The organism is Frankia canadensis (genome assembly GCF_900197875.1).
In the GTDB taxonomy this organism is placed as follows: domain Bacteria; phylum Actinomycetota; class Actinomycetes; order Frankiales; family Frankiaceae; genus Frankia; species Frankia canadensis.
This window is the reverse complement of record NZ_FZMO01000001.1, coordinates 57,672-115,342: the sequence shown is the minus strand read 5'-3', so window position 1 is coordinate 115,342 and position 57,671 is coordinate 57,672. Positions and strand designations below refer to the sequence as shown.

Annotated in this window: 45 protein-coding genes (2 of these 45 cut by a window edge); 15 read left to right on the top strand and 30 right to left on the bottom strand. The window is 68.8% G+C overall.

The window, feature by feature from the left end; translation table 11 throughout:
* From C1A33_RS00455 to C1A33_RS00410, 12 genes are all read right to left on the bottom strand, one after another.
* Positions 1-409: the 5' portion of a tyrosine-type recombinase/integrase gene (locus C1A33_RS00455; protein ID WP_243407034.1), read on the bottom strand. Its footprint begins 212 nt before the window's first position; the window shows 409 of its 621 coding nt (coding positions 1-409); the start codon lies at positions 407-409; the stop codon falls past the left edge of the window.
* Positions 410-512: 103 nt separating this feature from the next.
* Complete coding sequence (locus C1A33_RS00450) at positions 513-1,580, bottom strand: integrase core domain-containing protein (RefSeq protein WP_101829538.1); 1,068 nt, start codon at positions 1,578-1,580, stop codon at positions 513-515.
* Positions 1,581-1,614: 34 nt separating this feature from the next.
* Positions 1,615-3,003 (bottom strand): cytochrome P450, encoded by a 1,389-nt coding sequence (locus C1A33_RS00445; RefSeq protein WP_243407042.1) that lies wholly within the window; start codon positions 3,001-3,003, stop codon positions 1,615-1,617.
* A gap of 73 nt (positions 3,004-3,076) precedes the next feature.
* Complete coding sequence (locus C1A33_RS00440) at positions 3,077-3,553, bottom strand: cupin domain-containing protein (protein ID WP_101829536.1); 477 nt, start codon at positions 3,551-3,553, stop codon at positions 3,077-3,079.
* Between the two features lie 30 nt (positions 3,554-3,583).
* Positions 3,584-4,777: a cytochrome P450 gene (locus tag C1A33_RS00435; protein ID WP_165818167.1), complete on the bottom strand. Its 1,194-nt coding sequence runs from the start codon at positions 4,775-4,777 to the stop codon at positions 3,584-3,586.
* Positions 4,778-4,841: 64 nt separating this feature from the next.
* Positions 4,842-5,309 (bottom strand): cupin domain-containing protein, encoded by a 468-nt coding sequence (locus C1A33_RS00430; RefSeq protein ID WP_133150521.1) that lies wholly within the window; start codon positions 5,307-5,309, stop codon positions 4,842-4,844.
* A gap of 556 nt (positions 5,310-5,865) precedes the next feature.
* On the bottom strand, positions 5,866-6,060 hold the full coding sequence (locus tag C1A33_RS33970; protein WP_133150520.1) for a hypothetical protein: 195 nt from the start codon (positions 6,058-6,060) through the stop codon (positions 5,866-5,868).
* On the bottom strand, positions 6,060-7,340 hold the full coding sequence (locus tag C1A33_RS00425; RefSeq protein ID WP_165818166.1) for an amidohydrolase family protein: 1,281 nt from the start codon (positions 7,338-7,340) through the stop codon (positions 6,060-6,062). Before C1A33_RS00425 ends, C1A33_RS33970 begins: the two co-directional genes overlap by 1 nt.
* A 103-nt stretch (positions 7,341-7,443) precedes the next feature.
* Positions 7,444-7,770 carry a hypothetical protein gene (locus C1A33_RS34460; RefSeq protein ID WP_165818165.1) on the bottom strand — a complete coding sequence of 109 codons (327 nt, stop codon included), beginning with the start codon at positions 7,768-7,770 and terminating at the stop codon, positions 7,444-7,446.
* A gap of 308 nt (positions 7,771-8,078) precedes the next feature.
* Complete coding sequence (locus C1A33_RS00420) at positions 8,079-9,191, bottom strand: aldo/keto reductase (protein WP_101829532.1); 1,113 nt, start codon at positions 9,189-9,191, stop codon at positions 8,079-8,081.
* Between the two features lie 3 nt (positions 9,192-9,194).
* Entirely contained in the window at positions 9,195-11,312 is a 2,118-nt protein-coding gene (locus C1A33_RS00415) for a hydantoinase/oxoprolinase family protein (RefSeq protein ID WP_101829531.1), read from the bottom strand.
* A complete protein-coding gene (locus tag C1A33_RS00410; protein WP_165818164.1) occupies positions 11,309-13,582 on the bottom strand; it encodes a hydantoinase B/oxoprolinase family protein in 2,274 nt (757 codons plus the stop codon). Before C1A33_RS00410 ends, C1A33_RS00415 begins: the two co-directional genes overlap by 4 nt.
* 288 nt (positions 13,583-13,870) lie before the next feature.
* Here C1A33_RS00410 and C1A33_RS00405 point away from each other — a divergent pair, with 288 nt between their 5' ends.
* On the top strand, positions 13,871-15,091 hold the full coding sequence (locus C1A33_RS00405) for a cytochrome P450 (RefSeq protein ID WP_101829529.1): 1,221 nt from the start codon (positions 13,871-13,873) through the stop codon (positions 15,089-15,091).
* 57 nt (positions 15,092-15,148) lie between these two features.
* Here C1A33_RS00405 and C1A33_RS00400 read toward each other — a convergent pair whose 3' ends face one another.
* The 5 genes from C1A33_RS00400 to C1A33_RS00380 form a co-directional block, all read right to left on the bottom strand.
* The gene (locus C1A33_RS00400; RefSeq protein WP_101829528.1) at positions 15,149-15,892 is read right to left on the bottom strand and encodes an SDR family NAD(P)-dependent oxidoreductase; all 744 of its coding nucleotides are present in this window, start codon (positions 15,890-15,892) and stop codon (positions 15,149-15,151) included.
* 276 nt (positions 15,893-16,168) lie between these two features.
* Complete coding sequence (locus C1A33_RS00395) at positions 16,169-17,404, bottom strand: cytochrome P450 (RefSeq protein ID WP_101829527.1); 1,236 nt, start codon at positions 17,402-17,404, stop codon at positions 16,169-16,171.
* Between the two features lie 100 nt (positions 17,405-17,504).
* Complete coding sequence (locus tag C1A33_RS00390) at positions 17,505-17,699, bottom strand: ferredoxin (RefSeq protein ID WP_101829526.1); 195 nt, start codon at positions 17,697-17,699, stop codon at positions 17,505-17,507.
* A 116-nt stretch (positions 17,700-17,815) separates the two neighbouring features.
* Positions 17,816-19,282, bottom strand: a complete 1,467-nt coding sequence (locus tag C1A33_RS00385) for an aldehyde dehydrogenase (RefSeq protein ID WP_101829525.1) — start codon at positions 19,280-19,282, stop codon at positions 17,816-17,818.
* Positions 19,279-20,373: an NAD(P)-dependent alcohol dehydrogenase gene (locus C1A33_RS00380; RefSeq protein WP_101829524.1), complete on the bottom strand. Its 1,095-nt coding sequence runs from the start codon at positions 20,371-20,373 to the stop codon at positions 19,279-19,281. Before C1A33_RS00380 ends, C1A33_RS00385 begins: the two co-directional genes overlap by 4 nt.
* A gap of 111 nt (positions 20,374-20,484) precedes the next feature.
* On the opposite strand from C1A33_RS00380, the gene C1A33_RS00375 reads away from it, so the two are divergent.
* On the top strand, positions 20,485-21,084 hold the full coding sequence (locus C1A33_RS00375) for a TetR/AcrR family transcriptional regulator (protein WP_133150518.1): 600 nt from the start codon (positions 20,485-20,487) through the stop codon (positions 21,082-21,084).
* A gap of 67 nt (positions 21,085-21,151) precedes the next feature.
* Here the strand turns inward: C1A33_RS00375 and C1A33_RS00370 are convergent, their stop codons facing one another.
* Positions 21,152-22,066 carry a TIGR03619 family F420-dependent LLM class oxidoreductase gene (locus C1A33_RS00370; protein ID WP_207770086.1) on the bottom strand — a complete coding sequence of 305 codons (915 nt, stop codon included), beginning with the start codon at positions 22,064-22,066 and terminating at the stop codon, positions 21,152-21,154.
* Between the two features lie 848 nt (positions 22,067-22,914).
* Between C1A33_RS00370 and C1A33_RS00365 the strand changes: the two genes are divergently transcribed.
* The 5 genes from C1A33_RS00365 (at position 22,915) to C1A33_RS00345 (ending at position 28,801) form a co-directional block, all read left to right on the top strand.
* Positions 22,915-24,123 (top strand): cytochrome P450, encoded by a 1,209-nt coding sequence (locus C1A33_RS00365; protein WP_165818162.1) that lies wholly within the window; start codon positions 22,915-22,917, stop codon positions 24,121-24,123.
* 48 nt (positions 24,124-24,171) lie between these two features.
* Entirely contained in the window at positions 24,172-25,659 is a 1,488-nt protein-coding gene (locus C1A33_RS00360) for an aldehyde dehydrogenase family protein (RefSeq protein WP_165818161.1), read from the top strand.
* A 1-nt stretch (position 25,660) separates the two neighbouring features.
* Positions 25,661-27,361 carry a GMC family oxidoreductase gene (locus C1A33_RS00355; RefSeq protein WP_101829519.1) on the top strand — a complete coding sequence of 567 codons (1,701 nt, stop codon included), beginning with the start codon at positions 25,661-25,663 and terminating at the stop codon, positions 27,359-27,361.
* A 286-nt stretch (positions 27,362-27,647) separates the two neighbouring features.
* Positions 27,648-28,424 carry an enoyl-CoA hydratase/isomerase family protein gene (locus C1A33_RS00350; protein ID WP_101829518.1) on the top strand — a complete coding sequence of 259 codons (777 nt, stop codon included), beginning with the start codon at positions 27,648-27,650 and terminating at the stop codon, positions 28,422-28,424.
* A gap of 23 nt (positions 28,425-28,447) precedes the next feature.
* Complete coding sequence (locus tag C1A33_RS00345) at positions 28,448-28,801, top strand: MarR family transcriptional regulator (protein ID WP_101829608.1); 354 nt, start codon at positions 28,448-28,450, stop codon at positions 28,799-28,801.
* Positions 28,802-28,843: 42 nt separating this feature from the next.
* Here the strand turns inward: C1A33_RS00345 and C1A33_RS00340 are convergent, their stop codons facing one another.
* The 9 genes from C1A33_RS00340 to C1A33_RS00295 all read right to left on the bottom strand — a co-directional run bounded on the left by C1A33_RS00340 (position 28,844) and on the right by C1A33_RS00295 (position 44,022).
* Entirely contained in the window at positions 28,844-29,401 is a 558-nt protein-coding gene (locus C1A33_RS00340) for a DoxX family protein (RefSeq protein ID WP_101829517.1), read from the bottom strand.
* Between the two features lie 243 nt (positions 29,402-29,644).
* Positions 29,645-34,561 (bottom strand): diguanylate cyclase, encoded by a 4,917-nt coding sequence (locus C1A33_RS00335; protein WP_101829516.1) that lies wholly within the window; start codon positions 34,559-34,561, stop codon positions 29,645-29,647.
* A 348-nt stretch (positions 34,562-34,909) separates the two neighbouring features.
* Complete coding sequence (locus tag C1A33_RS00330; RefSeq protein WP_279354574.1) at positions 34,910-35,902, bottom strand: aldo/keto reductase; 993 nt, start codon at positions 35,900-35,902, stop codon at positions 34,910-34,912.
* Between the two features lie 258 nt (positions 35,903-36,160).
* Positions 36,161-37,654, bottom strand: a complete 1,494-nt coding sequence (locus C1A33_RS00320) for an FAD-dependent oxidoreductase (protein ID WP_165818160.1) — start codon at positions 37,652-37,654, stop codon at positions 36,161-36,163.
* Positions 37,655-37,891: 237 nt separating this feature from the next.
* Complete coding sequence (locus C1A33_RS00315; protein WP_101829512.1) at positions 37,892-38,932, bottom strand: LLM class F420-dependent oxidoreductase; 1,041 nt, start codon at positions 38,930-38,932, stop codon at positions 37,892-37,894.
* 119 nt (positions 38,933-39,051) lie between these two features.
* Positions 39,052-39,876: an SDR family oxidoreductase gene (locus C1A33_RS00310; RefSeq protein ID WP_101829511.1), complete on the bottom strand. Its 825-nt coding sequence runs from the start codon at positions 39,874-39,876 to the stop codon at positions 39,052-39,054.
* 115 nt (positions 39,877-39,991) lie between these two features.
* Positions 39,992-41,143 carry a thiolase family protein gene (locus tag C1A33_RS00305; RefSeq protein WP_101829510.1) on the bottom strand — a complete coding sequence of 384 codons (1,152 nt, stop codon included), beginning with the start codon at positions 41,141-41,143 and terminating at the stop codon, positions 39,992-39,994.
* 150 nt (positions 41,144-41,293) lie between these two features.
* A complete protein-coding gene (locus tag C1A33_RS00300; RefSeq protein ID WP_101829509.1) occupies positions 41,294-42,496 on the bottom strand; it encodes an amidohydrolase family protein in 1,203 nt (400 codons plus the stop codon).
* A gap of 20 nt (positions 42,497-42,516) precedes the next feature.
* Positions 42,517-44,022, bottom strand: a complete 1,506-nt coding sequence (locus C1A33_RS00295; protein ID WP_243407031.1) for an aldehyde dehydrogenase family protein — start codon at positions 44,020-44,022, stop codon at positions 42,517-42,519.
* A gap of 39 nt (positions 44,023-44,061) precedes the next feature.
* Between C1A33_RS00295 and C1A33_RS00290 the strand changes: the two genes are divergently transcribed.
* The 7 genes from C1A33_RS00290 to C1A33_RS00260 are packed head-to-tail and all read left to right on the top strand — an operon-like array spanning position 44,062 to position 52,741.
* A complete protein-coding gene (locus tag C1A33_RS00290) occupies positions 44,062-45,189 on the top strand; it encodes a thiolase C-terminal domain-containing protein (protein WP_101829507.1) in 1,128 nt (375 codons plus the stop codon).
* Positions 45,189-45,620, top strand: coding sequence for a Zn-ribbon domain-containing OB-fold protein (locus tag C1A33_RS00285; protein WP_165818159.1), 432 nt, complete (start codon positions 45,189-45,191; stop codon positions 45,618-45,620). The genes C1A33_RS00290 and C1A33_RS00285 overlap by 1 nt, the downstream gene beginning before the upstream one ends.
* Positions 45,621-45,645: 25 nt before the next feature.
* Positions 45,646-48,228, top strand: coding sequence for a CaiB/BaiF CoA transferase family protein (locus tag C1A33_RS00280; protein ID WP_207770084.1), 2,583 nt, complete (start codon positions 45,646-45,648; stop codon positions 48,226-48,228).
* A gap of 52 nt (positions 48,229-48,280) precedes the next feature.
* Complete coding sequence (locus tag C1A33_RS00275) at positions 48,281-49,585, top strand: alpha/beta fold hydrolase (RefSeq protein WP_207770083.1); 1,305 nt, start codon at positions 48,281-48,283, stop codon at positions 49,583-49,585.
* 42 nt (positions 49,586-49,627) lie between these two features.
* A complete protein-coding gene (locus tag C1A33_RS00270; protein WP_101829504.1) occupies positions 49,628-50,833 on the top strand; it encodes a cytochrome P450 in 1,206 nt (401 codons plus the stop codon).
* On the top strand, positions 50,830-51,699 hold the full coding sequence (locus C1A33_RS00265) for an SDR family NAD(P)-dependent oxidoreductase (protein WP_207770082.1): 870 nt from the start codon (positions 50,830-50,832) through the stop codon (positions 51,697-51,699). Before C1A33_RS00270 ends, C1A33_RS00265 begins: the two co-directional genes overlap by 4 nt.
* 16 nt (positions 51,700-51,715) lie before the next feature.
* Positions 51,716-52,741, top strand: a complete 1,026-nt coding sequence (locus tag C1A33_RS00260) for an LLM class flavin-dependent oxidoreductase (RefSeq protein ID WP_101829502.1) — start codon at positions 51,716-51,718, stop codon at positions 52,739-52,741.
* Between the two features lie 124 nt (positions 52,742-52,865).
* Here the strand turns inward: C1A33_RS00260 and C1A33_RS00255 are convergent, their stop codons facing one another.
* From C1A33_RS00255 to C1A33_RS00245, 3 genes are all read right to left on the bottom strand, one after another.
* Positions 52,866-53,867 carry an acyl-CoA dehydrogenase family protein gene (locus C1A33_RS00255; RefSeq protein ID WP_101829501.1) on the bottom strand — a complete coding sequence of 334 codons (1,002 nt, stop codon included), beginning with the start codon at positions 53,865-53,867 and terminating at the stop codon, positions 52,866-52,868.
* Between the two features lie 10 nt (positions 53,868-53,877).
* Entirely contained in the window at positions 53,878-55,017 is a 1,140-nt protein-coding gene (locus C1A33_RS00250) for an acyl-CoA dehydrogenase family protein (protein WP_101829500.1), read from the bottom strand.
* A 104-nt stretch (positions 55,018-55,121) separates the two neighbouring features.
* Positions 55,122-56,795 carry a thiamine pyrophosphate-binding protein gene (locus tag C1A33_RS00245; RefSeq protein ID WP_101829499.1) on the bottom strand — a complete coding sequence of 558 codons (1,674 nt, stop codon included), beginning with the start codon at positions 56,793-56,795 and terminating at the stop codon, positions 55,122-55,124.
* A gap of 743 nt (positions 56,796-57,538) precedes the next feature.
* Between C1A33_RS00245 and C1A33_RS00240 the strand changes: the two genes are divergently transcribed.
* Positions 57,539-57,671 carry the start of an amidohydrolase family protein gene (locus C1A33_RS00240; RefSeq protein WP_101829498.1) on the top strand. It continues 1,088 nt past the right edge of the window, so only the first 133 of its 1,221 coding nucleotides appear in the window; it begins with the start codon at positions 57,539-57,541; its stop codon lies beyond the right edge, outside the window.

Here is a 57,671-nt window from a genome sequence, read left to right as displayed (position 1 = left end):
CCAGCCAGGCGGCGAGTGCCTCCCCTGCCGGGGCCGGTAGCGGGAGCCGCTCGGTCCGGCTGCCCTTACCGGTGACAGCGATCTCGCCGGCCCGCCAGTCGATGTCGCCGAGCCGCAGCCCGGCGGCCTCGGCGCCCCGCAGGCCGAGCCGGGCCGGCAGCGACAGGACCGCGTAGTCCCGCAGACCCACTGCCGTGTCCCGGTCACAGCCGGCCAACAGCCGCTCGACCTCCGCGGCCTTCAGGCCGCGGGGCAGAGCCGACATCCGCCACGACGCGACCGCGGGAACCGCCCCCGCCAACGGGACCGCCGTCCGCCCCGTCGCGTGCGCGAACCGCAGGAACGCCCGCAGCGACGTCACCATCGCCTTCGCCGACCACCTGTTGCGGTCCCGCGTCCAAGCCACCATGAACGCGGTCGCCGTGCCCGCGTCCAGACCGCTGGCCGCGCCCGCCCCGCCGATCCCGGACTGTGGGGTGTCAGAACGCGGCCACCGGCCTTGACCTGGGGTTTTAGGCGGCTCGTTCGTATTCGTTGATCAGGCCACCGAGGACGGGTCGGCGCTTGATCCGTTCCTTGGTCAGGTCTGCGACAGGGTGGTCGGGCCGTGGTGGTTGAAGGCCACAACCGCGGTGGGGTCGTCGTCCGTTGTAGTGCTGTGCGTACTCGGCCAGAACGGTGCGCAGGTGCCGCTCGCCGAAGATCAGCATCCGGTCGGTGACCTCGGTCCGGACCGTGCGGACGAACCGTTCCGCGTAGGCGTTCGCTCGCGGAGCCCGGGGCGGGATCTTGATCGCGGTGATGCCGGCGTCGGCGAGGACCGCGTCGAACGACGCGGTGAACTGGCCGGCCCGGTCACGGACCAGGAACTGGAAGTCGGCAGTCCGGTCACTGAGGTCCATGAGGAGGTTCCGGGCTTGTTGGGTGGTCCACGGTCCGTCGGGGTGGGCGGTGACCCCGAGGATGTGGACGGTGCGGGAGCCGACCTCGATGACGAAGAAGCAGTACAGACGCCGTAGTGTCACCGCGCAGTCCACGTGGAAGAAGTCCACGGCCAGCATCGTCGACGCCTGCGTGCGCAGGAACTGTCGCCACGTCGTGTCGGTCTGCCGTTGCGGAGCCGGGGGCAGCCCGAGGGACGTCAGGACCCGGCGGATCGTGGAGGCGCTGACCCGGTGACCGAGCTTGAGGGGCTCGCCCCGGATCCGCGGGTAGCCCCACGTCGTGTTCTCGGTCGCGAGCCGCTCGATGAGGGTCACGATCTCCGTGCCGACCGGTGGCCGACCCATCCGCCGCGAGGAGGTCCATTTCCGTGTGATCAGACGGCGGTGCCACCGAAGGACGGTCCCCGGGGTGACCAGCCGGTGCGCTCGCAGCGCTCTGGGCAGGAGTCGGATCAGTGCGGCGAGCACCGCCCGGTCCGCCCAGTCCCACCGCGGCTTGGGCTGGGTACGGCGCAGCACCGCGACCTCATGCCGCAGCACCAGCAGCTCGATGTCCTTGGACGCCGACGAACGGCCGAGGAGAACCAACCAGCCACACACCCGCACGAAGATCAGATAGAGCAGGCGTACGAACATGACTGACCATCATGCCGGCTGCCGCACCGTCGCATCACCCCAGCTCACGGGCCCAAGCCGACTTCTGACACCCCACAGGTGTTGGCAACGGCGTTGCAGGAGGAGATGACCGAGCACCTCGGGCATGAGAAGGACCGGGCGGCGGCGGAGCGGAATTCGGCGAACGTACTGTCACTCGCAGCTCGCGCAGCTGCCGGTGGTTGGGCGAAGCGAGGTACTCGTGAACGCCGCCGAGTTCGACAAGCTCCAGCCCCGGCAACACCGTGACGAGCTCATGCAGGGCGCACCGCAGCTCCACCCGAGCCAGCGGCGCTCCAATACAGGTGTGCGGCCCGTTGCCGTAGACGAGATGCCGGCGCACGTTCTCTCGCGAGGGCCGGTACTCGTCCGGCTCCTGGAATTTCGCCGGATCGAGGTCGGCGGCACGAGAGACAGCGTGCACTTTTTCGCCCGGGCGCAACAGCACACCGCCGATCCGCACAGGTCTCGTGACGGTGCGGACTGCGGCGAAAGAGACGCCTTCGAGCCGCAGGCACTCCTCGATCGCCGGCTCGACTCCGGTCGGATCGGTCACCAGGTCGGCCCAGGCTCCCGATGTGGACAGTAGTCGCAGCGTAACCGCCGCCACGGCCGAGGCCGTCGTATGCAGGCCGCCCACGATCACGTTCGCGACGATGTCGACGATTTCCCGGTGGCTCAGCTCGTACTGCCCCTCCGTCACGCCACGGAGAACGTCCGAGATCAGGTTGTCGCCGGGTTCGCGTTCGTATCGCTGCACCAGCGCGGTGACATACGAGTCGTAGGCGCGCAGGTTTCGGGCGCAGGCGAGCTGCTCCTCGCGGGTCAACCGGTACCGGTAGAGGCTGAACCAGTCGCCCACCCACTGGGTGACCAGCTCGAGGTCGTCGCCCGGAAGCCCGATCAGCTCTCCCATCACCGGCCCGGCGAGCGGGCTGGCGAAGCTCGTCTTGAGGTCGACCCCGCGCGGCCCGGCGGCGCGTATCGACTCCCTCATTCGGAGTGCCAACGACCGCGCCGAGGCGGTGGCGACTCCTTCGAGTCGGGCGACGGCCCGCGGCGTGAGCCCCCGCGCGACCGCCGAGCGTAGCCGTGTGTGGCGGGGAGCATCCGTGTTCGCCAGGAAGTTTCGGAGGCCCGCTCGATCCTCACCCACCTCCGCGATGACATCGGGCTCCAGCTGCAGGCGCGAGGTCATGCTTCCCACGCTGGTGAAGTTCCGCCGGTCCCGAAGCACCTCGGTCACGTCGGCCGCGCGGCTGACGACCCAGGCACCGAGCGCGTCGCTGAAGTAGACCGGGCTCGCCGTCCTGAGGCTGTGCAGGGCCGGCGCCGGGTCCGCAAGGAAAGCCGGGCAACGGGACTCGAACTGCGTCTTGGCATCGCCAAGCGCTATGCGATCCATGTCCACTCCAGGTCAGCGCCACCAGAAGATCGTCATCCGCTTTCAGGACGCCGAACGCCACGGTCGCGGGACCTCAGTCACCCGGCTCGCCCTCGACGACCGTGGTCGTGGCGAATGCCCGGCGGAAGAGCAGGAACTCGACACCCTCCGGGCCCGCGGACTCCGCGCCGTAGATCGTCCGGGCGTCTGTCCACGCCATTCCACCGGGGCCGACCTTCTGGTCACCGATCGTCATCGATCCCTTGAGCACGACCACGAACTCGCCCTCGCTGTGCCAGTGACAGGGAAATCGATAGCCCGGCGGGAACTTTATGATCACCACCGGCGGCCGGTCCTCATCGGGCTCCGGGAAGATCAGCCACTTGTGCTCGACGCCGGCGGACTGCTTGCGGTGCTCCTCCTCGGTGCCCGTGCTGGTCGGCCGTCGACGGGCAGGTTCAAACGGCGTGTTCGCGACGTCGAACAGATGAAGCCCGCGCTCCGCCATCGACGAGCAGAGCTTGTCGTTGCTGCGTACCAGACCGTCGCCGGTCTCAGCCGCGTCGGCCATGAGCCTTCCTCTCCCTGTCAACCGGACACGTCACGCGGGCGGATCGAACAGCACGGGAAGGCTGTTCACCGCCGCGAGGGAGCCATCGCCGCCGGTGTCCGGACCGGAGGCGGGCCGGACGAACGGACGCGGGGCGGACGGGTCCAGCCGCAGATGGGGCAGCCGGTCGAGGGCGACGTTCAACGCGACCCGCATCTCGGCCCGGGCGAGATGCATGCCCAGGCAGATGTGCGGCCCGTAGCCGAACACCCCGGCCGGCGCCCGCTCTCGGGTCACGTCGTACCGGTCGGGCTCGGCGTAGACCGTCTCGTCCCGGTTATGCGCGGAGACATGGGCGCGGATCAACGTGTTCTCGGGCATCGCCACGCCCTCCACCTCGACCGGGCACAGGGACCGCCGCAGGAACGTCGTCGCCGCGGGGTTCTGCCAGCGCAGCGCCTCGTTCACGGCGCGGTTGACCAGCCCGCGGTCGCGCCGGACAAGCTCGAGCTGTTCCGGATGCAGGAGCAGGCCCGCGAACATGTTGCTCGACCCGGCCACCGTCGTGTCCGCCCCGGCGGGGATGAGCAGCAGCAGATACTCGAGGAAGTCCTCGTCGGTGAGCGGCCGGCCGTCGAGTTCAGAACGGGCGAGCAGGCCGAGCACATCGTCCTTCGGGTTGGCCCGCGCCGCGTGGATCCGTGGGAGGAGAAACTCCTTGATGTGATCTTCCCAGCCCCGGTTCAGCCCGTTCACGGGGAACGCGAGCCCGATGAACTCGTCGTGTTCGGACTCATCGATGCCGATGATCCTGCGGATCACATGAAACGGGTAGTGACTCGTAAAGTCGAGGACGAGGTCAGCCTCCCCGCGGCTGACGAACTTGTCGACCAGGTCGTGGATCAGCGGAACGATGAGCGTCTTCTCAAACCGGGCCACGCCCTGGACGGTGAACGGGTCCGCGACAAGCGCCCGATGGACCCGGTGCTCCTCGCCGTTCATCGACAGCAGGGTGCGTGTGGTCCGCCAGCTGGGCCCCGGCTTCGTGAAGCACCGGTCGTCGCCCATGACCTGCCGCACGCCGGCGTTGCTGTAGACGACATAGGTCTCCGGGCCTGAGCCCTCGGCGGGCGACGTCTTCGCAACGGGGCACCGCCGCCGTTCCTCGGCCCACCGCGCGTAGCGCGGCTCGATGTCCTCTCCCGGCTTCTGAAGATGCTCGACCAGTCGGTCCCGGTTGCTCACGTGTTCCAATCCATGACCTCTCATCGTCCCGATCGGACCGCCGACGCAGGCGCTCCGGTTGGTGTCAGGACCCGTCCCGGGTGGTGGTGTCATGTTCGGAGCCGTCGAGCCACAGTGTCTGGAACGTCAGCGGCGTCGCCCGGAACTCCAGCAGCCGGGCACCCTCCGGCCCGACAGTGATCTTGTACGGCACGTTCGGCGGCGTGTAGTAGCCGCTTCCGGGCCCGAACACCCGGCGCCCCTGCCTGATCTCGCCCTCGAGCACGAGGACGATCTGCGGCACGTCGTGCTTGTGCCGGGCGACCTCCGAGTTGGGCGCGTAGCGCACCCCCAGCAGGCTGAGCCCCTCGCCCCCAGGCGGGTTGACCAGCGCCTGGACGTAGGTGCCGCTGGGCGTGTCATCGAACCGGGACGGCACGTTCGTCTCGGCCGACCCGGCTATGTCGAAGAACGCCATCCGGTCGGGCCTGGTCACGGGTCCGGCGCTCAGCTTCAGGTTGGTGGACCGCTGCTGTTGGGAGGCCCCTTCCATGTCCGGTACCTCGATTCCGATCGTCGTAGCAGGCGTGGTCGGACCGGTCTGCAGGGCCGGGAAGACCCATCGCACCAGATGAGCAGAGGCACGAAATCATCGTTTTCGGCCGATTCGGGCGTACCATTCCGATGCCGCACCAGCGTCCCGGCGTCGTTGCGCCATCTCGGAAGGTGGCAGCATGTCGCGCCCCGTCGTACAAGCCACTCGGCGAGCATGCCCATCACCGATCTTCGGATCACCGGTCCCCAGGAACTCCCACTCCTGGATCATCGGTCACCGAGGACCAACCGGCCCCGTCCAGAATTGGCTCATTCAGAATCCTGGATTCTTGTCGCCGAGAATTCTAAGTCCCCCAGTTGTCGAGGTCAACCGGACCCCCCTGACGGGTCGAGTGCCCCGCGCGGGCGGGGGCCAGGGGGCGCAGCAAGGTCAGTCGAACACGAGGTTGAGCCGGCTCAGCCCGCGTACGGCCGAGTAGTGCGACACCGGTGGGTTCGCGCTGCGCGCGAGCCAGGCCCAGCTCAGGCCGCGTTGCGTGCCTGCGGCCGGTTGATCATGACCTCGAGCACATGCCCGTCACGACGGACGAGAACGTGTTCATAGTCCTCACGTAGCACCGCCGGCCGCCGCGGGACGAAACCGCGGCCGGGAAACAGCTGTACAGGTCGAACGTCGAGATCTGCTCCAGGGCCAGGCCGGCGACGTCGAGCGCGTGCTGGACGGCCGTCACCGCGGCCGGGTTGGCCATCAGCCGATGGGATTCAGCGCGACCGGCGCGTACGTCAGGGAGGACACCGGACGGAAGGCGTCGCGGCGCATCAGGTCGCCAGCTTCCTCCTCGGACGGCGGGGTCATGATGTCGTCGAGCTCGAGGCCGTGCCTCTGCACCACCGGGTCCAGCGCGACCGGGTCGAATCCGAAGATCCGAGAGGCGTTGCCGCCGAGGAACGCGGTCGCCTCCTGGACGGTCATGTCCGAGCGGCCGACACACGTCCTCAGATATCCGAGGGTCGAGCCGTAGGTGCCCTCGGGATGCGGGAAGTCGGCGCCGAACATCATGCGGTCGACACCGATCTGGTTCCGGTTGAACACCTCGCCGGCGGAGAGGATGGAGGAGCCAAGGAAGACCTGACGGTCGGTGTAGTAGCTCGGCGGGTGCGGGACGATGTCGCGGATCGAGCGCTCCATCGTTCCGTGCAGCCAGGAGTGGTCCATCTGCGCCACGGTCGCCACGAGCCAGTCGCTGTGCTGCTCGGTGAAGACCAGTCGCAGGCTGGGGTGCCGCTCCAGGACGCCGCTCCAGACCATGAACCAGAGTGGGCGGTGCGCGAACCAGGGAAACTCGAAGACCGAGACGCGCATGCGCACGCAGTCCGGGACGCCATCCAGCTTGGCGCCGCCGTATGTCGGCTGCCCGATGCCGCCGTGGAAGTTCAGCACCAGGCCGGTCTCGGCGCACGCGGCCCAGAAAGGCTCGTAGCGGTCCGCCCAGAACATGGGCAGGTCGTCGTCCATGCCCGGCATGACAATGCCTTTGAAACCCTGCTCAGCCGCCCAGTACACATCCTTGACGGCCTCACCGATGTCGACCAGCGAGATGATCGCCTGCGCGGCGAACCGCTTCTCGTAGCCGCTGATGTAGTCGACGAGCCAGCGGTTGTACGCCCGGCCGCCCTCAAGCTCCAGGTGGCGTGGGTAGCGCGTACGGGCCGAACCGAGCCCGCCGGCGCCGAACGGCGCGCCGTCCGGGAAGATGACCTCGCCGAGAATACCCTCGTTACTGAGCGACTCCAGCCGGTGCTCGACGTTCCACTTGCCCTCGATGACCCCACTGTCGTACATCATCTTGCGATATGGACCAGCCACCTCGGGGTCCAGAAAATCGAAGAAGTTCACGGTTACGCGCTGCGAAAAAGCCGCAATCAAATCGTCGAGATCGCCGCGGACGGCCGGCGAGAGATACGGACGGTACGCGGCTAGCTCCGGAGCGGCGTGACCGTCTGAACTGAGCACAAGGGCCTTGGGCACAGCTAGCTCCTCAAGGGGTCCGTTCGGCGTGAGGCCATTCAGGAATCCTGGACACAGGATGCAGAGGACGTTACACTCGCCACAGTGTGACGTCAAGCACTCGTCAAACGCTCTCGGTCGCCACAACCGAGGCGTCTGGGGCGAAGATGACCACCTCGTCGAACCAGCCGCGGAAGCGCCCCCGCAGCTCCACGAAAGCCGGCTCGGTGATCGCAGTCGCCCGCTCGCCAAGCGTCTCCGGCTCGTCGAGTTCGAGGTAGTTGAACAGGTAGGTCCGAGCGCCGTCCTCCACGAGGAAGCAATGCTCGACCCATAAGCGGAGCTCGCGATGCGCCGCGATGAGACCTGGGGTTCCGGCGGTCTTGAGCCATGCTCGGACGTCCTCCAGCGCCCCCGGCGCGATCCGCATTCGTTGCATCTGTACTGGCACAGCGTCATCCTTCGATCGAGCTGGAGCCGGCGGTGACCTGGCTGATCAATCGAGCCCATCGAGGCCAAGAAGTACCGCCGACCTGGATGTGACCAGGTCCCGCTCCCGCGATTCGTCTATTCCGCGCCGGACGGCATGAAGACCGTTTACGCGGTGCGTCCGACGCCGACGCCGCGGACCCGACGCGGGAGCCCGCGCTCATCGTCTACCTCCGCTTCATCGTCTAACGCCGCGTCAGGCAACGGCGGCCCGCCAGTCGCGACGCCACGATCCTGACGGCGGGCCGGTGAACGTCGCCGGGAACGGCACTAGGCGGTGACGTTCTTGACGCCCCAGTTGGGTTCCCTGCGCGGGGTGAAACCGACGTAGGCGGAGTCGCTTCCGGCGGCCAGGCCGCGACGGCGCCCGGCGGGCTGCAGCTCCGGCGGGACGAATCCCCGGCTGTCGTTCGGGTGGATGTCGAAACCCGGAGGCACGATGGCGTCGATGCGGTCGAGCGTGTCCTGGCTGAGCACGACGTCCGCGCCCGCCAGGAGGTCACGCAGTTCCGTGAGGTTCTTCGGGCCCATGATCGGGGCGGTCACCGCCGGGTGCTCGCGCACGAACGCCAGCCCCAGATGGACGATCGACAGGCCCGCCTCGTCGGCGAGTTCGATGAGCGCCTCGACGGCGTCCAGCTTCGCCTGGTTGAACCGCCCCTCCGCGGAATACCGGCTGAGCGCGCGGAAGTTGCCGAGGTCCTCGGACGTCGGCATCTGCCCGCCGCGACGGATCATGCCGGTGAGCCAGCCGCCGGCCAGCGGGCTCCAGCACATGATCCCCATGCCCTGCGCCGCGGCGAGCGGCAGCCGGTCCCGCTCCGCGCCACGGACCAGGATCGAGTAGCCAAGCTGCTCACAGCGGAAGCGCTCCCGGCCGCGGGCGTCGGCGGTGTGCCGCGCGTTCAGCATGTCGACCGCGGAGAAGTTCGAGGACCCGAAGGCACGGATCTTGCCGGCACGGACCAGGTCGGAGAGCGCGCCGAGCGTCTCGTCGATATCGGTGTCCCAGTCGGGGCGATGCTGGATGTACAGGTCGATGTAGTCGGTGTTCAAGCGGCGCAGGCTGTCTTCGCAGGCCTGCGTGATCCACCGACGCGACGCTCCCGACCGGTTCTCGCCCTCCCCCATCGGGTTGGCGTACTTGGTGCTGATGACCCACTCGGAGCGGTTGCCGGCGATCGCCTTCCCGATGATCTCTTCGCTCTCGCCGTAGGAGTAGACGTCCGAGGTGTCGATGAAGTTCACACCGGAGTCGCCCGCCTCCTGGATGATGGCGAGGCACTCGTCGTGGTCGGTGTTGCCCCACGAGCCGAACATCATGCCGCCGAGGCACGCGCGGGAGACGGTGATTCCGGTCCTTCCGAGCTTGGTGTACTGCATTTCCTACTCTCCGCGGTCCGGGAAGACATCGATGATAAAGTTGCCGGCGTCGTCGAACCAGCCGTTCTGTGCCGGACGGATCACGATCACCGTGTTCGGGAACTCGACCAGCGCCGGGCCGGCGATCGTCCCGTCCACCCGGGCGCCCGCGCGCTCCTGCATTCTCAGCACCGGGGTGTCGGCGAAGCCCCCGGTCTCCTCCCAGTAGACCGGGCGCGAGGACCAGGTGGGCTCGACCGTCTCGCATCCTCGGCTGCTCGGGCCGGCGTGCCGCGCCCAGACGCCCCGGGCCCGCAGTTGCAGACCGGTGATCTGAACGCCGCTCGCGCGCGACCCGGAGTTGTGCCCGAACCGCTCCTCGTACACCGCCGTGAAGTCCCGGTCGATCTGGTCGACGTCCGCCTCCGACCGGATCGCGCCCTGCACCGGGACCTCGACGTCGAAGATCTGCATGGTGTGCTTCATCCGGACGGCGCGGGCGACCGAGATCTGCTCGGGTGCGAAGCCGTACGCGGCGAGCCTGGCACGCGCCTTGCCCTCGAGCGCCGCGAAGCGCTTCTCCAGCTCGTTCGGCCCTGTGGGGAGCCGCAGCGACACCGGCTCGAAGTACATGTGCACGATGTCGAGGTTCGCCGCGCCACCGGCGGACCAGACCGGCGCGAGCTCCGGGGACGGCACGATCACGCGTCGGACACCCGAGCCACGCGCGTACGCGGCCGCGTGTACCGGGCCGCCGCCGCCGAACGCGAGCAGCGCGAAGGTCCGCGGGTCGTGGCCGCGGAACTCGGTGACGCGCCGGATGAGGTCCGCCATCTTTGCGTCGACGAGGCGGTTGATGCCGGCGGCGGTCGCATACACGTCCATGCAGAGCTTCGAGCCGACCCGCTCGATCGCGGCCTTGGACAGCTCCGGATCGATCGTCACCGTCCCGTGCAGGAACGAGCCTGGGTCGATGAGCCCGAGCGCGACGTCCGCGTCGGTGACGGTGGGCTCGGTCCCGCCCCGGCCGTAGCACGCGGGGCCCGGATCGGCGCCGGCGCTGCGCGGGCCGACGTTGAGACGCCCGGACTCGTCCAGCCAGGCGATCGACCCACCGCCGGCACCGATCGACTCGATGTCGAGCATAGGCATCGCCATCTCGAACCGGTCGAAGACGATGGAGTCACGCATCAGCGGCTCGCCGCGGCGGATGACGCTCACGTCGAGGGTGGTGCCGCCGACGTCGGTGGTGATGATGTTGGACTCGTCGTGGAGCAGACCGAAGCCCGCCGAGTTCATCACGCCGGAGACCGGCCCGGACTGCATCGTGAGCACCGGGGCCACCTTGGCCTCGTCCGCGTTGATCGCGCCGCCGGCCGACTGCGCGAACAGCACCTGCCCCTGGTAGCCGAGCTCCTGGGCGCGGCTGACGATCGCGTCGACATAGCGGACCATGAGCGGGCCGATGTACGCGTTGAAGACGGCGGTGACGGTCCGTTCGAACTCGCCGACCCGCGAGACCAGGTCCGACCCGCACGTCACGAAGACGTCCGGCGCCAGCTCACGCACGATGTCGGCCAGCCGGCGCTCGTGCTCGGGGTTCTTCACCGACCACAGCAGGCTGATGGCGACGGACTCCACGCCCTTGTCCAGCAGCGCCTGGATCTTCCACCGGGCCTTCTCCTCGTCGAGCGGGACGACGACATCACCGTCGCGGTCCATGCGCTGCTCGATCTCGGCCGTGAAGGCGCGCGTGACGAACGGCGCGGGCTTGCGCCGGGTCGCCACCTCGTCCATGACCATGTCGGCGATGACGCCGGTGGTGCGTCCCGCGCCCTTCATCATCAGCATGACGTCGCCGTGGCCGGCCGTCGTCACGAGGCCGACCTTCGCGCCTGTACGCGAGACGACGGCGTTCACGCCGGTCGTGGTGCCGTGCAGGATCCGCGAGGTGCGGCCAAGCAACTCGGACAACGACAGGCCGAGATTCCTGGCCGCGTCCTCGATCGCGCCGAAGAAGCCGATCGACCGGTCGTGCGGCGTGGTCGGCACCTTTCCGGTGACCACCCGCTCCTCGGACACCACGACGCAGTCGGTGAAGGTGCCGCCGATGTCGACGCCGATGGAGAACGTGGCGGTCATGCGGTCACCTCGGCGGGAGCGGACGGACGGATGGTCGGCATCTCGTTGAGCCAGGGGTCACCCTCGGCCGCCGGCTCGATACTGAGCAGCACGCCGCAGCTCGGACAGCACCACTGGCGCAGCACGAACCGGACCGACGGATCGAAGACCGCCTCGGGGTCCGGATACAGCTCGGGACGAACGGCATGCGGGCTGCTCTCGAGGAGGGCCGCGCCCCGGCGGTAGTTCTCGTCCGCCGGCGCGAGCTGCCGCCCGCAGTCCCCGCAGGCCCACAACGGCCCGTCGGCGGTGTCGGTGAGGTCGATCATCCCGGACACGCGGCGGCGCACCTCCCCCGGCTCGACGTGGCCGGGCCGGGGCGCCACCGGGGCGGCCGCGGCGGCGAGCCGTTCCCGCCGCCGGCGTGCCCGCAGGTCGGCGGTGGCCCGCTGATCGATCCGGCCGTCGACGAGGACGACGGCGTAGGAGGCCTCCGCCGCTTCGGCGGTCACGCTGCCCCGCTCGACATCGGTCTCGACGAAGGAGGGGTTGCGGGTCAGCGGGTCGCCGTAGCCGCCCGAGCTCGTCTGGCCGAGCACCAGAATCATGTCGTCGCCGCAGATGAAGTAGTCCTGGGAGGTCAGGCGCTCGAACGGGCCGACCAGCGACTCGAGCTCCCGCCGGCTCGCCGGCAGCCGCCCGTCGGCCAGGGCGGCGAGGATACCGCTGGCGGTCTTGGCTTCCCAGGCGCCCGGGAAACCCGGCAGGCCACCCGCGAGTCCTGGCACGGCGTTGATCGACGGGTCGTTACCGACGGGCTGCGCCATCCAGACCCGCGCCTTGTGGGCGATCTGCGCGACCTCGATACTGTTGCCCCCACGGAAACAGCCGGGCCCGCCGCTGTCGGCCCGCTCGCGGCGGTAGAGGTACAGCATCGGCGCGGAGGCCTCGATCTCCTCCACGTTGCCCCCACCGCTGCTCGGCGAGAACCACGCTCCCGCGACGTCCTCGCCATCGTCGAAGGGCGACGCCCCGGTGCTGCCCATCAGGACGTCCCAGAAGTTCGCGTACGAGGCGGAGCCGTCCAGCCCCTGGCCGGAGGGCACGATCGTCGAGCCCTGTCCCACCGACGCGGCCCGGACACGGGCGCGCAGGTCGTCGGAACCGGTCATCAGGAGCCGCGAGAGCACGTTGCGGCTCAGGTGCATGCCAGCGACGGTGAACAGCTGCGTCGACACGGCGCCCGGGTGCGTGGCCACCGAGAGCGTGCCCGCGTCGGGCTCGAACCGCATCTGGTTCAGCACGCCGGCCGGGCAGTACAGCTGGTCCCAAGCGAGCAGCATCGACGCGGCGACGACCGCGCCGGAACGGAAGGTCGCGTACGTGCCGTTCACGCCCTTCGGCAGCTGCGGGTCACTGCCCCGGGTGCCGAAGACCAGCAGGTCGCCTTCCTTGCGGATCGTCCGCGACAGCCGGTGCAGCCGGGCGAAGTCACCGGGGATGCCCATGCGCCAGGTCTCGGCGATTTCGCCGTCCGGCACCGTCTCCAGGCGCCGCGCCACCGCCGCGGCGGTATCGGCGACCATGCGCCGCATCGCTCCCTTGACGACGCGCGGCCCGTACTCGTCGAGAAGCTCGCGGATCCGCCGTGTCGCCGCGTCGATGCCGGCGAGCTGACCGCGCAGCTGCAGCTCTACCTGGGCGCCCGCGCGGCTGTGCCGCACGAAGAGGCCGAGGATGTCCCCGCGTACCTCACCGCCGTCGACGAGCTTCACGACCGGCCACGGCTGGGCCTCCTGGTACATGTCCGTGGCGTTCGGGCACCACGACCCGGGCTCCGCCCCGCCCACGTCCGCCTGGTGGGCGCCCGAGTACACCCAGGCGAAGAGGCGTCCGTCATGGAAGACCGGCGCGAACACGGCGACGTCGTTCTGGTGTGTGACCCCGATGTACGGGTCGTTGTGCAGGAACACGTCACCGGCGTGGATCCCGGGATTCCCGGCGCGGTGCTGCAGCGTCCATTTGACGCCAAGGTCCGCGAGGCCGACGAAGTACACCATTGACGGCCCGCAGAGTATAGTGTCACCGTTCTCGGCGTGTATGGATGTCGAGAAATCGTCGAGATAGCAGACGTACGGCGCGCCCGACACCCGTTTTATGGCGTCGGAGTGCGCGAGGTTCACATTCCAGAGCCGATACCGGAGAACCTGGTAGGTGACCGGGTCGATATCGGTGTCGAACTCGGCGTCGAACAGCAGGTCCGACGGGGTCTGAATGGATACCGGCGGCACCCACGGTAAGCGCGAGCCATCCCAGGGCCCCTGCGCCCGGGTCGCCGCGCTGATCTCGTCTTCACGGAGCTGTCCATCAGGAGTCACATGACCTAACGGGCCTTCGGCAGCTGTCATCGGCTCCCCGTTCCTCAACGTCCGGCCGTACATCCGCATCGCGGACCTGCCGCCCCTGGATTTGCACCTCGAAGGACCTGCCCTCGGACGAACAGGTGCATCCTGGACACAGGATTCCCCCGGAGGCTAACATCGCACACCGGTGTAGTCAAGAACACACTCGGAGGGCGCATGTCCGATTTTCACGACCCCCGCGACGCCTGCGACGCCTGCGACGCAACGGATTTCGACCCGATGGACGAATCACTGGCGCGCGACTTCTGGCCGACCCTCGACGGGCTGCTGGGATCCTGCCCGGTGATCCACAGCGACGTACAGGGAGGATTCTGGGCGGTCCTCGGCTACGAAGAGGTCTGGAAGGCGGCACACAGTACACATTTCACTACTGAGTACGGAACGCGTCTGATGCCTTCGCCACCGGGGACTCCCGCGCTCTTACCCATGAACGCCTCGGGTGAGCTGCACCGGGACCTGCGCAGGCTCATCGACCCGTGCTTCTCCCCGCGCGCGGTCGCCGCGCTCGCGCCGCAGATCAGGGCGAAGGCGAGCACGCTGTTGGACCGCATCGAGCCGGGCGGCGGATGCGAATGGATGGAGGAGTTTGCCATCCCCTTTCCTGGCCGGATGTTCTTCGAAGTGGCACTCGGCGCAGACCCGGACGAGCGCGACCGCGTCGCGCGGTACGCGGAGGCGATCATCTTCCACCCCGAGAAGGTGCGCAACGCCCTCGCGGATTTCATCGCCTGGGCCGGCGAGTTCGCCGCGCACCGCAGAAGCTCCGGGGCACGGCGCGGAGACGTCGTGGACGCGCTGCTGGACGGCACTGTCCAGAGGCGCGCGCTCACCGACGACGAGATCGCTCGAACCTTGGTCACGGTCGTGCTCGGGAGCATGGAAACCACCACCGTCGCACTGGGCAACATGCTGGTCCGGCTCGCCCGTGAACCGGAGCTGGTCTCGCGGCTCCGTGACACACCCGAACTGGTCCCGACGGCCGTCGACGAGCTTCTCCGGCTCGAGGCGCCCGTGCCGGCGATCGCCCGGACGGCACTGTGCGACTCACCGGCGGGGCAGACGGAAATCCCGGAGGGTGACCGGCTGCTCGTCTATTACGGCGCCGCCAACCGCGATCCGCGGGTCTTCGCGGCGCCGACGGAGTTCGATCTCGACCGCGGCGCCGAGGTACGCAAGCACGTCGCATTCGGCATCGGCCCGCACCGGTGCCCGGGGGCGCACCTCGCGCGTCTCGACCTGCAGATCGTGATGACGGAGATCGTCACGCGGTGGGACGACATCCGTCTCGCGAACCCCGAGGTGACCTACCGGCACGGCGTCTCTCACGGGCCCGCGACTCTTCGGATCGAGTTCGCCAGTCGCGGCGTCCCCCGTTGAGATGGTGAGGGCGGGTGCGCCAAAGCGGCCGCGCCCGCCCCCAGCACCTCCCGACGGTCAGGCCTGGTGCGCCGCGTAGTCGACCGACAGGGTCACGCCGCTGACATACGACGACTCGTCCGAGACAAGCCACACGACGGCGTTCGCGAGCTCCCGCGGCTCACCGAGGCGGCCGGACGGCATCGCGTCGGACCAGTGCTTGATCAGCTCCGGCCCGCGGCTCTCCATCAGCGGCGTGAGGAACGCCCCGGGCGCCACGACGTTGATCCTGATGCCGTCGCGGACGTAGTCGAGCGCCGCCGCCCGGCTCAGGCCGATCACACCGTGCTTCGCCGCGCCGTACGCCGCCGTGCCCGCCACGCCCCGGACACCGGCGAGCGAGGCGATGTTCACGATCGAACCGCCGCCGTTCTCCCGCATGTGGATGACCGCGGCCCGCGTGCCGAGGTACGCCCCGCGCAGGTTCACGGCGACCTGGTCATCGAAGGTGGCGATGTCGGTCTCGTGCAGCTTCGTGACACCGTGCCCGTAGCCCGCGTTGTTGACGGCGTAGTTCAGCCCACCGAAGGTGTCGACGGTGGTCCGGATGAGCCGGTCGACGTCGTCGGCGACGCGCACGTCCGTCTCGACGAACGCCACCCGCGCGCCCTGTTCCTTGAGCTCGGCCGCGACCAGGTCGCCGCGTTCCTTGTTCACGTCGGCGATGACGACCGCCGCCCCGTCCGCCGCCAGGCGACGCACCGTCGCCTCCCCCAGACCGGACGCCCCACCGGTGACATAACCGATCTTGTTCTCGAGCATCCATCCACCTTTCCGCCACCATTGAACCAGGATGCAGGATACAGTTTTGCTGTGTTCTGTGTCACCCGTTTCGGTAGCTGACGGCAGGAGAGGTACTGGCCCACCGGCCCCAGGCTGTCGGCTGGTCGGACAGTGACCATGCGAGAACGGCGCCCCGGGCCAGCTCCTGGAACCAGATCACCGCCGCGAGGCGGCGATCGGTAGCCATGATCAGGCCCGCTGGTAGCGCCGACAGTCCGCTGCGCCCCCGGGCCGGAGCCAGGGGGCGCAGCAAGGTCAGTCGAACACGAGGTCGAGCCGGCTCAGCCCGCGTACGGCCGAGTAGTGCGACACCGGTGGGTTCGCGGGGTCGAGGTGGTACTCGGGAATCCGGGCGTGCCACACCTCGAAGGCGATCGACAGGATCCGGCGCGCCAGGTGCATACCGAGGCAGCGGTGCGGGCCGACGCCGAAGGCGAGCTGGTTGCCGGGGGCGCGAGCGAGGTCCACCTCGTCCGGAGATGCGAAGACGTCCGGGTCGAGCCCGCTCATTCCCCAGGAGAGCAGGACCATGTCGCCCTCGTGCAGCGTCACCCCATGGAGCTGCACGTCCCGGGTGACGACGCGGGCGGTCGACAGCACCGGCTCGTGCCGCAGCAGCTCCTCGATCAGAGCCGGCGTCTTCGACGGGTCGGCGAGGACGGCACGGCGCGTCTCCGGGTTGCGCGCGAGCCAGGCCCAGCTCAGGCCGAGGGCGGACGTCGTCGTGTCGAGGCTCGCCATCATCGTGACCAGGCTCGTGTTGGTCATCTCCGCCATGGTCAGCGGCCGCCCGTCGTACGTGGCACGCAGGAGGTGGCTGATGACGTCACGAGCGTCCGGATCGTCGTCGCGCCGGCGCTGTTCGATCACCTCCGCGAAGAAGTCCCGCAGCGGCTCCGCCGCGGCGATGACCTCCTCATCGGAACGGGCGTTCGGCAGCGCCTCGCGGACGAACCAGTCCTTGAACGCCAGCAGCTCCGGTAGGCGGTCCCGGCCGATCCCGTAGTCGATCAGGAAGGCCTCCCCCGGCAGGGCGACCGCGAAGTCCCTGATGAACTCGCAGCCGTCCCGGCCGGCCAGGTTGTCGGCCAGCTCGGTCGCCGCCTGGCGGATGGCGGGCGTGAAGTGGTTGACCGTGGCGGGCTTGAACGTGTCGACGATCGCCTGGCGCCACTTGCGGTGGACCTCGCCGTCCAGACCCAGCGGAATCTCGCGCTCGTCCGCCGCGAAGGTCGAGCGATAGGGGATGAGCATCTCCCGGCTGGCGAAGATCTCGGGGTTGCGTGCGGCCCAGGCGATGTCCTCGTGCCGGGTCAGGATCCAGAAGCCGCCGTGCTGCTCGGAGCGCAGCACGGGCCCCACCTCCTGGATTTCCTTCCAGTACGTGATCGGATCCTGCTGGAGCCATGGCGCGTACAGACTGAAGCCCTTGATGCGCTCCTCGGTGGTTGGCGGCGCCGTGAGCGCCATTCCGGCTGGCTGATCCGCCATGGTCCGTCTCTCCTTGCTGGCCAAACCGGCCATGTCTGCGTCTGGGTTTTGATATCGGGATGGCATGGGTTCCCGGCCGGCCGGCCGGGCGAGGACCGAGTCAGTCCTGGAGAAGAATCGCCCGCTCCGGGCATCCCTGCGCCGCGAGCCGGGCCAAGGGCTCCAGCGCCGCGGGGACGTCACCGTCGCGCGCGGCGGCGTAGCCGTCGTCCTCGTTCACGTCGAACAGTTCGGGCGCGTTCATCGCGCACAGCGTGTGTCCCTGGCAACGAGCCTTGTCAATCTGGGCCTGCATGGATCACCTCGCCTTCCTGGCGTCTTCCGGCCGCGGCGACGCCCGGCCATGGCCACGGCTGTCGGTCTGCCGGGGCCGGGCGACGCCGGCCCCGGCAGGCCGCATCGTTCTTTTGCTTACTTCCCCTGCTCGCCAACGGGTGGCCGCGGAAGCATGATGGTCTTGCTCTCGGTGTAGGCGTCCAACCCTTCGGCGCCCCATTCCCGGCCGATACCCGACTGCTTGAAGCCCCCAAACGGCGCCGTCGTGTCGTAAGAGAAACCATTGACGTTGAACGTGCCGGTGCGAACGCTCCGCGCTATGTCGACGCCCTTCTCGACGTCCGAGGTCCACACGGCGCCGCACAGGCCGTACGGCGAGTCGTTGGCGATCGCGACCGCCTCGGCCACGCCGTCATACGGAATGACGCACAGGACGGGGCCGAAGATCTCTTCGCGGGCTACGGTCATGCTGTTGTCGACGTCGGCGAGGACGGTCGGCTCGACGTACCAGCCCGTGGGCAGCGCCGCGGGCCGGCCACCGCCGGACACGACCCGAGCTCCCGCCGCGCGTCCCGCCGCGATATAGCCCTCGACCCGTGCCCGCGCGACCTCGGTGACGAGCGGGCCGATGACCGTCGACTCGTCGAAGGGGTCACCGACCGGCAGCATCGCGGCACCGGCCGCGAGCGCTTCGACGACCTCGTCATACCGGCTGCGCGGAGCGAGCACGCGGGTGAGCGCGATGCACGCCTCGCCGTTGTTCAGCATGCCGCCTTGCAGCGAGAGAGGAATCGCGGCCGCGAGGTCAGCGTCCTCGCAGATGATGTTCGCCGACTTTCCGCCCAGCTCGAGGGTCACCCGTTTGACCTGGTCACCGCACAGGCTCATGATCCGGCGGCCCGCCGCGGTGCTGCCCGTAAAGCTGATCTTGTCGACGCCGGGGTGGGTCACGACGCGTTCGCTCACTTCGCGGTCGGCGGCCACGATGTTGACGACGCCGGGCGGGAGGCCGGCCTCGTCGCAGGCCTCCGCCAGGAAGTAGGAGTCGAGCGGGGTCTGCGGCGCGGCCTTCACGACGGTGGTGCAGCCCACGAGCAGCGCCGGCGCGAGCTTGCCGAGCAGCAGCCCCAGCGGCGCGTTCCAGGGGATGATCAGGCCGGCGACGCCGACCGGCTCGCGCCGCACGACCAGGCCCCCGAAGGCCCCCTGCCGGCGCTGCTCCGGCGCGAACAGCCCGTCGGCCATCGCCGCGTACTGCTCCAGGAGTGCTGTGGACACCTGCGCGACCCGACTGAACGCGATCGGCGCGCCCATCTCGGCCGTGATGAGCTGGGCGATGGCCTCCCGGCGTTTGCCGATGCCCTGGGCGACGCGGAGCATGACCTCGGCCCGCTCGGCGACCGGCATCCGCGGCCACGGCCCGTCGTCGAACGCGGCCCGCGCGGCCGCGACCGCGGCGTCGACGTCCTCGACCGAGGCCGCGGGGGCGCGGCCGATCACCTGCTCGGTGGCCGGCGAGACCACCTCGAGCCAGCCCTTGCCGCGCGGCGCGACGTAGGCACCACCGATATATAAGGCGTCGTGGTCGGCGTTCCCGGTCACGGGATCACCACCGGCTTGACGACCGCGCCGCTGGCGGAGTCGGCCAGGGCCTTCTCGATGTCCGCGAGCGGGTAGGTCTGGACGATCTTCTCCATGGGGAGCTGGCCGCGCCGGTACATGTCGACCAGCCTCGGGATGAAGACCCGGGGGTTCGACAGCCCCATGATCGCGCCGACGAGGGTCCGACCGGACAGCACAGACCGGGAGTCCAGCGCGTACTCGGTACCGTGGGGCGCGGCGCCAACGAGGACCGTCCTGCCGCTGCCGTGTGTTGATTCGAACGCCGACCGCAGCGCGCGGGGAGATCCGCTCGCCTCCACGGCGGCGTCGACACCGGTGGGGAGCAGTGCGCGCACGAGTTCGGGCAGAGGTCCCGCCGAGGCGTCGATGACGTCGGTGGCGCCAAACGTCCGCGCGGCGTCGAACCGATCCGGGTTCATGTCGGCGGCGAGGACGCGCGAGCAGCCGGAGGCCGCGGCCGCCGCGACGGCCGCGAGGCCGACCGCGCCGAGCCCGACAATCAGCGCGGTGGATCCCGGTGCGGGCTTGAGCACGTTGAGGACGGCGCCGGCGCCCGTCTGGATGCCACAGCCGAACGAGCCGACGAGGTGCAGCGGGATGTCCTCGGGAACCTTGACGACGAAACGGTCCCTGGACAGCGCGTGGCTCGCGAACGAGGACTGCGCCACGAAGTTGCCATGGATGTCGCCGGCGTCGTCGTGCAGGGTGGAGCTGCCGTCCGGACGGCAGCCGCTGTTGTTCAGCCGTGAGGCGTTGGGGCACCAGGCGGGCATCCCCGACAGGCAGGACGGGCACGCGCCACAGGACGCGTTGCTCATCACCACATGGTCGCCGACCGCGAGTGAGGTGACGCCGGCCCCGACCGCGGCCACGCGGCCCGCGCCCTCGTGGCCCAGGACGGAGGGCACCGGGAACGGCCAGTGCCCCTGCTTGAACGAGATGTCGGTGTGACAGACGCCAGTGCCGGCGATCTCGACGAGAACCTCCCCTGGCCCAGGATCGTCGAGTGTGACCGACTCAATCGAGAACGGTTGCCCGACGGCACGGAGAACGGCCGCAGTGATCTTCATCGTCCACCTCTCGGCAGTGACCTCTGTCACGGTGATCCAGATGGTAATTCAGACGACAATCGTCCGCAAGTGGCCGACGGCGTTCATGAGCAGGGGTACGCTGGCCGGAACATGGTCACCTCGGAAGCGCGTCCCGGCCGGCCCCGCGACCCGGCCGTCGACGGGCGCATCTTCGACGCGGCGCTGACCGTCTACGCCGAGCGCGGCTGGTCCGGATTCAGCTTCGAGGTCGTCGCGCGGGTCGCCGGCGTCGGCAAGAACGCGCTCTACATCCGTTGGCGGACACGAGAGGATCTCCTGGTGTCCGCGCTCGAACGGTTCATCATCGCCGTCCAGGACATCGATCGAGGCTCGGTCCGAGAGGACCTGCGACACGTGTTCGCCTCGATGATCGAGACCTTCGCCGGCCCGGCGGACCTGGCACCGCTCCGCGTGCTCCTCGAGGCCCAGGCCGCACCGGAGCTGTTCACCCGGTTCGCCACGGTCGCCGTCAGCAGGCTGGTCGCGGTGCGAGCGGCCATCGAGCGCGGCGTCGCCCGCGGCGAGCTACGGCCCGACACGGACGTCGTCCTGCTGGCCGACCTGATCGGCGGAGCCGTGATCAGCCGATCGCTGACCGCGCCGTTCGACCCAGCCGGATCGCCCGTGACGGACCCGGCGGCGTTCGTGGACCGGGTGCTCGACCACGTGCTGTCCTCGTCGCGGCGGTAACCCGGCCGGAACTCACCCGGCGCGCTGGTCGACGGCGCGCGTCCTCCCCCAGAGCCCGTCATCAGCGTCACAGCGCGGGCATGACCTCGGCCGCGAACCACTGGATCGTCTCGACATACCGAGCGGCGTTTTCCCATGGGAATGACAGCCCGAACTCCGTCACTCCGGCCTCCCGATACGTGGCCATCACCTCGATGGTCCGCTCGGCGTCCGAGCGCGACACCGAATGCTTCTGTGCCCTGACCAGGTCGGCCTTGTGAGAAGCCGCCGCCTTCGTGATCGTGGCGTTGCCGCCCAGGATGCTCACCCGGGTGAACACCCGGAGGTCGTCCGAACGTCCGACAGCGGCCAGGCCCTCCCGGATGCGGACCAGGCCAGCCCGGACCGACTCGGCGCTGGCCATCATCGGAGCCCAGCCGGCGCCGAACTCGACGACCCGGCGGAAGGCGTTCTCGTTGTGCCCGCCGATCAGCAGCGGCGCGTGCGGCTTCTGGACGCAGGTTGGCGCGAACAGCAGGTCACCGAACGACACGAACTCGCCGTCATAGGCCGGTTCCGGCTCCGTCCACAGCACGCGCATGGCCCGCAGGTAGTCGTCGGTCCGCCGGCCCCGCTCCCGGTAGGGCACCCGCAGCGCCTCGAACTCCTCGCGCATCCAGCCGACGCCCACGGTCACGTCCACCCGGCCGTTCGAGATCCAGTCCAGGGTCGCGACGCCCTGCGCGTGGTGCAGGGGGTGTCGATAGGGGATGACCAGCGCGCTGAGCATGATCCGCATACCGCGGGTCGCACGCGCCAGGACTGCGCCGAAGGCAAAGTTGTCCACCCAGAACGCCGACGGCCGGCTGGGCGCGCCAGGACCGGTCGGCACGATCAGGTGCTCGGGCAGGCCGACGCCGTAGAAGCCCAGCTTCTCCGCCTCGGCCACGGTGCCGACGATCTCGTCGAGCGAGGACCAGGCCTCCAGGGGATACAGCGACAACGAACATTTCATCGGCACGCGACCTCGTCGTGTACGGCGTGGTTGGCGAGCGGCACCGAGACCACCGGCACCGCGGGGATCATCGCCCATGTACCGAACTCCAGGAGCCTCCAGATAGGATCTCGGATCCAGGATCCTTGACGAAGTGACTGCCCCCACACTAGCCTCACCAAACTAGATCCCCCGCATGCCGCAGACGCCCCGCCTGGCCAGGCCGAGCTCCAGCGCGCGGCCCCGCACGCGATCCATGGACACGAGGTTCCAACTGTGGACGGTTCCGCCCGGCTCTTACCCGCCAGCCTCGGCCTGGGCGGCGGCTACACCCCTCCCTCGCCGAGCACCGTCCCGTCGGCCTCGCGCCGGTCACTGATGGACTATCGGATGACGCACGTCGGACGGCGCCGAAGCCACGGCACCGAACGAGGCCGAGGCCGGTCGAGAAGGTGACGCGGCCATCGTCGGCGGCAGCCTCGGCCACCGCGAGACAGGCATCGGCGGGCGCCCCGGACGAACGGATCTTGATGGACCGGTCAGACAAGGGCCGGGCGGGGCGAACCCATGACCACCAATGACTGTATCCTGCATTCAGGATATCGACGGTCGCGATGTCGAGGTGACGTGGCACAGCCACGAGGTACGTCGAGGTGCCGGCGAAAATATTCGATCATGACGGCCCAGCCGCTGTCGATTGACTCGAGATTTGAACTCCACTCGAGCCCGACCTCGAGGGCGATGGATTGCGCGCACGGCCTCGATGCGACGCGACCCGCCCAGACATTTCTCGCGCGTCAAGAGACTGACCCCTTTGCCAGGAGGCTCACATGACTCCAACCCGTCCGACGTGTCCGGTGGACCACCATTCGGCGGACTACATCGCGAATGCGCAAGAAACTCATGCCCGCCTCCGGGAGGAGTGCCCAGTCGGGTGGAGCGACGAGCACGGTGGCTTCTGGGTTCTGAGCCGCTACCGCGAGATCAAGGACGCCTTGAAGCGGCCTGAGCTTTTCTCCTCCGCGAGGATCCAGCGAGAGGACGGGACATGGGACGGTGGCGCGGCCGTTCCCGCCAACCAGTCGTCGACCCTGCTGTATCCGCTTGAGATCGATCCGCCGGAGTCCTCGCCGTACCGCGCAGCCATCGCGAAGTGGATGAGCCGCAGCGCACTCGAACAGCACCGTGAGCCGCTCACCGCATACATCAACGCGACGCTGGACCGGGTCGAACCGACGGGCCGCATGGACATCGTCACCGAGATCGGCATGATGCCCGGGTACATGGTGGCCCTGCTGCTCGGCATCGATCCCGAACTCGCCCCACGGATCGCCTGGCCGTTCAACGCCATGGACGTGCTCGAGCGCGACACACCGGAGTTCGCCGAGGCGCAGGAGCAGATGGGCTGGCTGGTCGGCTTCCTCGCCGAGCTCTGCCGCAGCCGCCGAGAGAACCCGGGCGACGACAACGTCAGCGCTCTCGTGATGACCGAGTTCGACGGCGAACCGCTGCCGCTGTCCGGCTGCCTCTCGACGATCATGACGGTCATCGGCGGCGGTGTGGCGACGACGACCGCCGCGCTGGAGCACTGCTTGGGCGTTATCGACAGTCACCCGGAGATCAGGGCCCGGCTGATAGCCGACCCGTCGCTGATCCCCCAGGCGGTCGAGGAGGCCATCCGCATCCATCCGCCGGTGTTGCAGGTGGCCCGGCGGCTTCTCGAGGACACGACCGTGGACGGCGTCCAGATGTTCGCGGGCGAGCGCGTGCTGGGGTCCGTCCTGTCGGCGAACCACGACTCATCGGTCTTCCCCAACCCCGAGGCCATCGATATCGACCGCCCCGTCAAGTCTCATTTGACGTTCGGGTTCGGGGTGCACCGCTGCGTGGGCATCGAGGTGGCCCGGATGGAGCTGAACCTGATGATCGGAAGCCTGCTCAAGCGGTTCCCCGACTTCCGCGTCGTGCGCGAGGAGTGCCGCAGATTCGTGGGCGAGTCCCACAACAACGGTTACAGCGTCTTCCCGATCGAGCTTGCGCCGAAGATGGCCGCCGCGGCCGTCTGAGTCCCGGCGGCAGAAATCGCTATGACCGAACCAACGGATGGATGCGCAGTGGGTACCAACACACTCATCACCCGATCGGACGTCTACGTAGCGGGACGCTGGGTCCGCGTCGACGACGACCAGTTGATCGACCTCGTGGACCCGAGCACGGAAGAAGTGTTCGCCCAGGCCCCTCTCGCCAGCGTCGCCCATGTCGACGAGGCCGTGGCCGCCGCGCGGACCGCCTTTGACTCCGGCCCGTGGCAGGCGCTGTCGCGCAAGGAGCGAATGGACCTCCTGCTGGCCCTCGGGGACTACCTGCGGTCCCGGGCCGACGAGTATGGCGACCAGTTCCTCGCCGAGACCGGAGTGCCGGTCGCCCTTGCCCGAGGCGGCGTGCACAGCGTCGCGGGCCTCGCCGCCTACGTGGCATCCATCTACGAGAACTACCCGTGGAAGGAGACACGGACGGGCGTCTCGGGCGTCCACACGGAGCTGGAACGGGTGCCGGTCGGTGTCGTCGCGGCGATCACGCCGTGGAACGCGCCGTTCAGCCTCGCCGCGAGCAAGATCGTGCCCGCGCTGCTCGCCGGCTGCACCGCGATCATCAAGGCGTCGCCGATGAACGCGCTCAGCCAGCTGGCATTCGGCGACGCGGCCGAGCACGTCGGCCTGCCGCCGGGCGTGCTGAGCGTGTTCGCCGCCGGGACGGAGGCCTCCGATCACCTCGTGCGCCACCCGTCGGTGGACAAGGTCGCCTTCACGGGCAGCGACACCACCGGCGCCGTCATCGCGGCGGCCGTCGCGCGGCAGTTCAAGCGGCTGACCCTCGAGCTCGGCGGCAAGTCGGCCGGCATCGTCCTCGCCGACGCGAGCGTCGACCGGATCCTGGCGACCGTTCCCCCGGGTTTCACCCGCAACAACGGGCAGGCCTGCGCGGCGATGACCCGGATGCTGGTGCCCCGCGACCGCCGCGAGGAGATCGTCCAGGCCCTGGCCGAGGCCGTGAGCAGCCTCGTCGTCGGCGACCCGCGCGACCCCGCGACCAACGTCGGGCCGCTGGCCGGCAAGGCACAGTACGACCGGGTGCTGGGTTTCATCGAGTCGGCCGTCGCCGCCGGCGGACGCGTCGTCTGCGGCGGCGGCCGGCCGGCCGGCCTCGACCGTGGCTACTACATCAGCCCGACGATCATCGACGGGGTGACGGCGGATGCGAAGGTGGCCCAGGAGGAGATCTTCGGCCCGGTGCTGACGGTGCTCGACTACGACGAGCTCGAGGACGCGATCGAGATCGCGAACGGCACCGCGTACGGGCTCTCGTCCGCCGTCTTCGGTGGCGACGAGAAGGAGATGCGCGCCGTCGCCGCCCGGATGCGCGCAGGCTCGGTGCATTTCAACAACAGCTACATGACGGACATCGGCATCCCGTTCGGCGGGTTCAAGGCGTCAGGCATCGGGCGCGAGTTCGGTCCCGAGGGCCTCGACCCGTACGTGGAGGTTCGGGCGACGTTCCTGGACGGCCAGCCGCGCGTCCCTCGTCCTGCGGTCAGGTCCTGACATGAGCACCGCGTTTGACTATGTGATCGTCGGCGGCGGCAGCGCCGGGTGCGTACTGGCTGACCGGCTCAGTGCCGATTCGGCCGCCTCGGTGCTGCTGCTCGAGGCCGGTGGTCATGACCGGTCGCCCAACATACGGATCCCGGCGGGTACGCAGCGGCTCAGCCGCAAGTACGACTGGCAGTACCGTGCCGAACCGGACGCCTCGCGCGGCGGCCACGTCGACACCTGGGCCGCGGGAAAGGTACTCGGCGGCGGCAGCTCCATCAACGCGATGGTCTGGGTGCGGGGCAACCCGGCGGATTTCGACGAGTGGGCCAAAGCCGGCTGTGACGGCTGGTCGTATACTGATGTGCTGCCCTACTTCAAGCGCGCCGAACACTTCCGCGGCGTCGGCGATCCAGCCTTCCGTGGGTCGGGGGGGCCGCAGTCGGTGAGCCCGATCCGGGTCGACCATCAGCTGACCACCTCGTTCATCGACGCCGCTGTCGAGGCCGGGCACACGTTGAACCCCGACTACAACGGCGAGAGTCAGCTCGGCGTCTCCCGGGGGCAGGTCAGCCAGCGCCGTGGCTGGCGGGCCAGCACCGCCCGGGCGTACCTGGCCCGAGCGGCGCGACGGCGCAATCTCACCGTCCGTACCGACGCCATGGTCTTCCGTGTGTTGTTCGAGGGTACGCGGGCGGTCGGCGTCGAATACCTCCATCAGGGCGAGGTCAAGCGCGCGCACGCCGGCACGGAGGTGATCGTCAGCGCGGGCAGCATCGGCTCGCCGAAGCTGCTGATGGTCTCGGGTGTCGGGCCGGCCGGCCGGCTGGCCGAACTCGGCATCCCCGTGGTGGCCGACTCTCCACTGATGGGCGAGAACCTGCAGGAACACCCGTATGCCCACATGCTGTACGGCGTCACGGTGCGCACCCTCAATCGGGAGATGACGCCGATCGGAGTCGTGAAGCACGGGCTGGACTTTGTCATCCGGGGCCGCGGAGCGGCGACGGCGTCCATGGCGCACGCGGTGGTCTTCGGGGGCAGCAAGAACCGTACCGAGACCGAGATCGTCTTCGGTCCGTTCGGTGTCAGCGCCGGCGCGGGCAAGAAGGCGAGCAAGCCGGCCGAAGAGGGGACCGGGACGGCCGACAGCGAGGAATTGAGCGAGTACGAGAAGTTCCAGGCCTCGCTCGCGTCCGCCGCGACCTACGACCACGACGTGCACGACATGCAGTTGCTGCGCACGTCCAGCGTGATCGTCATCCCGTCGGTCACGCATCCCAAGGGACGCGGCCGCGTCGGACTGCGCTCGGCCAACCCCGCCGACCCGCCGACGATCCACCACGAGCTGATCGGCCATCCCGACGACCTGCAGGGCCTCGTCGACGCCTGCCTGACCGCCCGGGAGATCTTCGCTCAGCCCAGCCTGAGCCGGTATGTCACCAGCGAGGAACTACCGGGGGCGATCGCCCAGTCCGAGGACGACCTGCGCCAGTGGCTGCGCAAGTTCGCGCACCGCGGCTCGCACGCGGCGGGGACCGTGCACATGGGCTCCGACCCGTCGGCGCCGCTGGACCCCACGCTGCGCGTACGAGGGGTGGAGAACCTGCGGGTCGTGGACGCCTCGGTCATGCCGACGCTGACGAGTGGGAACACGAACGCCCCAACCATCATGATCGCCGAGAAGGGTGCCGACCTGATCCTAGGCCGCTGAGAAAGCGAAGAGTTCAGGACGACCCTTGAAGTGAGGCATCAGAACCATCGCCGATGACGGCACATTCTGGACCGTTTCACCGGCGACAGTTCTGATACTGCGATCGCTTTCACCGGTCGTGGCCGCGCACGTCTCGTGGTTAGCTCCCGGGCACTCGTGCACCGGGCGGGTCACCACGGGAGGTGCCGCCGCCACGTACGGTCGGGTTCGGTCGAGGCCGGACAGATCGAGGCCGGGCCTGCGGCAGGTGCCCGGCTCAGGGATGGTGTAAGGAGGAGGTCGGCCGGTGGCGGTCGTACGACTAGAGGTTGCGGACGGGGTTGGGACGATTCGGCTGGACCGGCCGAAGGTGAATGCCTTCAACGCCGAGCTCACCGCGCAGCTGCGGGAGGTGGCGCTGGAGGCGTCGCGGCGCGCTGACATCCGCGCCGTCGTGATCTACGGCGGCGAGCGGGCGTTCGCGGCCGGCGCCGACATCAAGGAGATGGCGGCCAAGGACTACGCGGGCATCTCTGTCTGGGTCAGCGAGCTCAGCACCACCTTCGAGACGGTCGCTCGCCTTCCCATGCCAGTGTTCGCCGCCGTGACCGGCTACGCGCTCGGCGGCGGGCTGGAGCTGGCCCTGTGCGCCGACTTCCGGATCCTCGCGGACAACGCCAAGCTCGGCGTGCCGGAGATCCTGCTCGGCGTGATCCCGGGTGCCGGTGGCACCCAGCGGCTGCCGCGGCTGGTCGGGCCCGCCAGGGCCAAGGAACTTGTCTTCTCCGGCCGTCAGGTCGGCGCCGAGGAGGCGCTCGCGATCGGGCTCGCCGACGCCGTCGTCCCGGCGGCCGAGGTCTACGCCGAGGCGCTGCGCAGGGCCAGGCAGTACGTCGACGGCCCCGCGCTCGCGCTGGCCGCGGCCAAGCGCGCCATCGACGACGGTCTGGAGACAGGACTGTCGGAGGCGTTGCGACTGGAGACCGGCCTGTTCGTCGGCCTGTTCGGCACCGAGGACCAGAAGAACGGCATGGAGTCCTTCCAGCAGAACGGACCCGGCAAGGCCACCTTCACCGGCCACTAACCGTCGGCCGCCACCTTCGAAAGATCGCCGACGACGGAGAGCTGACCCCGTCGCAGATCTCCGTGCTGGCCCGGCTTGGCAAGGACCGCGCCTGGACTGCCAGTGCGTTGGCGATCGCAGAACGGGTTCGTCCGCAGTCGATGACCGCCATGCTGCAGGTGCTCGCCGGGCACGAGCTGATCCGCCGGGACCAGGACCCAACGGACGGCCGCCGGCAGCTCATCACTCTCACCAACGCCGGCCGCCGCCGCGCCGAGGGCGACCAGGCCGCCCGGGCCGAGTGGCTCGCCCGAGCCCTGCACCATAACTACACGGAGGCCGAGCGCCAGATCCTTCTCGACGCGCTGACGCTCCTTGATCGGCTCACCCACCTGTGAGCGGCGCGCCTGTACACCCCGGGAAAGGTTAGCAAAGGCCAGTTATTGCGCGTCCTGCTTGGCCTGCACGTCCTGGGTGGCCATCGTGGCCGGCCTGGGCGGCTCCGGACGCCAGAAGGTGACCAGCAGACCCGCCGAGCCGACCACGCTCAGCACCAGCGCGATCAGCCCGCCGAGCCAGCCGTCGAGGTTGTCGTCGATCGTGAGCGAGTGGTCCACTGAGGCGCGCCCAGGACCGAACGTCGCGATGGCCAGGCAGACGACCGCGATCATCAGGACGTACTCGTAGCCCTGGCCCGGCTTGAAGATGAAGAAACCGTTCTTCCGGTGCGCCGTCATCCCGGCGACGACCATGATCCCGATGATCGCCCCGGCGCTGAACGGCGTGAACAACCCGACCGCCAGCCCCATCCCAGCGACCAGCTCGATCAGACCGCTTGCCCAGGCATGCATGATCCCGGGCTTGAGCCCCATGCTCGCGAACCAGCCAGCGGTACCCTGGACGCCGCCCGGCCCGAAAATGTGGTTGTAGCCGTGTGCGACGATCGTCAGACCGACGACGACCCGCAGCACAAGATCCGCGGTGTCCGCAGCGGTCACGAGCGCCTCCCTTTCTAAGGTATGTGATCGTGGGCTGCGTCGACTGCTCGTCTTTGGCAACACGCCAACCCTACATCCGCGACCATCATCGTGCATCCAGGACTCAGGAGAGTACCTGGTGCGACGCGTGTGGTTCACGGCGGGACTGCCGTGCCGGTCGCTTCTCGGTCGACATCGTTGGATTCAACATCAGCGACGCCTCCCGCGCGACGCACCATGTGGTGTGCCAGATCCGGCCGCCGGTCACCTATCGCGCTCGGAGTTCGGGAGTGCTGCTTCCACCCGGTTACGCCCACGATCTTTGGCGCGGTACAGCGCCGCGTCGGCGAGTTTGACGAGAGCCTTCACGTCGTCCTTCGGTGTGGGAACCATCGACATGACACCGATGCTGACTGTGACGATCTGGTCGGCGACCCGCGGGTGCGATTCGGCCAGTTCAGCCACGGCAGACCGCAGCCGGCCCGCGATCCGGGTGGCGGCGTCCGCGTCGGCACCCGGCATCACAATCGCGAACTCCTCACCGCCGTAACGGGCGGCGAGGTCCTTGTCGCGGATGCTGGCCGCTACGCAGGCGGCGACGCGTTGCAGGCACCGGTCGCCGGCAGCGTGTCCGAAGTGGTCGTTGTAGGCCTTGAAATGGTCAATGTCGATCATCGCGAACCCGACGGGTGTCGCCTGGCGCCGAGCCTGCCGCCAGACGGCATCGAGTACTTCGTCGAGACGCCGCCGGTTGGCCAGCCCCGTCAGCGCATCGGTGACCGAAATCTGTTCGAGCCGTCGGTTCGAGGTCGCGAGCTCCTCGGTGCGCTCAGCAACCTTACGTTCGAGTGAGGCATAAACAAGGGAGTTGTCCAGGCAGACCGCGAGCTGTGCTGCGATGAGCATGATCCCTTCGAGGCGTTCGGTGGTGAACGCGCCGCGGATCATCCGGTTCTCCAGGAGCAGCATGGCCCGCAGCTCGCTCCGGATCAAGATCGGTACGGCCAGCAGTGAGCAGCGGTCCAGTCCCGCGAAATAACGATCCTGGCCGAACCGGTCGTCGCGGGCTGCATCGGCGATGACGACGGGACCGCGAGTGCGCTCGGCGTACCAGATGACCGAGGTTGGCAACAGGCGCCGCCGGCTGGCCTCCTCCAGGGAGACCGCCCCCCCTTCGTCTACAGGCACCCACCACGTGCGCTGCTCCTCGTCCCGCAGGAGCAGGTGGACGGCAGTCGCACCGGTCAGCTCTCCCAGGATTTGTCCGACCTTGACCCGCAGACCATCGATGCTGGTCGCGGAACTCAGCGCTCTCGAAGCGGCAACGATGCCGAGCAGGTCAAGGGTGCCGGCCATCACGGTAGATCGGCGGACGGGTGGCTGGACTGTTGATTTCATGGCCGAACTGGCGCTGGCGGGCTCGGCCGCCAGCGCGGGATGGACGTAGTCGAGCTGACTGACCTTGGCGGCCGCACCCCAGTCCAGGTACAGGCCGCGGGCAGCGACGAGCAGGCCGTGGCCAGCTCCCACAACGCCGTGGGCCAGGTAGAAGCGCGCTGCGTGTTCGAGGATGAGTGCCCTGTGCCACGGACGTGCACGCGCGGAACTCTCCAGTTGCGCCGCGTCGAACGCGAACACCGCCCCTTGGAAGTCGCCGACGGCCCACGCCCGCTCCGCCTCGATCAGGCGCAGCAGGTGTCGGAAGTTCGCCGGTGCGTCGGCTGCCCGCTCGCCCAGCCATGCGACCAAACCGTCTAGTTCGAGCAGCATGGCATCGCGCTGAGGTGCGTCCGTAGCGCGGATCTTGGCCGCCAGAGCCAGTGCGCGCAGCACACGTGCCGTCGTACTAATGTAGGTCGCTTCAAAGGTCGGCAGCAATGGTGTCACAGCGGCCGTGTGCCGATCGAGTTCATCCGGATGATCAAGAATCGCGGCAGCGAGCGCCCGGGTGACGTGCAGTATGACGAGGACGTCCGGCTCGACGGCCAGCAGGCTTGGCTCGGACGCCTCGTCAGCCGCCGATTCCACGGGCCTTCCTCGCAACGCTCGGACGAGCCGACGGTATGCCCGGAAGACTTCTTCTGTTCGCCCGTTGCCGGTGCGTGCGGTGAATGCGACCGCCTCGTCGACCTCCGCGGCAAGGATTTCGAGTGACGGCGCACAGTCGAGGAGATCGCAGATAATAACGAAGTGCGCATAGCAGGCGTTTAGTAGATCACCATCCCGGACAAGACACTCCAGCGCGCTACGCGCCGCAGGCAGACTATTCTCGATGGGCTCGAACCAGTGCGCGGAGTCGACGATATACAGGAGCTGCGCCCGCCATACGTCAGGCTCATAGGTACGTGCTCGGCTCACAGCGAGAATCCGCCGAAGGATGCGAAACGAGGTGCGGTAGTCATGCCTGCGGGAGACGATCACTGATCCGATATAGCAGCCCGGGCCGACCAGGGCGGGATCCGGGCCATCCCGCGCCCACATCTGCATCGTCGTCACGGCCAGCCACGCCAGCATCGTCTGATCGCAGCAGTAGGCCGGAGGCATGAGTCGGTGGATGAGCTGAACGGCGCCGACGCGAGCTGGGTCGCTGACCGTCGACCGCCGAAGATCGTCAGACTCGCTGGTCTCGGTGATCCAGCGGGAGAGCACGTCGAGCCCGCGGTCGATCTCCGCGTCCAGGTGGTCCCGATCCGGGATGACAAGGCCGACGCGGCGCAACGCGTCCAGGCCGAGCCGCAGCGCCTCGCCGACGCGGCCACGGTTGAAGATGCTGCCAATCTGTATCGCAGTGGCTGGTGCACATTGCGCCGGGTCGGCACACAGACGGCTGATGGCCTCGTATTCGTCGTCTGCTTCCTCTAGGCGGCCCAGGCGGTACAGGGCGGCGTGCAGGTCCATGCGCACCGCCAGCAGCTGGCCTGTGTCGCTCGGGTCGATGAGCTTCGCCGCCGCGGACAGGAATCTCGCCACCAGCGGAGTGTCCGCCAGCGTTCCGATCTCGTCGGCGGCCCGCCGGAACTGCGTGACCATCAGCCGCCGTTCCTGTGGGTCGTGTACGGAGTCGGCCACGAGCAGGTATTGCTCTGCCGCTGACGCGAAGAACTCGCTTCGGCCGGCCAGGCGGCGGGCCAAGCCCAGCCGAGTGGCTTGTCGCACCTCGGGGAGGAGGTGGGCCAGGACGGACCGCTGACTCCGGTCGTGGTGGAACCGCACGCTGGGCCGCCCATCGGAATCGAGCACCAGCAGACCAGCGGCGCACGCGGGAGCGAGCCGCCGCTCAAGCTCGTCCCCCGCGAGCCCCGTCGCCACCTCCAGAAGGTCGAGCTCGGCTCGGCTCCCCAGGCAGGCCATCACCGCCAGCGTCTCCTGGGTCTTGGGCGGCATCGCGGCGACGCGGGTCGTCACCAGTTCCGCCACGTCGGCGTGCGTCAAGCGCCGGCGCAGCTCAGCCCGGTCCCAGCGCCAGCGGCCTTCACTGGGAGTGAGTATGCCGTCCTGTCGCAGCGAGTTGAGTAGCTCAACCGTGTTGTAGGGATTGCCGCCGGTCAATGGAGCGATCATCTGTGCCAGCTGCGTGGCGGCCGGCGAGGGTAGTTTCAGCAGGCCGGCTACCATGGCCTCCTGGCCCTCCGGCGTCAGATTGCCCAGCTGCAGGATGCGCGGCCTGACTGCCTGACGACTCCACCGTGGAATCATGGACGCCAAGGGATGGGCGGCGTCTACCTCGCTGTCGCGGAAGGCACCCACCAGTAGTAGGCCGTCGACCTCCTCCTCACCGCCGAGAATCGAGTCGATGAAGCCCAGCGAGAAACGTCCGGCCCACTGCAGGTCGTCGATGAAGAACACAACCGGCCGTTCACGGGAAGCGACCGCGCGCAGTACGTCGATGCTGCTGCGCTGCGCGCGCGCCTGCGCTGTCATCGGATCCCCCGGCTCGGGGGCGACAGCCAGGAGGGTCACCAGCTCCGGCACCATCGACGCAGCGAGACCGGTGTTCGGTCCTAACGTCTGCTCGATCCTGGAGCGCACGGCGACCAGGCTCTCCTCGGGCTCAGCCAGCAACAACCGGCCCAGCGCCCTGAATGCCTGCATCAGGCCATTATTTTCCCGGCCATGGCGGTACTGGTCGAATTTGCCCGCCACAAACCAGCCATCGTGACTCGCCGCGACCGGACGTAGCTCGTTGGCCAGCGACGTCTTGCCTACGCCCGGGGCACCACTGAGGACGACCCCGGGGCAGCGGCCCGTCATCACCTCGGCGAAGGCCGCTCGCAGCTCGCCGATCTCCCGATCACGCCCGGCCAGCCGCGCCGTCATGAGCGGTCGCTTCGGAAGATCGTGCTCTCCAGGGCGCACGACCGCCGCGCCACGAGACAGCAGAGCGAGGTCGTATATCAACCCGTCGGCGCTCCGGTAACGATCGTCCGGCTCCTTCTCAAGAAGGTGCATGATAATGTCGGACAGCTCTTCGGGTACCACCGGATTGATCCTCGACGGCCATACCGGCACCCGCGCGAGATGGTTATGAATCATTTGGAGGGGAGGACCCGTCCCGAATGGCGGTGCGCCCGTCGCCAGCTCATACAGGGTGGCCCCGACCGCGTACAGATCGGCACGCTGGTCTACAGGTCGACCGGTCCGACCGGTCCGCTCCGGCGCCAGGTACGGTACTGTTCCCACAATCTCACTGCTATGTTGGAATTCCTGCCGGATTGCCGCAAAAGTCGTGGCAAGCGCGAAGTCAATAAGAGACGTGACTCGACGGTCAGGACTGACAACGATGTTCGCGGGGTTGATGTCCAGGTGCACCACGCCCTGGCGGTGCATCTGTGCCACGGCCCGCGCAAGCGCTTCGGCCAGATCGACCAAGGCGGCCGGTTTCCACGGAACGCCCCACTCCGACAGCGCCATGCCACCGACGTCGGCAAGCAGGAGCGACCCGGGGCACAGCGGCGCCGGATCGGCCAAGTGCACGACTCCTTCAACGTCGGACAGGTGCTTGAGGATCTCCACCTCATGCCCCAACCGTCGCTGTGCCCCTGGCCCCAGCGGCTCCTTCCGGATCACACTCCCCGCTGTCGTCGCGAGCCGCGACACCCGCGTTCGCTCCGACTCGTGGAGCAGTTCCGTCCGCAGCACCAGCGGAGGATCACGATTCAGCGGCATGCCATCGGAACACATCAGCGAACCTCGCGAAACGTCGTACGCCCCCAACCCACCTAGTATGCCCAAGTTACGGAGACCACAACAATGTTGTTCGCGCCGTCCCCGACGAACCACGTCATTGCTGCCGGCAAGGGGTATTACGAACCAGCAGACCATAGAGGATAACCAGCGCGACTGGTGAACACTCTTCTCATTTTTGGCAGACACGCCGCTACCGCCCGTGGATCCCAGGGTCGAGCACTGTCTCGTGTCGACCGGGATGCCGCTGGCTCCCCACACCGCTCCGGACGCATGTGATCGCAGAGACGCGCCGTTGACGTGGCCAGAGTGCCGTCAGCCCGCAAGCCCGCAAGCTTGGTGTGGTCAGACGCCGAGGTCGCCGCGGCGGTAGTCCACGGTCAGCTCGTCCAGACGCGACCGCAGCTCGTCGTCGAGATGCAGGTCCATGGCGGCGAGGGTGGCCTTCAACTGCTCCGGCCTGCTGGCGCCGATGATCGGAGCGGTCACCGCTGGCTGAGCCAGCGACCAGGCGACCGCCAACGTCGGCAGGGCCACGCCGAGCGCGGCCGCGACGGCGGTCAGCTCGTCGACGGTGTCGAACATTCGCTCCTGCCAGTACCGCCGCTGGTAGTGGCTCGCGGCGGTACCGAGAGCGAACCTGCTGCCGCCCGCCGGCGGACTCGTGCGGTCGTGCCTGCCCGACAGCAACCCCCCGGCCAGTGGGTTGTACGGGATCACCCCGACGCCTTCTTCCAGGCACAGCGGAAACAGCTCGCGCTCGACCTCCCGGAAGAGCAGGCTGTACCGGGGCTGGGCCGAGTCGAACCGGACCAGGTTCAACGCCTCGCTACGTCCCAACGCCCGCGCGAGCTGGTAGGCGAGGAAGTTGGACACCCCGACGTAGCGGACCTTGCCCGAACGGACCACGTCGTCCAACGCCCTGAGCGTCTCGTCGATCGGCGTATCGCGGTCATAGAGGTGCAGCTGGTAGAGATCGATGAAGTCGGTGTTCAACCGACGCAGGGACGCATCGACGGCGTCGAGGATGTGCCGCCGCGACGCGCCTCGGTTCCACGGCCGAGGGCCCATCGGCCCGACGCACTTCGTCGCCACCACGAACTCGTCGCGACGACCAGCCAGCCAGCGGCCGATGATCTCCTCCGTGCGGCCGACGGTCTCGACGGTCCCGCCCAGCGGATAGACATCGGCCGTATCCAGGAACGTGATCCCGCCCTCCGCGGCACGATCGAGAATCGATCGTGATTGCTCCTCGTCGCACTGCAGACCGAACGTCATGGTCCCCAGACACAGCCGTGACACTTGCAGGCCGGTCCGACCAAGCCGAACATGTTCCATCGTCATCATCCCTCGTCGGAGGCCGTGTCGTCGACGGATGGGGCGCCCACCAGCCGGATCCCGCAGCAGACCGTTCCTGGGCGCCGACACGCCTCATCGCCTCGGGACAGGGTGTGCCGGCCGCCGAGGAGGTTATGGCGAAGGACCGAGATGCCGACCGTGACCGCCGAGCCCTGGACGTGCTCGCGCCACGGCACGGCTCGGCGGTCTCGATCAGCAGGCCCGTGGACAGCGTCCCGGATGCCGCCGGGCGGATTCTCAGACCATGGAGTGCGCCGCGGATCCGGACGGTGCTTCCACAGCTGCCGAACCGCCAGCAGGCGCGCCGGCCTCCGCGAGCTCCGCGGCGACCTCCCTGCCGGCGATTCGGCCGAAGGTGAGAGAACGGAGGACGGAGGTGCCCGCCGGGTACAGCTCGTGGAAAATTCCGGTGATCTCGCCGGCGGCCCACAGGCCTGAAATCGGCCGCCCGTCAGTGTTCAGGACACGCGACGTACCATCGACGCGAAGACCGCCGTAGGTGAAGCAGATGTTGGCCTCTACCGGAACACCTTCGTAGGGCGGCTTCGCCAGCGGCTGGGCCCAGTTCGACTTTCGGGGGCTGATCCCGGCGGTCGCCTTCCCATCCAGACGCGCCGGGTCGAACTCGCCGTCCTGGCAGGCCTCGTTGTACTCCTCGATGGTGCGGCGCAGCGCGTCACCCGGAACCCCGAGCAGCTCCGCGAGGCCCTCGACCGTGTCGGCCCGCAGCGGCGGGTTCTCCTGATCGTTGAGCGCCTCGAATCGAGGGACGCCCGCTCGGATGCCCGCGTCGACGATGGCGTAGGCGCGCCCGTTCTGGTTGCGGAAGATCCGGTTGCCGACCTGGTCGAAGTGAATGTCGTGCGGACGCTCTGCCTCGTCCATGAAGCGCTCGCCGCGCTGGTTGACGAGGATCCCGAACAGCCAGGACCCCACCTGGCCCTCGCGGTTGGACGAGCGCGGGTCGACGGGCTCAAGATGGGCGCCGTCGAACTGCCCGGCCGTGTCGGCGCCGATCTCCATCGCCATGCGGATGCCGGCGCCCGTGTTCACGTCCGTGCCCGGCGAGACGGTCTTCAGCCGGTGGGCGTTCGGGATGTACCGCGAGAGCATCTCGGGGTTCGCCTCGAACCCGCCGCTCGCCAGCACGACCGACCGCGCCCGCATCGTGTGCTCGGTACCGTCGCCGGAGCGCACCACGACGCCCTCGACGCGCGAGGAAGCACCGGTCACCAGCCGCAGCGCGGTCGTGCTGTAGAAGACGGACGCTCCGCGTCCCTCGATGGCCGCGCCGAGCGCCTCGACGATCGCCTTCCCGCCGCCGACGGGAAACCAGACCTGCCGGCCGAACGCCAGTTGGAAGGGCACCTGGTGCTTCCCGATCTCGACGCCGTGTGCGCGGATCCAGTTGAGCGTCTCGGTGGCGTTCTCGTAGAACGCCTCGATGTACTCGTCGTTGACGTGGTGCCCCGACGTGGCCCGGACGATCTCCGCCCATCCGGGGTCCAGCTGCGCGTCACCGTCGAGCCGGAAAGCCGATGTCGTCCACGCGGTGGAGCCGCCGCGGTGCTGTCGGTCAGCCCGGTCGAGAACCGCGACCCGTGCCAGCGGAGACTCCTCTAAGAAGGAAAGCGCCGCGGTCAGCCCAGCCGCCCCGTGACCGACGACGACGACGTCCCATGGCCCTTCCAGGTCACTGGGACCGTCGGCGGTCGTTTCAACCTGGGTCATCTCTGTCAACTCCTTCTCGGCTGCCACGAACAAGGACGGTCCTCGCCTGGCGCCCATGGCGTCACGAAGATCCGGCGACCTCCACTACGGCAGTCACGACGAGCACGACGACCCGGTCGGTCTATCGGTCCCTCCCGGTCACGGACGGGCTGCCGTTCGCGTAGATCCCCTTGATTCCACTGCGACAAACCGCCGCGACGGCACCCGGGCGACGGAGGACCGGCGCTCCGGAGGTCGTCACGCGTCGACGATGGCGCGCATCCGCTCGACGATCCGGACCGGATCTCCGCCGTGCGGGATGATCTCGAGATAGGTGACTCCGGCATCACGGTATGCGGCGACGCGATCGGCGACCGCCGCGGCGGGACCGGCCATGATCAACCCATCGAGGAGGTCGGTGGGCAGCGCCGCCTCCGCTTCCTTCTTCTTGCCGTCCAGATAGAGGTCCTGGACGACCTTCGCGGCGGCACCGAAGCCGTATCCGGTGGCGATGTCGTTGTAGAAGTTCTTTCCCCGCGCGCCCATCCCGCCGACGTACAGAGCGACCTGAGGCCGGACCGCGTCCCGGACCGCGTCGACATCGACGTCCGCACCGATCGCGACCCGGCCGCCGGCGAAGACATCCAGGGAGCCAAGCTCAGGCGCGCGCAGCGCCGTCCCTTCCGCGAGTGCCTCCCCCCACACCAGCTTCGCGCGCTCGGGGAAGAACAGGAAGGGAATCCAGCCGTCGGCCAGTCGCGCCGCCGCCCGCACCGCACCGGTCTTCAGCGCCGCCCACCAGACGGGCACCGCGGGGCGGTCGGGCCGGTTGACCAGCTTCAGCGGCCTGCCCAATCCGGTGCCCTGCCCTTGTGGCAGCGGAATCGTGACCGCCGGCCCGTCGTGGGCGACCACCTCACGGCGAACGGTCTTACGCACGACCTCGATGACATCCTGGGTCCGGGCGAGCGGCGCGACAAAGGGGACGGCGTGGAATCCCTCGACGACCTGCGGGCCCGAGGCGCCGAGGCCGAGGATGAACCGCCCGCCCGTGACGTGGTCGCAGCCGGCGGCGGTCATGCCCAGCAATGCCGGTGTGCGGGAGTACACGTTGACGATGCCGGTACCGATCTCCATTCGTTCGGTGATGGCGGCCAGGTAGCCGATCTGGCTGATCACGTCGAAGGAGTAGGCCTCGGGCAACAGCACTGCGTCGAGACCGGCTCGTTCCAGGTCCGGCAGCATCGCCGCGAAGGCGCGGAAGTCCCCTGAGTACGGGTGCGTCATCGCAAGCTTCATGGAATCACTCCGTGGAACGTCATCGGCGTTCGGGCAGGCGACGCCCAGAAAAGGGAGGAACTACCGGTGCGGCCCGTCGACGAAGCGCCCGGCGGCACCCTGGTCAAACCAGTCGACCGTCAGCCGCCCTGAGCCTGAATGGACACGTCCTCCCACTGGGCCCAGGTGTTCAGCCGCTGCTGGTACAGATATTTGACGAGCTGGGTCGGCGGCGCACCGAACAGAACCCGCAGCGGTGGGTTCTCCGCCTCGACGATCTTCATGAGCGCCGGGCCGGCGGCCGCGGGATCCCCAGCGGACGAGGAGCCGGCCTTCGAGCGTTCCGCCATCACCTGACGCATGGAGTCGTAGGCGGGGTTGGGAACCGTACGTACAGCGGAGGAACCGGCCCAGTCCGTGCTGAACCCACCCGGCTCCACCAGGGTGACCTTGATGCCGAACGCGGCGACCTCCTGGGCCAGGGCCTCGCTGAGGCCCTCCAGCGCCCACTTGGAGGCGTGGTATCCGCCGAGATTCGGGAAGGCCGCGATTCCTCCGATCGTCGAGATCTGGATGATGTGCCCTTCGCGCTGCTCACGCAGCTGTGGGAGCACAGCCTGAGTGACCCATAGCGCGCCGAAGAAGTTCGTCTCGAGCTGGTCACGAATCTGTGACTCGCTGAGTTCCTCCACGGCGCCGAACAGACCGTAGCCGGCGTTGTTCACCACCACGTCGAGCCGGCCGAAGCGGGCGACCGCGGCCTTGACCGCGCTATCGACGGCGGATTTGTCCGTCACGTCCAGCGGTAGCGCGAGGACGGCGTCCCCGTACGTGGCGGACAGATCAGCGAGCGTGTCCACGTTGCGGGCCGTGGCGGCGACCTGGTGACCCGCCTGGAGCGCGGACTCCACGAACACGCGACCGAACCCTCGAGAGGATCCGGTAACGAACCACACTTTGCTCATCTTCTCGCAGCTCCTGATCTCCGATTGCCCAGGTTTCTCACGTTACGCGCCACGGAGGGCGTGGCCTCCTCGCCGCGTTTGGGACGGTATGGAACACCCGTACGTCGGCGCCGCGTCACATCAGTTCTAGGAGGGTGGCGTTCGCCTGCCCCCCGGCCTCACACATCGTCTGCAGACCGTACCGGATGCCGTTGTGGCGCATGTGGTGGACGAGCGTCGTCATCAGCCGGGCCCCGCTCGCTCCGAGCGGGTGGCCGAGCGCGATCGAGCCGCCGTTGGAGTTCAGCGCCTTGGGATCAGCCCCGGTCTCGGCCAGCCAGGCCAACGGCACCGATGCGAATGCCTCGTTGACCTCGAAGGCACCGATTGCATGGATGGACACGCCGCTTCGGTCGAGCAGCTTCCTGGTCGCCGGAATGGGTGCCGTCAGCATCGGCATGGGCGCGTCACCTAGCACGACCGCGCTGTGGACGCGGGCGATCGGAGTCAGGCCGAGTTCGCCCGCCCGCTCCGAGGTCGTGACGAGCAAGGCGGCCGCACCGTCGCTGATCTGTGAGGCGTTGCCCGCGGTGATCATCCCGTCCGGCTTGAACGCCGGCTTCAGCCTGGCCATCGCCTCGGTCGACCCACCGCGACGGACTCCCTCGTCGGCGGCGATCACGACACCGTCGGCAGTCGTCACCGGCACGATCTCGTCGGCGAAGCGTCCCTCGTCCATCGCCTGTGCCGCCCGCTGATGGGAGTGCAGGCTGTACTCGTCGAGCTGGGACCGGGAGAGGTGCCACATCGTGGCGACGTCCTCGGCCCCCATCCCCTGATTCGGGAACTCCGAGCCAAAGCGCTCGGCGTAGAGCTCGCCCAGGGGGGACGTTCCCTCGGTGATCGCCGAGAACATCGGCACCCGTGACATCACCTCGACGCCACCGGCCACGGCGATGTCATAGTGCCCGGCGATGACTCCGGCCGCCGCGAAGTGCACCGCCTGCTGCGACGAGCCGCACTGCCGGTCGACGGTCACGCCCGGCACCCGCTCGGGCCATCCGGCCGACAGGACCGCGGTGCGCGCGATGTCGAAGGTCTGCTCGCCGACCTGGCTGACGCATCCCCACACGACGTCGTCGACCAGCGCGGGATCCAGACCGGTACGTTCGGCCAGGCCGCGCAGCACGAGCGCCGAGAGATCGGCCGGATGCACGCCGGACAGACCGCCGTTCCGTTTGGCGAGCGGCGTACGGACCGCCGCCACGATCACAGCGTCGCGAGCCAATCTCGTCACCCTCTCCCTGACATGGACCGCACCAGGCCGGTCCCCCGACAGGTCGTGCGTCCACGGATCCGCGGCCGGATGTCCCTGCCGACGGCACGTCCACGTCGGGAGTGCCTGACCGGGCTCCGCCGCGGACCGGACACGAGCCTGCTACTTCGCGGTTTCCAACGGCAGGTTGTAAAGCTTCACCGCGTTGTCCTGCATGATCTTGCGGATCGACGCGGCGGGGACGTCCTTCAGGGCCTCCGCGCTGCGCTCGACCGGCGACGGGAAGAGGCAGGTCGGGTGCGGGAAGTCGGTCTCCCACATGACGTTGTCGTCGCCCAGGTAGTCGAGCAGCAGCACCGGGCCCGCGTGCTCGAACCAGAACGTCCCGTAGATGCCCTTGCGGAACATCTCCAGCGCCGGCGGCTTGGTCGGCCCGCTGCTGCCCAGGATCTCCTCGCGGTACTCGTAGTCGATCCGCTCGAGCACGTACGGGATCCATCCCATGCCGCTCTCGACGGAGACCCACTTGAGGTCCGGGTACTTCAGCAGGATGTCACTCACGACGAGGTTCGAGATGAACCGGGCGTTGTTGAGCTCCATCTGGACCGAGTTGACCGGCTTGACCGCGCGCTTCTCCAGCGACGGCCACGCGATGTCGTGCTCACGGCCCGCGGTCGAGCTGGTCGACCCGACGTGGATGTTGATCGGCATCTTGTAGTGCGACAGCACCTCGTAGAGTGGCTCCCACTCGGGCTGCCCGAGGTCGGGAAGCCCACCCAGGTGCGGGTTACCGGCCATCGTGATACCCCGCAGGCCCATCGCCTGGATCCGCTCGACCTCGGCGACCGACGCCTCGATGTCCCAGAACGGCAGGACAGCCATCGGGAACAGCCGGTCCTCACCCTCGGCCTGCCACTCCGCAACCGCGTCGTTGTAGATCGACACGATCGCGGCGCCGGTCTCCCGGTCAAGCTGGTTGATCAGGGCGTACGCCGCGAAGCCCATCGCGTTGGGGTAGACGACCTGCGCCCAGATCCCCATCTTGTCCATGATCTGCAGTCGGGCCTTGGCGTCGTAGGATGCCTCGTGGATCTCGTCCCACTGCATGCCGGCCGTGATGTCGATCGTTTCCATGTTCGTCTTCTGGCCGGCCTTGTTGACATAGCTGGCTCCGCCGGCCATGAACATGGGCGTGTCGCCGAGCCACCAGCGCATGACGCCAGCGCTGTCCGGGCGCACCTTCGGTACCACGTCCTTGTACTTCTCGGGCGCGCGGGACGACCACAGATCCCAGGGTTCGGAGTAGTGGGAGTCGACATCGACCAGCTTCAGACCAGCGAATAGTCCGTCGACGGGCAGCGACATTTGACTTGGCTCCTTACAGCTCACGAGATCGCACTGATCCCTATCGTCTTGACCTGGGTGTAGGTCCTGAGCGCCTCAACCCCCTTGACTCGGCCCACACCGCTCTCCTTGAAGCCGCCGAAAGGCGCCTCCACACCGAGCTGCGCGCCGTTGACCGTCACCTGGCCGGCCTTCAGGCGGCCGGCGACACGAAGCGCCCGCCCGACATCACCGGTCCAGATGCTCCCGGCCAGTCCGTACGGCGTCCCGTTCGCGATCTGAATCGCCTCGGCCTCGGTGTCGAAGGAGAGCACGCTCAGCACCGGCCCGAAGATCTCCTCCTGAGCGATGCGCATGTCCGGACGCACGTCCGAGTAGATCGTCGGGAGGACGTACCTGCCACGCGCGAAAGGCGCCTCGGTGACGGCCTTCCCGCCCACGCGGAGTGACGCCTTCTCGTCGCGCGCGATCTGGAAGTAATCACGCACCTTGTTGAACTGCTCCTGCGTGATCAGCGGGCCGATCTGCCTGCCGATCTCCATCGCGGACACCAGCGCGGCCACCCGGTCGACGAGTTCGTCGTGGATGGACTGCTCGGCGAGCAGGCGGGTCGCCGCCGAACAGACCTGGCCGGCGTTCGACGTGAAGGCCCGCGCGACGTGCTCGGCGGCACGGTCGAGATTGGCGTCGGCGAAAACGATGTTCGCCGACTTCCCGCCGAGCTCCAGAGTGGCGGGGATGGTTCGCGACGCGGCGGCCGCTCCTACGAGCCTTCCTGTGCGCACCGACCCCGTGAAGGCCACCTTCCCTACGCCGGGATGCGCCACGAGCGCGGCACCCGCCTCGGGTCCCAGGCCCGTCACGACGTTCAGGAGGCCGGGAGCAAGCCCTGCCTCGTGCGCCACCTTCCCCAGCAGGAGCGTCGTCGCGGAGGTGAACTCCGAGGGCTTGACGACCAGGGCGTTGCCGGCCGCGAGCGCGGGAGCGACATCGCGGGTGGCCTGGCTGAGTGGACCGTTCCACGGCGTGATGACGCCGACAACACCGAACGGCTCCGGCCGGGTGAAGGCCGCGGCGCCCGCACCGAGGTCGATCGTCTCCCCGTGGAACGACCGCACGATGCTGCCGTAGTACGCGAAGTACTCGGCGGCGCCGTCGATCTCGCGGCGTGGATCCGGTTTTCCTGTCTCTTCCTTCTCAAGACGCACGAACTCGTCCGCGGCGTCTCGAATGGCGTCGGCGACAGCGCTCAGGACCCGTCCCCGCTCGGCCGCCGACCGTTCGCTCCAGGCGGGCTGAGCCCGCTTCGCCGCGCCCACGGCGACGTCGACGTCGGGGGCCGTGCCACGAGCGATGACCGATACGACCTCCCCGGTCACGGGGCTGGTCACGTCCTCGACATACGCGCCCTCGCGCGGCGGGTGGGGCTGCCCGTCGATCCAGTGCTCATAGCGTTCTCCCACGAGCTGGCCTCCTCGGGTGTCGTGCCTCGACGGAACCCTATCGCACATCCAGGATCTCGGATACAGTCCGCCAAGTCGGTCCACAGGACCCCGGGAACCCTAGAGATCTGGTTCGGAGGACAGGTGTCAGTTCGCGGCAGAGCCGCCATCGTCGGCGTCGGTACCACCGAGCAGGGCGAGCTCCCTGGACGTAGTGCCGACGAGGTCGCGGTGGAGGCGATCAGCCTGGCGCTGGCCGACGCGGGGCTGGGCAAGGACGACCTGGACGGCCTGATCACCTGCCGGGCCGGCCTCGGCGTCGGCGGCGTCGACACCGGCGTCGGCGAACTGCTCGGGATCCATCCCCGATACAGCGCGACACTCCAGTACGGCACCTGCAACTTCTCGCTGCACCTGGCGGTCATGGCCATCCTGGCCGGACTGGCCGACACCATCGCCATCGCATACGGCGCGACCCAGCGCAGCGAGAAAATCAACTTCGGCGTGCCCCACAGCGTGGATCTCGCGTCCACGGCGGGATTCGTCCACATCGCCGGGCCGGCGGGGCTGGCCCTGCAGCGCCACAAGTACCTCTACGGCACGACCGACGAGCAGTTCGGGAACATCGCGGTCGCGCAGCGCCAGTGGGCACAGCTGAACCCACTCGCGATCTTCCAGAAGCCGCTGTCGATGGCGGAGTACCTGGAGCAGCCCTATCTCGTCGAGCCACTGCGCCGCGCGGACGTCACGATGATCTCCGACGGCGGCGCCGCGCTCATCGTGACCTCGGCGGACCGCGCCGCCGAGTTCCCCAAGCCCGCGGCGCACGTCCGAGGCATCGCGGAGACCACAGCGCTGGACGGAGGGCGTACCCCGGAGAACCTGATGCGGCCCTGGATCGCGAACGTCGCACGCGACCTGTACGCCAGCTCGGGAATGGGGCCGCAGGACGTCGACGCGCTGTACATTCAGGACCCGACCGCCGTCTGGGTCCTCCAAATGCTGGAGTACTACGGCTTCTGCCCCGTTGGCGAGGGTGGTCGTTTCCTCGCCGAGGGCCACACCTATCCGGGCGGCCGGCTTCCGCTCAACACGAACGGCGGCCAGCTGTCCGAGAGCTACATGTGGGGCTGGCTGCACCTGTGCGAGGCGGTCCGCCAACTGCGTGGCGAATGCGGACCGCGCCAGATCCCAGACGTCGAGGTGGCCATGTACTGCTCCACGATGACGTTCGCGAAAGGAGCGGCGTCGATTATCTCGACGTCACGGTGATGACTCAGCCAAGATTGCTGCCGGATGTAAAAAACCCTCTCGCCGCGCCTTTCTGGGCCGGCCTGCGCGAGCACCGGCTCGTCGTCCAGCGCTGTCCGGCGTGCGGCACCAAGCGGTACCCGGCCGCCCCCCTGTGCACGGCCTGCCTCACACCGGGTGGCGAGTGGGTCGACGTGGCCCCCGAGGGCGAGCTGTGGAGCTACGTGGTCTACCGCCGCGCGCTGTCACCGGCGTTCGCCGACGACGTCCCCTACCCGATAGGGCTCGTCGAGGTCGACGACGCACGCCTGCAGATCCTGTCCCGCATCGACGCGCCGCCCGACTCGATCAGCATCGGGGCGCGCATGCGGGCGCGTTTCACCCCGGTCACCGAGACAGTCACGCTGCTGTCATGGGCCCCGGCGGAAGAATCGGCGGCCGCGCATGACTAAGGCGCCTCACGGCAGTGCGCCGCGTGTGGAACCGAGCGATGAGAACGCCACGGCCCTGCCCGGCAGCCTGACGGGTATCCGCGTCGTCGAGATCGGCGACCAGCAGGGTGAGTACACCGGCCTCTCCTTGGCCGGGCTGGGCGCCCAGGTGGTCCGCGTCGAGCCCCCGGGCGGCGCGCCGACCCGGCGGCTCGCGCCCTTCGCGGGCGACGTACCCGACCCGGAGCGATCCCTGCATTTCTGGGCCTACAACCGCGGCAAGAAGTCCGTGGTCCTCGACCTGGACACCGACGACGGCTTAGCCGCCTTCACCCGGCTGCTCGCCACCGCGGACGTGCTGATCGACTCGACCCCGCATCGCCACCTCGCCGAGCGCGGCCTGACCGACCTCGAGGAGCGCTTCCCCCGGCTCATCACGGCCCGCATCACCCCCTTCGGCGAGGACGGGCCCTGGGCGGGCTACCGCGGCTCCGACCTCGTCCACCTCGCCCTCGGCGGGCCGCTGCTCAACTGCGGCTACGACCCACTGCCGGACGGCCAGTACGACCTGCCGCCGATGGCTCCACAGCTCTACCACGCGTTCCACATCGCCGGGGAGCACGTCACCTTCGGCGTCCTCGCGGCGCTCGTACGCCGGCAGAGCAGCGGGCGAGGGCAACGTTTGACCTGCGCCGTCCACGAGGCGGTCTCGAAGAACACCGAGACCGACCTGATGGCCTGGGTCGTCCAGCGGCAGCCCTATTACCGCCAGACCGCCCGGCACGCGGGGGCGAAGGTCGGCCAGGACCTGACCATCGCGCATACGAAGGACGGCCGCTGGCTCAACGTCATCAGCATCGGCGCCCGCGACCGCAACCTGATGAAGCCGTTCCTGGACAAGTACGGCATGGGCGACGCCATCACGGAGGAGAAGGTCGAGGCCGAGGTCGGCGCGCGCCACATCCCGGGCACGACGCAGTCCGCCTCGGCGAACGTGGAGATCATCCAGCGTCTCGTACGGCGGTTCACCTTCGCCGAGCTGCCCTGGCAGGAGATGCAGGCGGCCGGGCTGCTGTGCGCTCCCGTCCGCCGGCCGGAGGAGAACGCGACCGACCCCCACTGGCTCACCCGCGGGACCTTCGTCGCGGTCGAGCATCCAGAGGACGGACGGTCCTACGTGTACCCGGCGAGCAAGTGGATTGCGACCGGGTCGCGCTGGGACGCCGGCCGCCGCGCGCCACGAGTCGGTGAGGACACCGCCGACGTACTGGCGTCCTGGCCCGGCACCTCGGCGGCCTCCGGTAGCGCCACGGCCACGGCGCGCATCGGCGACATCGACGAGCGCCTGTCAGTGCACAAGAAGCCATTCGCATTGCCAGGAACGAAGATCTTCGACTTCACCTGGTTCCTCGCGTCAGCGGGCGGCACCCGCTTCCTGGCCGCACTCGGCGCAGACGTGATCAAGGTCGAGTGGAAGGCGCACCCCGACACCCGAGGCGGTGGCTTCCCCGCCGGCGGCCGGGAGGCCCGGCGGGCCGCCACCACGCCGCTGGTCGCCCCGCCCACCGGGCCGATGGGTGGCCAGTTCAACAACAAGAACCCTGGCAAGCGCGGCATCTCGCTCAACGTGCGCCACCCGAAGGGGCGCGAGATCGCCCTTGAGTTCCTGCGTCGCAGCGACGTCGTCGCCGAGGGGTTCTCGCCGGGGGTCTTCGAGCGCTGGGGCCTCGGCTGGGACGCGCTCCGGGAGATCAACCCGTCGATCATCTACGCGCAGCAGTCCGGGATGGGCGCGAAGGGGACCTACGGCCGGTTCCGCGCCGTCGGGCCGATCGCCGGGTCGCTGTCCGGGCTCACGCACCTCGGCGGCCTGCCCGAGCCCGCGCTGCCCACCGGATGGGGCTACTCCTACCTCGACTGGCTGGGCGCGTACAGCTTCGCCGCGGCCATCCTCGCCGCCCTCTACCAGCGCGGCGAGACCGGGCAGGCGCAGTGGGTCGACGCCTCCCAGGCCGAGGTCGGCATCTTCACCACGGCGGTGCCTGTCCTCGACTGGTCGGTCAACGGACGCTCGACCGCGCGGTTCGGCAACCGCGCGCCGTACGGCAACTTCGCCCCGCAGGGGGTGTACCGCTGCGCCGGCGAGGACCGCTGGCTCGCCATCACCTGCCTGGACGACCGTGACTGGCGCGTGCTGGCCGGCATCGTCGGGCCCGCCGGCTGGGCCGACGACCCGCGGTTGTCCACCGTGGCCGGGCGCGTCGCGCACCACGACGAGATAGACCGGCGGATCAGCGTCTGGGCGGCGACGCGTGACCGCTACGCCGCGATGGAGGAGCTGCAGCGCGCCGGGATCGCGGCGGGCGCCGCCCAGACCGCCGAGGACCGGTGCGACATCGACCCCCAGCTGTCGCACCTGAAGTGGCTCACCGAGGTCCCGAACCCGAGCGTGGGTACCTGGCCCGTGGCGGAGGTTCCGTTCGACCTGTCGGAGACGCCCCCGCACGCCGGCGGGTGGATCGACAAGGGCGCGCCGGTCTACGGCGAACACAACTACGAGGTGTACGGGGAGGTGCTCGGCCTCAGCTGTGCCGAGGTCGACGCCCTCGCCGAAGAGGGTGTCGTGTGACCAGCCGGCGCGACCGGGCGGCCACGGACGTCGAGCGAAGGAGGGTCGCCGGATGACCATATCGGAAGCGACAGAGACGATCTTCACCTCCGATGGTCGTCTCACCGCCCTCGTGGCGCTGGCGAACTCCGACGGCGAGACCCAGCTGCACAGCCGTGGGTGGACCGGCTCCCTGACCCTGGGCGTGGACGGGGCGGCATATCGCATCGAGGTCAGCGCGGGCCTGTTCAGGCTCTCCGAGCCCAGCGAGCCGGAGACGTCCGGTGACTGTACGCACGTGGTCGCGGTCGGCACCGGCGAGCAGTGGTCGACGATGTTACAGACCGTTCCCCCGCCCGGGCTGACCGACGTTTTCGGCGGACAGTTCCTCGGCATGACGCTGACGCCCCGGAATCTTTCCGGCGAGCTGCGCCTGGCGGTTCGCCGAGTCGTCGAGCTGCTGCGCCACATCGTGAACGGCACGGACCCCACGCCCCAGGTCGTCCAGGACAGCCGTCCGCACGGGACGTTCGACGCGGCGCGGGGCCGGTACGTCCATCTGCACATCGACGGGCACGACCACCGTATCTACTTCGAGGAGGCCGGCTCGGGCATCGGCCTGCTCTGCCAGCACACGGCCGGTACGGACGGACGCCAGTGGCGCCATCTGCTGGAGGACGAACGCGTCACCAGCCGGTTCCGCGTCATCGCCTATGACCTGCCCCATCACGGCAAATCGCTGCCGCCGAGCGGGGTGGCCTGGTGGGCACAGGAATACCGCCTCACCCGCGGCTACCTTATGCAGATCCCGATCGCCCTGGCCAACGCGCTGGGACTCGACCGCCCGGCTTTCATCGGCTCCAGCGTGGGCGGGATGCTGGCCCTCGACCTCGCCCGCTTCCACCCGGACGACTTCCGCGCGGTCGTGTCCTGCGAGGGCGCGCTGTACGCCGTGCCAGATCACGCGGCGCCACGGCCCAACGACGGGACGCTCACGGTCGGCTCCGATCCGGCACAGCACGCCGCCTCAATGATGTCCTTCATGGGCGCCACCGCGCCGGAGTCATACCGTCACGAGACCAGGCTGCACTACGCGCAGGGAGCGCCCGGAGTGTTCCCTGGCGACATCGCGTATTTCAGGGGCGACCACGACCTCCGCGGGCAGGCGCACCTGATCGACACCGCCAGATGCCCCGTCCACATGCTGACCGGAAACTACGACTTCCTCACCATGCCGCTCTCCGAACGGGCGGCGGAGGAAATTCCGAACGTGAGCTTCATGGCGATGCCGGGCCTCGGGCACTTCCCGATGTCGGAGGATCCCGAGCGATTCATCGGATACCTGCTCCCCATCCTGGATGCGATCGCGGCGCGGTAGACCCGCGGCTGCCGTTCCCGCTGGTTTCGAACAGAAGGTGCCATGAACATCAATCTCGCCGATCCACAGTCGTTTTCCGCGGCGGTCCCGCACGAGGAGTTCGAACGCCTCCGGCGGGAAGCTCCCGTGCACTGGACGCCGACCCCGTCCGGTGCCGCCCGAGGCGGCTTCTGGTCGCTGACGCGCTACGCTGACATCGTCAACGCGTCTCGCGCGCCCGAAACCTTCTCGAACTCCAAGGGAATCTGCTACCCCGTTCGGTCCGGAGGCGCCGAGGGCGCCCACCCGATGGCCGACAACGTCATCTACAACGACCCGCCTCGGCACACCGAGATCAGGTCGCTGGTCGCCGCGGCGTTCACGAAGCGCATGGTCTCCCGCTTCGCGGGCTGGATCACCGAGGTGGTCGACACCATCGTGGACGACCTCCACGGCCGAGGCTCGTGCGACCTCGTGCCACTGGTGGCGGTCGAACTGCCGGCCCGGGTGATCTGCTCCGTCATCGGCGTGCCACTCGAGCAGCGTTCCCAGGTCGTCGCGTGGACCAACGACCTCTTCTCCCGCGAGGACCCCAACGGCGGGGCGGAGCGCGCCGACGCCGCGCTTCGGGCCACCATGGCGTACGCGGTCGAGATGCGGTACGCGCAGTCCGACTCCGCGGATACCAGCATGATCAAGGAGCTCGCCGTCGCGGAGCGGGACGGCGCGAAGATCAGCGACTCGATGTACCAGCAGCTCGTCATGTCGCTGCTCACCGCGGGGTTCGAGACCACGCACACGCTCATCGGGCAGAGCATGCGGCTGATCCTGGAGAACCCGGACATCGAGGCACAGGCGTACGCCGCGGCCCGCGCCGGGGACACCGTCGGGCTGGTCGAGGAGTTCCTGCGCTACGTCACGCCGGCGATGCACATGGCGCGCCACGCGACGCACGACGTCGTCCTGCACGACACCGAGATCAAGGCCGGTGACACCGTCCTGCTGTGGCACGTCTCGGCCAACCGCGACGCGGAGGTCGTCGACCGGCCGCACACGTTCGACAGCGCACGCTCACGGCACCCGCACCAGAGTTTCGGCGCCGGCGGGCCGCACTTCTGCATCGGCAACCAGCTGGCCCGGCTGGAGGTGCAGATCCTGCTCCGTGAGCTGCTCACCCGAGGCCCGAAGATCACGCTCGACGGCACGCCGGAGCGCGGGTGGTCCGTGTTCATCAACCAGCTTCGATCGCTTCCGGTGGTGTGCCAGTGACGACCGCATCTGAGACCACGCCCGCCCCGGACTGGAGCGGGCTGGGCGTGCTGGTCACCGGCGGCGCGGCGGGCATCGGGCTCGCCCTGGGCCGGGCGGCGGCCGTTCGAGGCGCGTCGGTGGTGCTCGCGGATATCGAGCCGGACGTCGCCGAGCAGGCAGCGGTGAAACTGCGCGCCGACGGGTTCGACGTCACGAGCCTGGCGTGCGACGTGACGGACTACGACGCGGTCACGGCCGCGGTCGCCGAGGCCACCGCCCGCATGGGGGGCCTCAACCTGCTCTGCGCGAACGCCGGGGTGGGCGGCAGCACGGGGATCGCCGACCTCACGGTCGAGGAGTTCACCTGGATCATGCAGGTCAACCTCTTCGGCGTCTTCCACGCGGTCCGCGCCAGCGTGGCCGCGCTCCAGGCCTCGGCCGCGGCCGGCGCGCTGGCCCATATCCTCATCACCGGCTCGGAGAACTCGCTCGGCATCCCGGAATACGTGCCGCCGATGACTTCCTATCAGACGTCGAAGCACGCGCTCCTCGGCTTCACGGACGCGGTGCGGCGGGATCTCGCCGCATCCGGCGTCGGCGCCACTCTTCTGTGCCCGAGCTACGTGGTCACCGAAGGATGGAACGCGAAGCGCAACCGGCCGGCGCGGTTCGGCGGCCCGGAGTACAACGACCCTTCGAGGCGCGAGGCATTGCGAAAGCTCGGCCAGGACCCCGACGAGGTCGCGCGCATGGCGTTGGCCGGTGTTGACGAGCGGGCCGAGATCGTCGTCACCCGGGAGACCAGCAAGGCCTGTGCCGACGCGCGTCATCGGGTTGTCGAGGCCGCCTTCGCCCGCCTGGCCGCGACCACGTCACCCGAATAGCGAAAGGTGGTCTTCCATGGCATTGGAAGTCGCGGTCCGCGTTCCACCCTGTGCACCCCTCCCGACGCTCGTCGAGCTCGTCAAGCACATGGAGGACCTGGGGATCGACCGTGTGTCCTTCCCGGACTCGCAGCTGCTCTGGCGTGACGTGTGGTCGACCGCGACCGCCGCGGCGCTCTCGACGTCCCGGATCGGCATCTCGGTCTCGGTCACCAACCCGGTGACGAGACATCCCACCGTCACCGCATCGGCGGCACGGTCGGTCGCGGAGATCGCTCCTGGCCGACTGGTCGTCGCGGTCGGCGCCGGCGACAGCGCGCTCACCCACATCGGCGTCCCGCATGCGCGTACGCGGGACATCGGCGACGCCGTGTCAGCGATCAGGGGCCTGCTCCGCGGCGAAACGGTGGAGCATCCCGTCCATCCGTGGAGACTGCACGATCCAGTGCAGGTGCCCGTCCTCATCGCCGCTTCCGGCCCGCGTAATCTCGCGCTCGCGGGACAGGTGGCCGACGGCATCGTGGCTCCCGGGATGGCGTGGGAACGCGACGTCGACATCGTGCGTACGGCAGCGGTGGCGGCCGGCCGCGATCCCGACGACCTGATCTACATGACGTCCCGGTCGTGTGTGATCACCGATGATCCTGAACGTGACGCCGCGATCTTCAAGCCCATGTGTCTTCGGTTGGCGCAGATGAGCGGCACGTCCCAGTTCGAGGCGGCCGGATTCCCCATCGAGGTACCCCCGCACGATCTCCGCTTCGGCGATCTCGGCCACCCGGAGGACTGGGACGAGGCAGTGCGCGTCTGCTCCCAGTGGATCACGGACGAGGCGGCGCTGTGGTTCGCACGCAGCCGGTCGCTCTTCGGAACCCCGGCGGAGGTGGCCAGTCAGCTCGCCAATCTCGAAAGCTCCGGAATCAACCGGATCCTGGTCGCGCATCCCGGCGCCTTCACCCTGCCACGGGAACTGATCAACTCCCTGGCGACCGGGGTCCTGCCGGTCCTCCGACGCCTCACCAGCGTCAGCTCACCGCAGTGACCGCGAGCACCACCGGGGTGACGCGCCCCATCCGAACGGTGTGATCGCCGCGGGTGGTCGGGGCGAGCCGCGCACGGCCTCCGTGCGCGCGGCTCGCCCCGACCACCTGGGGCGGTGCCGCTCGCTACGAAACGTCGCCGGTGAACGCGTCGGCGACCCGCTGACGATGGTGACCGGGCGCTCCGACCAGGACCGCGTCGAGTTGGGCGCGCCTGAGCCACCAGTGGAGCCCCGACTCCCACGTGAATCCAATGCCCCCATGGGCCTGCACCGCGGACGAGGTCACGCGCCGTGCCGCGTCGCCGACGTAGGCCATGGCGAGTGCGGCGGAACGCGCTAGCGTGCCTGGAGCCACATCGGCGGCCCACGCGGCGCCGTACACGAGGGAACGCGCGGCCTCCACGTCTACGAGCATGTCCGCACAGCGATGCGCGACAGCCTGGAAAGCGCCGACCGGCCGCTCGAACTGCCGGCGATCCTTCACATAGGCCACGGTCATGTCAAGCGTGCGCTGACACAGACCTACCATCTCGGCGGCGACCAGTACCGAAACGCGCGCCGCCGGCAACGCGGCATCATCCGGCAGCGACTCGCCCTCGCCTGTTACCTTCGCGTACCTTCGCGTCCGGTCAATGGTGTCCACGGGCTCCACCTTTGCCGTGGCAGGCGTGAGCAGCTTCGCCCGCCCCTTCTCCACCAGCACGATGAGGTCGGCTCGCGTTCCCTCCGGGACGAGCTCCCCCTGACCATCCCGCGCCATCCCGAAGGTGCCGAGCACCTCGCCGTTGGCCAGCCTTGGCAGCCAGGCCCTCTTCTGGTCGGCAGATCCGGCCCCGCGAATCAGCAGCGCGGCGGCGGCCGTTCCCAGGTACGGCACACTGGCCAACGCTCCGCCCAGCTCGTCCGCCAGGCACATGGCCTCGACGACACCAAGCCCGAGCCCGCCGTGCTCCTCGGGAACGCCCAGCGCCGGCCAGCCGAGCCCGACGAGCTCGTCCCAGAGCTGGGAATCATGACCGCGACCGTCCGCGTGCTCCGCGACGCGGGCGGCCGAGCACCGCTCGGCCAGCAGCGCGCGAGCGGTCTGTTTGATCTCGCGCTGGTCGTCCGTCAGTGCGAAGTGCATCCGCGTGTCCTCACCGTGACCGCGGCAGCGACAGCACGCGCTCCGCGACAGTGCTCTTGAGGATCTCGGTGGTGCCGCCCTCGATGCTGTTGCCCTTGGACCGCAGCAGCTCGTAGCCCCATCCTGGGCCTTCCTGCAGTGCGTCCGGGCCCAGGACGTCGACCGCGAGCTGGGTGAGTTGCTGGTTCGTCGCCGACCACATCAGCTTCGTCACCGCGCTCTCCGGGCCGGGCTGGCCGTGCCGCTCGATGGTCGCCAGCCCTCGATACGCCGTCAGCCGCAATGCCTCGACCCGCGTGTAGAGCTCGCCGAGCGCGTCTTTCACGCGAAGATCCGCGAACGACCCGCGGGCGACCGCCACGGCGGCGAGGCGATCGAGGAGCTGGCGCATCTGCACCTGATGGAAGAACGCGAGACCGGAACGCTCGTTGCTGAGTGTCGTCAGGGCCGTCCGCCAGCCGTTGCCCACCCCGCCGAGGACGAGATCACGCGGAACGAGCGCGTTGTCGAGAAAAACCTCGTTAAAATGAGCCGCGCCGGTGATGTCCCGGAGCGGGCGCACCCGCACACCCTCCTGCTTCATGTCCAGGAGGAAATATGTGAGGCCCTTGTGCTTCGGAGCGTCGGTGTCGCTGCGCGCGAGACACATGCACCATCGCGCGTACCGTGCATAGCTCGTCCAGAGCTTCTGGCCGTTGAGGACCCAGGTGTCGCCGTCCAGAACTGCCCGGGTTCGCAGCGACGCCAGGTCAGAACCAGCCTCGGGCTCGCTGAAACCCTGGCACCAGATCTCGTCACCGGTGACGATCGGCTGCAGAAAGCGGTCCCGCTGTTCCGGCGTGCCGCACTGCATGAGCGTGGGTCCCGCGAGAAGCAGTCCGAGCACGTTCGCCGGAAGAGGTGCGCCGGCCCGCGCGATCTCTTCAAAGAAGATCGCGGACTCGGTCAGGGAGGCGGCCCGGCCGCCGTGTTCGACCGGCCAGTGGACCGCCGACCAGCCGCCCGAGGCCAGCCGCCGCTGCCAGGCTCGCCGGTGTTCGAACTGCTCGTCCTGGCCGGGACCGGACGGCTGTCCGCTGGGATTGGCGGCGAGCCAGTCGAGCAGCTCGTTCCGGAACGCCGTCTCTTTTTCCGATAACGACAGGTCCATGATATTTGCCCCGCATATGGTGTGCCGCCTTGGTGGTATGGCGGGAGAGTGATCCGCTGGCGTGGCCGGCGGTCCGAGCAGGTGGTGGGACTCGCGCGAGTCGGTCAGCCCTGACGTCGGACCGAGGCCGACACCTCCACGTCGACGCGTAGGTCGATGAGCAGCGGTCGGTCCCGCTTCGCGACCGCCTCGGACACGAGCTCCAGGTCCGCCAGGGAATGGACCGTCATCCCCCTGCCGCCCAGTGCGTCGGCGACGGCGGCGAAGTCGGGCCAGGACATCCAGGCCAGCGCCGGATCCATCCCCAGTTCCGTCAGGTTGTAGTACTCCGCCCCATAAGCACCGTCGTTCACCACGATCACGATCAGATCGAGCCCGTGGCGGACCGCGGTGTTGAACTCCAGGATTCCGCCCATCATGAATCCGCCGTCCCCCATGACGGCGACGGACGGTCGGCCCGGTGCGGCGACAGCCGCGCCGACTGCCTCGGCGAGGCACAGCCCCACCGACCCGAAGTTGTTGGCCCAGACGAACGCGGCCGGTTCCGGGACGTGCAGGTACCGCCACACCGCGGTGCAGAACATGCCGGCGTCGGAGGCGACCCCGCGGTCCGCCGGTAACAGTTTGTCGAGTCGGATCAGCGCGGTCCGCAGATCGACGGTTGTCTCCGTGCTCCGGTCGCGGAACTCGCGCTCGGCCTGGAAGCCCGCGAGAGCCTCGGCGAGTGCCGGGGAACAGAACGACGACGGCTGGGCGTCCATCTCCTGGAGGTACTCGCACATCGCGGCCGCGGTGGCGGTGGCGTCGGCGAAGATCCCCACGTCCACGGACCGCCACCGGGCGATCGCCGTGGGGTCCGTGTCGACCTGGACCACCCGCCTGTCCTTGAGGAAGGACCCGTCGGCGGCGGTGAACCTGTTCAGGCTCGCCCCGAACGCCACGACACAGTCGGCCTTGAGGATCTCGGTGGTCGCCACGCTCGTCGACAGCGTCCCGAACAGGCCCAGGTTGAACGGGCTGTCGGCGAAGTAGTCCTTGGCGCCGAGCGTCGTCGCCACCGGCGCCCCGAGAATGGACGCTAGGCGGAGCAGCGTGTCCCGGGCACCGGACTGCACCGCTCCGCGGCCGGCGAGGATCACAGGGCGGCGCGCCGAGGCGACGAGCCCGACCGCGCGGTCCAGCGCCTCGGGGTCGGGAACGATGGCCTGCCGGCCCGGCTGCTCCGCCGCGACTGGCACGTACTCGGCCTCGGCGTCGGCCAGCTGCACGTGCGTCGGCGCGTTGAGCACGATCGGGCGTCGTTCCTCCCAGGCCCGGCGCACCGCGACGGCGACGTCCCCCGCCGCCGTGCGCGCCGAGCGCACCTGCACGAAACCGGCGCCCGAACCGAGCACGATCTCACGCTGCTCGATGTCCTGAAGGTGCTCGTCGACGTCGGGAGGCGTGTCCCCACAGACCACCACCACCGGCGTCCGGGCACGGGCGGCCTCGACGAGCGCGGTGACCGTGTTCGTCAGCCCAGGCCCCTGGGTGACGGTGGCGACGCCGAGCCGTCCGCTGACACGCGCATAGCCGTCGGCCATCAGCACCGCGCCGTCCTCACGAGAGGTACTGACGTACCGCACTCCGTGGACGCGGGCGAGGTCGTCCGCGATCATCATGTTCGCGTCGCCCAGCATGCCGAAGATGACTTCCGTACCGTGCTCGACAAGCGCACGGGCGATCACAGAATAGACCTTCTTCGGATTACCCGGCCCCGCCTCGTCCGACCCACTCATCGCGCTCCTCACTGTGTCCGCACCTCATCCGCGCCCAGCCCGTCAAGGCATCCGCTACCAAAACACGCCGTCGCCGCGCCTTACGGCGCGGAGCGCCTCGTGAGGGTTTTCTGCATCCTCCCAGCGAAACGGGTGGAAGTCGCTGGATGACACCAGCTCAGGATCGACAGACATTAAGCCTCCTGGCGTTGCAAAGCGTGCGCGCAAGCCCGCGTGATGTCAAAAGGATCCCGGATCACGGATCCTGGATACAGTTCAAGTTGACGGTACCGCCCACGACGTCGCATGGCAAGGGCCTTGACGGCACGGCCATCGCTGCGCCGAACGTGCTCGCCCTCACCAAACCCACTGACGCACGGCGACAGACCGGGCGGCCGACCGGGGAGATCTGATGATCAAAGGGTCTAAGCGTATATCCAGAGGGGTCTGCGCGTAATACTCCAGCCCGACTTTTGTGATTAGTTGAGTTGTAGAGCTGTCTCCTGGCGGCGGCAGTGGCTGGCTTGGGCGCGCGCCTGGGGGCGGCGTCGCCAGACGACCAGTCAGCGCGAAGCCGGCGGGTGGTTGCGGGCGTCGCATGGATGGCGTAGGTGGGCTGAGTGGAGGGCGGACCGCGTTGATGGTCAGCGGCATCGACCCGCCGACGGGCTCCGGGCGATCATGGGAGTACGTCTGGCACCAGTCAGCAATGCTGATCGTCTGCTACGCTGTCGATCACTCGGCGGAAGGTGCGAGGAGTACCCATGCTCGACGTTCCCAAAATCATTTCTGTGGACGACCACGTCGTCGAGCCTCCGGGAGTCTGGCAGGACAGGCTTCCCGCCCGCTACCGCGAGGTCGGTCCGCGGCTCGTCCGGACATTCGGCCGGCCAGAGC

What these genes read in the sequence shown, in the direction of transcription:
- C1A33_RS00450 (WP_101829538.1), bottom strand. Translation starts at nt 1,580, where the DNA reads ATGTTCGTACGCCTGCTCTATCTGATCTTCGTGCGGGTGTGTGGCTGG.
- C1A33_RS00445 (WP_243407042.1), bottom strand. Translation starts at nt 3,003, where the DNA reads ATGGATCGCATAGCGCTTGGCGATGCCAAGACGCAGTTCGAGTCCCGT.
- C1A33_RS00440 (WP_101829536.1), bottom strand. Translation starts at nt 3,553, where the DNA reads ATGGCCGACGCGGCTGAGACCGGCGACGGTCTGGTACGCAGCAACGAC.
- C1A33_RS00430 (WP_133150521.1), bottom strand. Translation starts at nt 5,309, where the DNA reads ATGGAAGGGGCCTCCCAACAGCAGCGGTCCACCAACCTGAAGCTGAGC.
- C1A33_RS33970 (WP_133150520.1), bottom strand. Translation starts at nt 6,060, where the DNA reads ATGGCCAACCCGGCCGCGGTGACGGCCGTCCAGCACGCGCTCGACGTC.
- C1A33_RS00420 (WP_101829532.1), bottom strand. Translation starts at nt 9,191, where the DNA reads ATGCAGTACACCAAGCTCGGAAGGACCGGAATCACCGTCTCCCGCGCG.
- C1A33_RS00415 (WP_101829531.1), bottom strand. Translation starts at nt 11,312, where the DNA reads ATGACCGCCACGTTCTCCATCGGCGTCGACATCGGCGGCACCTTCACC.
- C1A33_RS00405 (WP_101829529.1), top strand. Translation starts at nt 13,871, where the DNA reads ATGTCCGATTTTCACGACCCCCGCGACGCCTGCGACGCCTGCGACGCA.
- C1A33_RS00400 (WP_101829528.1), bottom strand. Translation starts at nt 15,892, where the DNA reads ATGCTCGAGAACAAGATCGGTTATGTCACCGGTGGGGCGTCCGGTCTG.
- C1A33_RS00395 (WP_101829527.1), bottom strand. Translation starts at nt 17,404, where the DNA reads ATGGCGGATCAGCCAGCCGGAATGGCGCTCACGGCGCCGCCAACCACC.
- C1A33_RS00390 (WP_101829526.1), bottom strand. Translation starts at nt 17,699, where the DNA reads ATGCAGGCCCAGATTGACAAGGCTCGTTGCCAGGGACACACGCTGTGC.
- C1A33_RS00380 (WP_101829524.1), bottom strand. Translation starts at nt 20,373, where the DNA reads ATGAAGATCACTGCGGCCGTTCTCCGTGCCGTCGGGCAACCGTTCTCG.
- C1A33_RS00375 (WP_133150518.1), top strand. Translation starts at nt 20,485, where the DNA reads ATGGTCACCTCGGAAGCGCGTCCCGGCCGGCCCCGCGACCCGGCCGTC.
- C1A33_RS00355 (WP_101829519.1), top strand. Translation starts at nt 25,661, where the DNA reads ATGAGCACCGCGTTTGACTATGTGATCGTCGGCGGCGGCAGCGCCGGG.
- C1A33_RS00335 (WP_101829516.1), bottom strand. Translation starts at nt 34,561, where the DNA reads ATGTGTTCCGATGGCATGCCGCTGAATCGTGATCCTCCGCTGGTGCTG.
- C1A33_RS00330 (WP_279354574.1), bottom strand. Translation starts at nt 35,902, where the DNA reads ATGGAACATGTTCGGCTTGGTCGGACCGGCCTGCAAGTGTCACGGCTG.
- C1A33_RS00320 (WP_165818160.1), bottom strand. Translation starts at nt 37,654, where the DNA reads ATGACCCAGGTTGAAACGACCGCCGACGGTCCCAGTGACCTGGAAGGG.
- C1A33_RS00315 (WP_101829512.1), bottom strand. Translation starts at nt 38,932, where the DNA reads ATGAAGCTTGCGATGACGCACCCGTACTCAGGGGACTTCCGCGCCTTC.
- C1A33_RS00310 (WP_101829511.1), bottom strand. Translation starts at nt 39,876, where the DNA reads ATGAGCAAAGTGTGGTTCGTTACCGGATCCTCTCGAGGGTTCGGTCGC.
- C1A33_RS00300 (WP_101829509.1), bottom strand. Translation starts at nt 42,496, where the DNA reads ATGTCGCTGCCCGTCGACGGACTATTCGCTGGTCTGAAGCTGGTCGAT.
- C1A33_RS00285 (WP_165818159.1), top strand. Translation starts at nt 45,189, where the DNA reads ATGACTCAGCCAAGATTGCTGCCGGATGTAAAAAACCCTCTCGCCGCG.
- C1A33_RS00275 (WP_207770083.1), top strand. Translation starts at nt 48,281, where the DNA reads ATGACCATATCGGAAGCGACAGAGACGATCTTCACCTCCGATGGTCGT.
- C1A33_RS00270 (WP_101829504.1), top strand. Translation starts at nt 49,628, where the DNA reads ATGAACATCAATCTCGCCGATCCACAGTCGTTTTCCGCGGCGGTCCCG.
- C1A33_RS00260 (WP_101829502.1), top strand. Translation starts at nt 51,716, where the DNA reads ATGGCATTGGAAGTCGCGGTCCGCGTTCCACCCTGTGCACCCCTCCCG.
- C1A33_RS00255 (WP_101829501.1), bottom strand. Translation starts at nt 53,867, where the DNA reads ATGCACTTCGCACTGACGGACGACCAGCGCGAGATCAAACAGACCGCT.
- C1A33_RS00250 (WP_101829500.1), bottom strand. Translation starts at nt 55,017, where the DNA reads ATGGACCTGTCGTTATCGGAAAAAGAGACGGCGTTCCGGAACGAGCTG.
- C1A33_RS00245 (WP_101829499.1), bottom strand. Translation starts at nt 56,795, where the DNA reads ATGAGTGGGTCGGACGAGGCGGGGCCGGGTAATCCGAAGAAGGTCTAT.